Origin of the sequence: Streptomyces mangrovisoli (genome assembly GCF_000974985.2) — a bacterium.
Classification (GTDB): domain Bacteria; phylum Actinomycetota; class Actinomycetes; order Streptomycetales; family Streptomycetaceae; genus Streptomyces; species Streptomyces mangrovisoli.
The window spans coordinates 1-55,677 of record NZ_LAVA02000014.1; the positions used below are offsets into that span (position 1 = coordinate 1).

General features: G+C 74.9%; 50 protein-coding genes (1 of these 50 only partly in view). 25 read left to right on the forward strand and 25 right to left on the reverse strand.

What is annotated here, in order from left to right:
- Both WN71_RS06415 and WN71_RS06420 read right to left on the reverse strand, forming a co-directional pair.
- A partial coding sequence (locus tag WN71_RS06415) for a serine/threonine-protein kinase (RefSeq protein ID WP_143074799.1) occupies nucleotides 1-1,089 on the reverse strand: 1,089 nt, incomplete at its 3' end.
- A 180-nt stretch (nucleotides 1,090-1,269) separates the two neighbouring features.
- Nucleotides 1,270-2,448 (reverse strand): acyl-CoA dehydrogenase family protein, encoded by a 1,179-nt coding sequence (locus tag WN71_RS06420; RefSeq protein WP_046585426.1) that lies wholly within the window; start codon nucleotides 2,446-2,448, stop codon nucleotides 1,270-1,272.
- Between the two features lie 164 nt (nucleotides 2,449-2,612).
- On the opposite strand from WN71_RS06420, the gene WN71_RS06425 reads away from it, so the two are divergent.
- Nucleotides 2,613-3,188 carry a histidine phosphatase family protein gene (locus WN71_RS06425; protein WP_046585428.1) on the forward strand — a complete coding sequence of 192 codons (576 nt, stop codon included), beginning with the start codon at nucleotides 2,613-2,615 and terminating at the stop codon, nucleotides 3,186-3,188.
- 75 nt (nucleotides 3,189-3,263) lie between these two features.
- Here the strand turns inward: WN71_RS06425 and WN71_RS06430 are convergent, their stop codons facing one another.
- On the reverse strand, nucleotides 3,264-3,635 hold the full coding sequence (locus WN71_RS06430; protein ID WP_046585431.1) for a four-helix bundle copper-binding protein: 372 nt from the start codon (nucleotides 3,633-3,635) through the stop codon (nucleotides 3,264-3,266).
- A gap of 148 nt (nucleotides 3,636-3,783) precedes the next feature.
- On the opposite strand from WN71_RS06430, the gene WN71_RS06435 reads away from it, so the two are divergent.
- Entirely contained in the window at nucleotides 3,784-4,137 is a 354-nt protein-coding gene (locus WN71_RS06435) for a DUF6479 family protein (protein ID WP_240529574.1), read from the forward strand.
- A gap of 95 nt (nucleotides 4,138-4,232) precedes the next feature.
- Here WN71_RS06435 and ppdK read toward each other — a convergent pair whose 3' ends face one another.
- Together ppdK and WN71_RS06445 are read right to left on the reverse strand one after the other, a co-directional pair.
- Nucleotides 4,233-7,085 (reverse strand): pyruvate, phosphate dikinase, encoded by a 2,853-nt coding sequence (ppdK, locus tag WN71_RS06440; protein WP_046585435.1) that lies wholly within the window; start codon nucleotides 7,083-7,085, stop codon nucleotides 4,233-4,235.
- A gap of 15 nt (nucleotides 7,086-7,100) precedes the next feature.
- Entirely contained in the window at nucleotides 7,101-8,075 is a 975-nt protein-coding gene (locus WN71_RS06445; RefSeq protein ID WP_046585437.1) for a universal stress protein, read from the reverse strand.
- 214 nt (nucleotides 8,076-8,289) lie between these two features.
- Between WN71_RS06445 and WN71_RS06450 the strand changes: the two genes are divergently transcribed.
- From WN71_RS06450 to WN71_RS06465, 4 genes are all read left to right on the forward strand, one after another.
- Nucleotides 8,290-9,111, forward strand: coding sequence for a universal stress protein (locus WN71_RS06450; RefSeq protein WP_046585439.1), 822 nt, complete (start codon nucleotides 8,290-8,292; stop codon nucleotides 9,109-9,111).
- A gap of 660 nt (nucleotides 9,112-9,771) precedes the next feature.
- Nucleotides 9,772-10,257: a cyclic nucleotide-binding domain-containing protein gene (locus WN71_RS06455; RefSeq protein WP_046585442.1), complete on the forward strand. Its 486-nt coding sequence runs from the start codon at nucleotides 9,772-9,774 to the stop codon at nucleotides 10,255-10,257.
- Nucleotides 10,257-10,880, forward strand: coding sequence for a CBS domain-containing protein (locus WN71_RS06460; protein ID WP_046585444.1), 624 nt, complete (start codon nucleotides 10,257-10,259; stop codon nucleotides 10,878-10,880). Before WN71_RS06455 ends, WN71_RS06460 begins: the two co-directional genes overlap by 1 nt.
- Nucleotides 10,881-10,963: 83 nt before the next feature.
- Entirely contained in the window at nucleotides 10,964-11,368 is a 405-nt protein-coding gene (locus WN71_RS06465) for a hypothetical protein (protein ID WP_046585446.1), read from the forward strand.
- Nucleotides 11,369-11,423: 55 nt separating this feature from the next.
- Here WN71_RS06465 and WN71_RS06470 read toward each other — a convergent pair whose 3' ends face one another.
- A complete protein-coding gene (locus tag WN71_RS06470; RefSeq protein ID WP_046585447.1) occupies nucleotides 11,424-13,814 on the reverse strand; it encodes a phosphoketolase family protein in 2,391 nt (796 codons plus the stop codon).
- A 59-nt stretch (nucleotides 13,815-13,873) separates the two neighbouring features.
- On the opposite strand from WN71_RS06470, the gene ppk2 reads away from it, so the two are divergent.
- Entirely contained in the window at nucleotides 13,874-14,680 is an 807-nt protein-coding gene (ppk2, locus tag WN71_RS06475) for a polyphosphate kinase 2 (protein WP_046585450.1), read from the forward strand.
- A 178-nt stretch (nucleotides 14,681-14,858) separates the two neighbouring features.
- Here the strand turns inward: ppk2 and WN71_RS06480 are convergent, their stop codons facing one another.
- From WN71_RS06480 to WN71_RS06490, 3 genes are all read right to left on the reverse strand, one after another.
- Entirely contained in the window at nucleotides 14,859-15,758 is a 900-nt protein-coding gene (locus tag WN71_RS06480) for a universal stress protein (RefSeq protein ID WP_240529575.1), read from the reverse strand.
- Nucleotides 15,755-16,777, reverse strand: coding sequence for a zinc-dependent alcohol dehydrogenase (locus WN71_RS06485; RefSeq protein ID WP_046585454.1), 1,023 nt, complete (start codon nucleotides 16,775-16,777; stop codon nucleotides 15,755-15,757). The genes WN71_RS06480 and WN71_RS06485 overlap by 4 nt, the downstream gene beginning before the upstream one ends.
- Before the next feature lie 133 nt (nucleotides 16,778-16,910).
- Entirely contained in the window at nucleotides 16,911-17,816 is a 906-nt protein-coding gene (locus WN71_RS06490) for a universal stress protein (protein WP_046585456.1), read from the reverse strand.
- Between the two features lie 408 nt (nucleotides 17,817-18,224).
- On the opposite strand from WN71_RS06490, the gene WN71_RS06495 reads away from it, so the two are divergent.
- Entirely contained in the window at nucleotides 18,225-20,132 is a 1,908-nt protein-coding gene (locus tag WN71_RS06495; RefSeq protein ID WP_079177685.1) for a SulP family inorganic anion transporter, read from the forward strand.
- A 75-nt stretch (nucleotides 20,133-20,207) separates the two neighbouring features.
- On the opposite strand, the gene WN71_RS06500 is transcribed toward WN71_RS06495, so the two are convergent.
- The gene (locus tag WN71_RS06500; protein ID WP_046585458.1) at nucleotides 20,208-21,251 is read right to left on the reverse strand and encodes an amino acid kinase family protein; all 1,044 of its coding nucleotides are present in this window, start codon (nucleotides 21,249-21,251) and stop codon (nucleotides 20,208-20,210) included.
- Nucleotides 21,252-21,458: 207 nt separating this feature from the next.
- On the opposite strand from WN71_RS06500, the gene WN71_RS06505 reads away from it, so the two are divergent.
- The 3 genes from WN71_RS06505 to WN71_RS06515 all read left to right on the forward strand — a co-directional run bounded on the left by WN71_RS06505 (nucleotide 21,459) and on the right by WN71_RS06515 (nucleotide 23,733).
- Complete coding sequence (locus WN71_RS06505) at nucleotides 21,459-21,920, forward strand: cyclic nucleotide-binding domain-containing protein (protein ID WP_046585460.1); 462 nt, start codon at nucleotides 21,459-21,461, stop codon at nucleotides 21,918-21,920.
- Nucleotides 21,917-22,609 carry a CBS domain-containing protein gene (locus WN71_RS06510; protein ID WP_046585461.1) on the forward strand — a complete coding sequence of 231 codons (693 nt, stop codon included), beginning with the start codon at nucleotides 21,917-21,919 and terminating at the stop codon, nucleotides 22,607-22,609. Before WN71_RS06505 ends, WN71_RS06510 begins: the two co-directional genes overlap by 4 nt.
- A gap of 227 nt (nucleotides 22,610-22,836) precedes the next feature.
- A complete protein-coding gene (locus WN71_RS06515; RefSeq protein WP_046585464.1) occupies nucleotides 22,837-23,733 on the forward strand; it encodes a class I SAM-dependent methyltransferase in 897 nt (298 codons plus the stop codon).
- Between the two features lie 89 nt (nucleotides 23,734-23,822).
- Here WN71_RS06515 and WN71_RS06520 read toward each other — a convergent pair whose 3' ends face one another.
- Entirely contained in the window at nucleotides 23,823-24,644 is an 822-nt protein-coding gene (locus WN71_RS06520) for a universal stress protein (RefSeq protein WP_046585466.1), read from the reverse strand.
- 338 nt (nucleotides 24,645-24,982) lie between these two features.
- On the opposite strand from WN71_RS06520, the gene WN71_RS43175 reads away from it, so the two are divergent.
- Nucleotides 24,983-26,656 carry a phosphoribosyltransferase family protein gene (locus WN71_RS43175; protein WP_079177686.1) on the forward strand — a complete coding sequence of 558 codons (1,674 nt, stop codon included), beginning with the start codon at nucleotides 24,983-24,985 and terminating at the stop codon, nucleotides 26,654-26,656.
- A gap of 119 nt (nucleotides 26,657-26,775) precedes the next feature.
- Here WN71_RS43175 and WN71_RS06530 read toward each other — a convergent pair whose 3' ends face one another.
- A complete protein-coding gene (locus WN71_RS06530) occupies nucleotides 26,776-27,240 on the reverse strand; it encodes a cyclic nucleotide-binding domain-containing protein (RefSeq protein WP_046585471.1) in 465 nt (154 codons plus the stop codon).
- Nucleotides 27,241-27,702: 462 nt separating this feature from the next.
- Here WN71_RS06530 and WN71_RS41760 point away from each other — a divergent pair, with 462 nt between their 5' ends.
- Complete coding sequence (locus tag WN71_RS41760; RefSeq protein WP_206300028.1) at nucleotides 27,703-29,652, forward strand: PAS domain S-box protein; 1,950 nt, start codon at nucleotides 27,703-27,705, stop codon at nucleotides 29,650-29,652.
- Nucleotides 29,653-29,838: 186 nt separating this feature from the next.
- Here the strand turns inward: WN71_RS41760 and WN71_RS06540 are convergent, their stop codons facing one another.
- Nucleotides 29,839-31,581 carry a GAF domain-containing sensor histidine kinase gene (locus WN71_RS06540; RefSeq protein ID WP_046585473.1) on the reverse strand — a complete coding sequence of 581 codons (1,743 nt, stop codon included), beginning with the start codon at nucleotides 31,579-31,581 and terminating at the stop codon, nucleotides 29,839-29,841.
- A gap of 228 nt (nucleotides 31,582-31,809) precedes the next feature.
- Entirely contained in the window at nucleotides 31,810-32,502 is a 693-nt protein-coding gene (locus WN71_RS06545) for a response regulator (RefSeq protein WP_046585535.1), read from the reverse strand.
- A 434-nt stretch (nucleotides 32,503-32,936) separates the two neighbouring features.
- Here WN71_RS06545 and WN71_RS06550 point away from each other — a divergent pair, with 434 nt between their 5' ends.
- From WN71_RS06550 to WN71_RS06560, 3 genes are all read left to right on the forward strand, one after another.
- On the forward strand, nucleotides 32,937-33,389 hold the full coding sequence (locus tag WN71_RS06550) for a hypothetical protein (RefSeq protein ID WP_046585475.1): 453 nt from the start codon (nucleotides 32,937-32,939) through the stop codon (nucleotides 33,387-33,389).
- 35 nt (nucleotides 33,390-33,424) lie between these two features.
- A complete protein-coding gene (locus tag WN71_RS06555) occupies nucleotides 33,425-34,063 on the forward strand; it encodes a CBS domain-containing protein (protein ID WP_046585478.1) in 639 nt (212 codons plus the stop codon).
- Nucleotides 34,064-34,382: 319 nt separating this feature from the next.
- On the forward strand, nucleotides 34,383-34,835 hold the full coding sequence (locus WN71_RS06560; protein ID WP_046585481.1) for a pyridoxamine 5'-phosphate oxidase family protein: 453 nt from the start codon (nucleotides 34,383-34,385) through the stop codon (nucleotides 34,833-34,835).
- A 107-nt stretch (nucleotides 34,836-34,942) separates the two neighbouring features.
- Here the strand turns inward: WN71_RS06560 and WN71_RS06565 are convergent, their stop codons facing one another.
- The 5 genes from WN71_RS06565 to WN71_RS06585 form a co-directional block, all read right to left on the reverse strand.
- On the reverse strand, nucleotides 34,943-35,917 hold the full coding sequence (locus WN71_RS06565) for an ATP-grasp domain-containing protein (RefSeq protein ID WP_046585482.1): 975 nt from the start codon (nucleotides 35,915-35,917) through the stop codon (nucleotides 34,943-34,945).
- 457 nt (nucleotides 35,918-36,374) lie between these two features.
- Nucleotides 36,375-36,992: a DoxX family membrane protein gene (locus WN71_RS06570; RefSeq protein WP_046585536.1), complete on the reverse strand. Its 618-nt coding sequence runs from the start codon at nucleotides 36,990-36,992 to the stop codon at nucleotides 36,375-36,377.
- 163 nt (nucleotides 36,993-37,155) lie between these two features.
- Nucleotides 37,156-37,944, reverse strand: coding sequence for a universal stress protein (locus WN71_RS06575; RefSeq protein WP_206300029.1), 789 nt, complete (start codon nucleotides 37,942-37,944; stop codon nucleotides 37,156-37,158).
- A gap of 209 nt (nucleotides 37,945-38,153) precedes the next feature.
- Nucleotides 38,154-38,600, reverse strand: a complete 447-nt coding sequence (locus WN71_RS06580; RefSeq protein ID WP_046585484.1) for a pyridoxamine 5'-phosphate oxidase family protein — start codon at nucleotides 38,598-38,600, stop codon at nucleotides 38,154-38,156.
- A complete protein-coding gene (locus tag WN71_RS06585; RefSeq protein ID WP_046585487.1) occupies nucleotides 38,600-39,325 on the reverse strand; it encodes a helix-turn-helix domain-containing protein in 726 nt (241 codons plus the stop codon). Before WN71_RS06585 ends, WN71_RS06580 begins: the two co-directional genes overlap by 1 nt.
- A 301-nt stretch (nucleotides 39,326-39,626) precedes the next feature.
- On the opposite strand from WN71_RS06585, the gene WN71_RS06590 reads away from it, so the two are divergent.
- On the forward strand, nucleotides 39,627-40,193 hold the full coding sequence (locus tag WN71_RS06590; RefSeq protein WP_338058676.1) for an Rv1733c family protein: 567 nt from the start codon (nucleotides 39,627-39,629) through the stop codon (nucleotides 40,191-40,193).
- Between the two features lie 194 nt (nucleotides 40,194-40,387).
- On the opposite strand, the gene WN71_RS06595 is transcribed toward WN71_RS06590, so the two are convergent.
- A complete protein-coding gene (locus WN71_RS06595; RefSeq protein ID WP_046585490.1) occupies nucleotides 40,388-41,758 on the reverse strand; it encodes an alpha-lytic protease prodomain-containing protein in 1,371 nt (456 codons plus the stop codon).
- 289 nt (nucleotides 41,759-42,047) lie between these two features.
- Between WN71_RS06595 and dhaK the strand changes: the two genes are divergently transcribed.
- Genes dhaK through WN71_RS43180 form a run of 3 tightly spaced genes read left to right on the forward strand, consistent with a single transcriptional unit; the run spans nucleotide 42,048 to nucleotide 44,098 of the window.
- The gene (gene dhaK, locus WN71_RS06600) at nucleotides 42,048-43,040 is read left to right on the forward strand and encodes a dihydroxyacetone kinase subunit DhaK (protein WP_046585493.1); all 993 of its coding nucleotides are present in this window, start codon (nucleotides 42,048-42,050) and stop codon (nucleotides 43,038-43,040) included.
- A gap of 49 nt (nucleotides 43,041-43,089) precedes the next feature.
- Entirely contained in the window at nucleotides 43,090-43,695 is a 606-nt protein-coding gene (gene dhaL / locus WN71_RS06605) for a dihydroxyacetone kinase subunit DhaL (protein ID WP_046585496.1), read from the forward strand.
- Nucleotides 43,688-44,098, forward strand: a complete 411-nt coding sequence (locus WN71_RS43180) for a PTS-dependent dihydroxyacetone kinase phosphotransferase subunit DhaM (protein WP_046585498.1) — start codon at nucleotides 43,688-43,690, stop codon at nucleotides 44,096-44,098. Before dhaL ends, WN71_RS43180 begins: the two co-directional genes overlap by 8 nt.
- A gap of 265 nt (nucleotides 44,099-44,363) precedes the next feature.
- Here the strand turns inward: WN71_RS43180 and WN71_RS06615 are convergent, their stop codons facing one another.
- A complete protein-coding gene (locus tag WN71_RS06615) occupies nucleotides 44,364-45,002 on the reverse strand; it encodes a TetR/AcrR family transcriptional regulator (protein ID WP_046585499.1) in 639 nt (212 codons plus the stop codon).
- Between the two features lie 170 nt (nucleotides 45,003-45,172).
- Between WN71_RS06615 and WN71_RS06620 the strand changes: the two genes are divergently transcribed.
- The gene (locus tag WN71_RS06620; RefSeq protein ID WP_046585502.1) at nucleotides 45,173-45,934 is read left to right on the forward strand and encodes an SDR family NAD(P)-dependent oxidoreductase; all 762 of its coding nucleotides are present in this window, start codon (nucleotides 45,173-45,175) and stop codon (nucleotides 45,932-45,934) included.
- 64 nt (nucleotides 45,935-45,998) lie between these two features.
- Here WN71_RS06620 and WN71_RS06625 read toward each other — a convergent pair whose 3' ends face one another.
- The gene (locus WN71_RS06625; protein WP_046585503.1) at nucleotides 45,999-46,703 is read right to left on the reverse strand and encodes a glycoside hydrolase family 75 protein; all 705 of its coding nucleotides are present in this window, start codon (nucleotides 46,701-46,703) and stop codon (nucleotides 45,999-46,001) included.
- A 489-nt stretch (nucleotides 46,704-47,192) separates the two neighbouring features.
- On the opposite strand from WN71_RS06625, the gene WN71_RS06630 reads away from it, so the two are divergent.
- Both WN71_RS06630 and WN71_RS06635 read left to right on the forward strand, forming a co-directional pair.
- The gene (locus WN71_RS06630) at nucleotides 47,193-48,149 is read left to right on the forward strand and encodes a fibronectin type III domain-containing protein (RefSeq protein ID WP_420856467.1); all 957 of its coding nucleotides are present in this window, start codon (nucleotides 47,193-47,195) and stop codon (nucleotides 48,147-48,149) included.
- 203 nt (nucleotides 48,150-48,352) lie between these two features.
- A complete protein-coding gene (locus tag WN71_RS06635; protein ID WP_046585505.1) occupies nucleotides 48,353-48,892 on the forward strand; it encodes a hypothetical protein in 540 nt (179 codons plus the stop codon).
- A gap of 97 nt (nucleotides 48,893-48,989) precedes the next feature.
- On the opposite strand, the gene WN71_RS06640 is transcribed toward WN71_RS06635, so the two are convergent.
- The 3 genes from WN71_RS06640 to WN71_RS06650 all read right to left on the reverse strand — a co-directional run bounded on the left by WN71_RS06640 (nucleotide 48,990) and on the right by WN71_RS06650 (nucleotide 52,223).
- Nucleotides 48,990-49,526: a PadR family transcriptional regulator gene (locus WN71_RS06640; RefSeq protein ID WP_046585507.1), complete on the reverse strand. Its 537-nt coding sequence runs from the start codon at nucleotides 49,524-49,526 to the stop codon at nucleotides 48,990-48,992.
- Nucleotides 49,527-49,633: 107 nt separating this feature from the next.
- Nucleotides 49,634-51,649 (reverse strand): NADPH-dependent 2,4-dienoyl-CoA reductase, encoded by a 2,016-nt coding sequence (locus tag WN71_RS06645; protein ID WP_046585510.1) that lies wholly within the window; start codon nucleotides 51,647-51,649, stop codon nucleotides 49,634-49,636.
- 184 nt (nucleotides 51,650-51,833) lie between these two features.
- Entirely contained in the window at nucleotides 51,834-52,223 is a 390-nt protein-coding gene (locus tag WN71_RS06650) for a hypothetical protein (RefSeq protein ID WP_046592488.1), read from the reverse strand.
- A gap of 239 nt (nucleotides 52,224-52,462) precedes the next feature.
- Here WN71_RS06650 and WN71_RS42550 point away from each other — a divergent pair, with 239 nt between their 5' ends.
- Both WN71_RS42550 and WN71_RS06665 read left to right on the forward strand, forming a co-directional pair.
- A complete protein-coding gene (locus WN71_RS42550; protein WP_240529577.1) occupies nucleotides 52,463-54,676 on the forward strand; it encodes a SpoIIE family protein phosphatase in 2,214 nt (737 codons plus the stop codon).
- A 109-nt stretch (nucleotides 54,677-54,785) separates the two neighbouring features.
- Nucleotides 54,786-55,677, forward strand: partial view of a hypothetical protein gene (locus WN71_RS06665; protein ID WP_240529578.1) — the 5' portion only. It continues 17 nt past the right edge of the window; only the first 892 of its 909 coding nucleotides appear in the window; the start codon lies at nucleotides 54,786-54,788; its stop codon lies off the right edge, out of view.

Here is a 55,677-nt window from a genome sequence, read left to right on the forward strand (position 1 = left end):
GTCGCATTCCCGTCCGCCACACGACGCCCGGGCGGTCGCGCCGGCCGGGCGCGGGGTCCAGTCGCCGGTGAGCCCGGCACCCGGGTCGGGCGGGACGGCCGCCATGCCCGCGGCGGCGCCGGCCTTGTGCCCGGTGGTCATGCCGCGGGTCCAGGACGGCAGCCGCGCCTCGCCGTCGCCCCGGGCGGGCGGCCGCAGTTCGGGGCGGGGCGTCACCACGGTCGGCACATACAGCGGCGTGGTGCGGGCGGCGCCGATGCGGCGCCCCAACTCGGCCGCGTCATAGGGCCGTTCGTCGGGGTCCTTGGCGAGCAGATCGAGGATCAGCCGCTCCAGGTGGTCGGGGAGGTCGGCGCGGCGGCTGCGCGGCGGGGTGGGCGGGGTGTCGCGGTGGCCGACGAGGATGGCCCAGGCGTCGTCGAGGTCGAACGGCGGGGCGCCGGTGGCGATCTCGTAGAGCACGCAGCCCAGCGAGTACAGGTCGCTGCGCTGGTCGACCTCGGTGCCGCCGATCTGTTCCGGCGACATGTAGTGCGGGGTGCCCATCGCGACGCCGGTGCCGGTCAGCCGGGAGGTGAAGCCGATGTCGTGACCGAGGCGGGCGATGCCGAAGTCGCAGATCTTCACCGTGCCGTCGGCCAGCCGCATGATGTTCGCGGGCTTCAGGTCGCGGTGCACGATGCCCTGTTGATGGGTGTAGGCGAGGGCGGCGGCGACCTGGTCGGCGATGTCGACGATGTCCGCGACGGGCAGCGGGTGGCGCCGGTTGTCGTCGAGGAGCTGGCTGAGGTTGCGTCCGTCGAGCAGTTCCATCACCAGGTAGAGGACGCCGTCGGACTCGCCGAAGTCGTGCACGACGGTCACCCCGCGGTGCTGGAGCGCGGCCGCGACCCGGGCCTCGCGCCGGAACCGCTCGCGCAGCACGCGGGTGAACGACGGGTCGTGGTGCGGGCCGAGCGGCTTGAGGCACTTCACGGCGACATGGCGGCCGAGCGACTCGTCCACCGCGCGCCACACCTCGCCCATGCCGCCCCGCCCGATCAGGTCGAGCAGCCGGTACCGGCCCTGGATCAGCCTGGTCTCCGCCATGTCCCGCCGTCGCCCCCCGCTGCCGTGCGCCCCGCACCCTCCGCTGGCTCGTCCAGTATGGCGGCCGATCGCCCCGGTTTGTACGCCACCGCGACCGAGCCGGGACGGAACCGGGACGGTCGGCGACGGCGCGCTCCCGGGCCGGGCGTCGTGTGGCGGACGGGAATGCGACGACGGGGCCTAGCGCCGTACCCGGGGCATCCCCAGGCCGATCCACGAGATGATCTCGCGCTGGATCTCGTTGTTGCCGCCGCCGAAGGTGAAGATGACGGCGGAGCGGTAGCCGCGTTCGAGTTCGCCGTGCAGGACCGCGCCCGCCGAGCCGTCCTTGAGCGGGGCGGCCGCGCCGACGACCTCCATGAGCCAGGCGTAGGCGTCGCGGCGGGCCTCGGAGCCGTAGACCTTGACGGCGGAGGCGTCCTGCGGGGTGAGGGTGCCGTCCTCGACGGCGTGCACCATCTGCCAGTTGAGGAGTTTGAGGGCGTCCAGCCGGGTGTGCGTGCGGGCCAGGGTGCGGCGCACCCAGGGCAGGTCGACGACCCGGCGGCCGTCGGCGAGCTTGGTCTCCATGGCCCAGCGCTGGACGTCGTGCAGCGCGCGGATCGCCATCGTGCCGTGCGCGGCGAGCGTGACCCGCTCGTGGTTGAGCTGGTTGGTGATCAGCCGCCAGCCCTGGTTCTCGGCGCCGACCCGCCGGGAGACGGGGACGCGGATGTCCTCGTAGTAGCTCGCGGTCGTGTCGTGCGAGGCGAGGGTGGTGATGAGGGTGCAGGAGTAGCCGGGGTCGGTGGTCGGCACCAGCAGCATGGTGATGCCCTTGTGGGGCGGCGCCTCGGGGTCGGTGCGCACGGCGAGCCAGACCCAGTCGGCGGTGTCGCCGTTGGTGGTCCAGATCTTCTGCCCGTTGACGACGTACTCGTCGCCGTCGCGCACGGCCCGCGTCCTGAGGGAGGCGAGGTCGGTGCCCGCGCCCGGTTCGCTGTAGCCGATGGCGAAGTCGAGCTCGCCGGAGAGGATCTTCGGCAGGAAGTACGTCTTCTGCTCCTCGGTGCCGAACCGCATGATCGTCGGGCCGACGGTGTTCAGCGCCATCAGCGGCAGCGGGACCCCCGCCTGGGCGGCCTCGTCGAAGAAGATGAACTGCTCCATCGCGGTCAGGCCGCGTCCGCCGTACTCCTTCGGCCAGCCGACGCCCAGCCAGCCGTCGGCGCCGAGCCGTCGGATCGTCTCGCGGTAGAACCGCTTCTGGGCGGCCGGTTCGGTGTACCGGCCGGCCGCTCCGGGTGGCACCAGCCGGGCGAAGTACGCGCGCAGTTCGGTGCGCAGCCGCTGCTGCTCGGGCGTGTGGTCGAGGTGCACGGCGCCTCCAGGCTCACCAGGGCGGGTCCTGACGGCGCACACCGTAGAACGTGTTTCAGAAATAGGGAATGCCGGTGTACGACGATCCCCCCCCCGGCCCGGGCAGCCCGCGCCGATCACCCGCCGCCTGCGGTGCCGATCGCCCACCGCCTACAGTGACGCCCATGACCAGCCGACTGACCCTCGTCTCGCCCGCGATCAGCGCGGCCCTGCGGGAGGCCCGTTTCGACGACGGCTGCCCGCTGGACGCCTCGGGGCTGCGCGCGGCGCGGGCGGCGGCGGGCGCGGTGCCGGCGGCGGAACGGGTCCTGGCCTCGCCCAGCGCGCGCTGCCGGGAGACCGCGGCGGCGCTCGGACTGGACGCCGCCGAGACGCCGGAACTGGCCGGACTGGACGTGGGCCGCTGGCGCGGGGCCACCCTCGCGGAGGTGGGCGAACGGGAGCCGGAGGCGCTGGCCGCCTGGCTCGCCGACCCGGCGTCGGCACCGCACGGCGGGGAGTCGGTCAGGGCCTTGCGGGACCGGGTGGCGGTGTGGCTGGACACGGCCTCGGGCGACACGGGCCGCACGGTCGCCGTGGTCGAGCCCGAGATCGTCCGGGCGGCACTGCTCAGCGCGCTCGACGCGCCCGACACGGCGTTCTGGCGGACCGACGTACGCCCGCTCACGGCCGTGGAACTCAGCGGACGCTCGGGCCGCTGGAACCTGCGACTGGGCAGCCCCCTGGCCGGACCGGCCTGACGCGGGCGCTGGGGTCCGCCCCGCACCTCAGAATCCCCGCACCTCAGACGCCCCGCACCTCAGACGCCCCGGACCTCAGGCCAAGGACTCGAGGAAGTCCGCGCACGCCCGCGCGCACGCCCGTGAGACCGCTGCCGCGTCCGCGGCGTCCCGGCGGGTGTCGCACGCCCGCGCCGTCTCCAGGCAGACCGTGCGGCACCACTCGACCTGCACCCGCAGCGCCTTCTCGTCGAGCCGGTTCTGCTCGCAGAGCATCCGGCAGGTCGCGTCACAGACCTCCGCGCACATGATGGCGTTGCGCCGCACGATCTCCTCGCGCTCGCCACCGTCGGGGTCCAGGAGGCTCGCACGCAGCGCGCACGCGCGTGCGCATTCCGTGCACGCCTGGGCACAGGTGAAGCGGTCCTCCAGGAAACGGAAGAGTTCCTGCTCGGATGTCGTAGTCACACAGCGCGGGTAGCCGGGTCCGGGCCCCGCAAACACCGGGCCGGGGGCCGGGCGCGGCACCCCCGGCGCGCGCGGACGGCCCCGGGGGCGCGCGCAACCCACCCCGCACAAGCCGGTTCGCGCCCCGCTTTGGGGGTATTCACCCGATATGAGTACCGCATCGATGCAGCTGGCCGCCGCGAGCGGTCTGCTGAGCATGGGTCTTTTCCTGGTCGCGGTGGTGCTGATCGCGCTGCTGGCGGCCGGTGCCTGGATGACCTCGCGCGAACGCGACACCCAGGTCCGGCCGACTCCGGAGGAGCAGCCGAAGCCTCCGCCCGGCGGCCCGGTCCGCGAGCTGCGCGAGAGCAGGGAACCCGACGAGGTGCCGCACGACGGCGGCTCGCTGACCCCGTACCAGTTGACCAACATGCAGACGAAACCCGGCACGTCGACGGACCGTCCCCGCTGGAGCAAGGGATCGAGCGGCTCGTTCGGCGGCGGCGGCCTCGGCGCGCACTGAGTTCTCCGTAGTACTCCACCCCGTTCTCCGTACTCCACCCCACAGGGCGCCTGCGCCGCTGAAGGCCGCGGGCGCCCTTTGACGTCGGTCGCCGGCTACTTGCTGCTGTCGGCCGCCGCGGGTCCCTCCAGGGCCGCGCGGCCCGCCTCCAGCCGGGCCGCCGGGATGCGGAACGGCGAGCAGGAGACGTAGTCGAGTCCCGCGCGGTGGAAGAAGTGGATCGACGCGGGGTCGCCGCCGTGCTCGCCGCAGACGCCGGTCTCCAGGTCCGGCGCGACGGCGTGCGCGGCCTGCACCGCCAGTTCCACCAGACGGCCCACGCCCTCCTCGTCGATCGACTCGAACGGCGACACCGGGAAGATGCCCCGCTCCAGGTAGAGCGGGAAGAAGGACGCCTCGGCGTCGTCGCGGGACAGGCCCCAGGTGGTCTGGGTGAGGTCGTTGGTGCCGAAGGAGAAGAAGTCGGCGGCCTCCGCGATCCGGCCCGCGGTGAGCGCGGCGCGCGGCAGTTCGATCATCGTCCCGATGGGGAGGTCGAGGGCGGTGGCCCCGGCGGCGGAGGACCGCTCTGCGTCCACGCCGGTTTCCGCAGCGGAGGGCCGCTCGCCGTCCGCACCGGTCCCGGCACCGGAGGGCCGACCTCCGTCCCCGCCGGTCCCGGCTGCGGAGGGCCGCTCGCCGTCCACGCCGGTCTCCGCCGCGACCTCCGCGAGGACGCGTTCCGCCTCCGCTCGGGCCTGGCGCAGCTCCTCGACCGTCCCGACCAGCGGGATCATGATCTCGGCCCGCGGGTCTCCGCCCGCCCCGCGCCGCTCGACCACGGCCTCCGCGATCGCGCGGACCTGCATCGCCATCAACCCGGGCACCGCGAGGCCGAGCCGCACCCCGCGCAGGCCCAGCATCGGGTTCTGCTCGTGCATCCGCTCGACGGCCGCGAGGAGTTCACGGTCGCGCGGGTCCGGGTGCTCGGCGCACGCGACGCGCACGGCGAGGTCCATGCGGTCGGGCAGGAACTCGTGCAGCGGCGGGTCGATCAGCCGGATGGTGACGGGCAGCCCGTCCATGGCGCGCAGAATGCCGGTGAAGTCGGCGCGTTGCAGCGGCAGCAGCGCGGCGAGGGCCGCCTCGCGCGCCCCGTCGTCCCGGGCCAGGATCATCGCCTCGACCAGGGCCCGGCGTTCGCCGAGGAACATGTGCTCCGTACGGCACAGGCCGATGCCCTGGGCGCCGAGGGCGCGGGCGCGTACGGCGTCCTCGGGGGTGTCGGCGTTGGCCCGCACCTCCAGCCGGCGCACGGAGTCGGCGTGGGCGAGCGCGCCGAGTACGGCGCCGGTGAGCTCACCGCCGGCGGTCCCGGCGGGAACGTCCTGCCCGGTCCCCGTCTCCAGCGCCGCCGCCACGTCGGAGGCGGTCAGCGGGAGCGCGCCCAGGTGGACGGTGCCCGCGGTGCCGTCGACGGAGAGGATGTCGCCCTCGCGGACCACGACGTCCGCGCCGACGGTGAACCGCCGCTCCTGCGGCTCCACGGTGAGCGCCTCCGCGCCGCACACGCAGACCTTGCCCATGCCCCGCGCGACGACCGCCGCATGGCTGGTCTTGCCGCCGCGACTGGTCAGCACGGCCTGGGCGGCGATCATGCCGGGCAGGTCGTCGGGGGTGGTCTCGCGCCGTACGAGCACGACGGCCTCTCCGTCCGCGGCCCGCCGTACGGCCGTCGCGGAGTCGAAGACGACGGCGCCGACCGCCGCTCCGGGCGAGGCCGGCACGCCGTGGGCGAGCGGCACGTCGTCGGAGGCGGTGTCGAAACGGGGGAACATCAGGCGGGTGAGCTCGGCGCCGCCGACCCGGCGCAGCGCCTCGTCGGCGTCGATCGTGCCCGCGTCGCGCAGATCGTGGGCGATGCGGAAGGCGGCCTCGGCGGTGCGCTTGCCGACCCGGGTCTGGAGGATCCACAGCCTGCCGCGCTCGACGGTGAACTCGACGTCGCACAGGTCCCGGTAGTGGTTCTCCAGGGTGCGCAGGTGGTCGCCGAGTTCGACGTAGGCGCGCGGGTCGAGGGTCTTCAGTTCGCTCAGCGGCAGCGCGTCGCGCACACCGGCGACGACGTCCTCGCCCTGCGCGTCGGGCAGGTAGTCGCCGTAGCGACCGGGTGCGCCGGTGGCCGGGTCACGGGTGAAGGCGACGCCGGTGCCGGAGTCGTCACCGAGGTTGCCGTACACCATGACCTGCACGTTGACGGCCGTGCCGAGGTCCTCGGGGATGTGTTCGCGGTGCCGGTAGACGCGGGCCCGGCCGGTGTTCCAGGAGTCGAAGACCGCGCGGACGGCGCGGGCCAGCTGCTCGGCCGGGTCCTGCGGGAAGTCCGCGCCGGTCTCGCGGCGGATGATCCGCTTGAACTCCTCGGTGAGCGCCATGAGTTCGTCGGCGTCGAAGTCGTGCTCGTCGGCCACGGCGCGGGCGGTCCGGTGCGCGGCGATGGCCTCCTCGAAGAGGTCGCCGTCCACGCCCATCACCGTGTGGCCGAACATCTGGACGAGGCGCCGGTAGGAGTCCCAGGCGAACCGCTCCTGCCCGGACGCCTTCGCGAGCCCTTGCACCGACTGGTCGTTGAGGCCGATGTCGAGGATCGTCTCCATCATGCCGGGCATCGAGAACCGGGCGCCGGAGCGCACCGACACCAGCAGCGGGTCGTCCGGCGCACCGAGGCCGCGCCCCATGGCGCGCTCCAGACCGGCGAGCGCCCGGGCCGCCTCGACGCCGAGTTCGGGGGGTTCCTGCCCGGTCTCCAGATAGGCCCGGCAGGCCTCGGTGGTGACCGTGAAGCCGGGCGGCACGGGCAGACCCAGCCGGGTCATCTCGGCGAGGCCCGCGCCCTTGCCGCCGAGCAGGTCGGCCATCTCCCTGCCGCCCTCGGCGAATTCGTAGACGTACTTGATCGGTGCGCTCATCACGTCCTCGACCTCTCATGCGTGGGGCACGACCGCCACGGGGCAGCCGGCGTGGTGGATGACGGCGTGGGCGACGCGCCCGGTGCGCGGGCCGGCCGGCCGGCCGGTGTCACGGCGGCCGACGACGAGCAGGCTCGCGTCGGAGGCGGCGCGGACGAGGGCCTGGCGGGGGTGGTCCTCGGCGATGGTCTCGACGACCTCGACGCCGGGGTACTTGTCCCGCCACGCGTGGAGGACGGCGGCGAGGAAGCAGCGCCATTCCTCGGCGCGCCACTCGTCGGTCCGCCGCGTCTGGGCCTGCCATGCCTCGGCCTGCCATGCCTCGGCCCGCCGCGTCTCGGTCCGCCGCGTCTCGTCGACCGGTCCGATCCCGCCGGGTCCGAGCAGCGGCGGCGCGACGGGCCGCCGGGCGTGCACGGCGCGCAGCCGTGCCCCGCGGGTCCGGGCCGCCTCGAAGGCGTACCCGATGACCTCGTCGCAGGGGTCCGCGAGGTCGACGCCGAGGACGACGTCACGGTAGGCGGTCCGGGTCGAGGCGGAGCCGTCGGCCGCGAGGCGGTGCTCGTCGGCGCTCTCCTCGCCCGCGCGCACCAGCACCACCGGGCACGGGGCGTGCGCCACGACACCCAGCGCGACGGAGCCGACGAGGAACCCGGTGAACCCGCTCAGTCCGCGCGAGCCGAGGACGAGCGTGTCGCAGCCTCCGGCGGCGCGCAGCAGGGCCGCCGTCGCGGGCCCCTCGACCTGTTCGTCGTGGACGACGACATCCGGGCACCCTTCGAGGATGCGCTCCTCGGCGGTGCGCAGCACGCGGAGGGCGAGGTGGCGCTGCGCGGCGGTGGCCGTCTCGGCCTGCTCGCGCGGGTGCCGGTTCCAGGCGTGCAGCAGGCTGAGCGGGCGCTCGCGGCGGACCGCCTCGCGGGCGGCCCACGCGGCGGCGGCGAGGCTCTCTTCCGATCCGTCGACCGCGGCGATGACGGGCGCAAGCATGACGGGCACCTCCAGAGCTCGGTCTCCGCGCCCGCGGCCGGTACCGGGCGGGTCGGCGTTCGGGCTTCTCCACCCACCAGCGTCGTCGCGGGCCGCGGCGCCGGACAGGGGCCGCCAGGACTTCGGCGAGGTCCGTTCGGCCCCCTGCGCGGGGCCCGACGACTCGGTCAGGGTGGACCTTCGACGAGAGCGTCGGGCCGGGAGGCGGCGGAGCATGGAACGAATGGTCATCGCGAGGGTCGACGGCTCGGCACTCGGCCGTACGGCAGCCCACTGGGCGGCCCGCGAGGCGCTGAGGCGGCGGCTGCCGCTGCGGGTGGCGCAGGTGGCGCCTCGGGGGACGCACGTGGCGCCGCGCGCCGCTGCCACGGAGTGCGGGACCGACGGGGCGCACACGGCCGACTGTCTGGTGGCCGAACTCGCCGCCCGGCACCCCCTGTTGACGGTTCGGAGCATCCGCCTCACCGGCACGGCCGCGCCCGGTCTGTCCGCGCTGACCGCCCTGACCGCGCGGGCGGAGCTGCTGGTGCTGGGCCTGGACGGCGACGCCGGGGCCCGTACCCGAGCCGAGGTCGCGGCGGCGTCCGTGTGCCCGGTGGTGCTGGTGCCCCCGCCGCCGGCCGGGTCGGACCGCTGGACGGGCCGGGTGGTCGTCGCCGTCGACGCCCGCCGCCCGTCGGCCGAGGCGCTCGCCTTCGCGTTCGCCGCGGCGCGCCGGCACCGGGCCCGCCTGCACGCCGTGCACGCGTGGACGCTGCCCGCGCACTGTGCCGAGCGCCCGCTGCCGGTCCTGGAGGCGGACCGCGCCACCTGGGAGGACCAGGAGGTGCAGCTCCTGTCCGACGCGCTGCGCCCGTGGCGCGAGCGGTACCCGGACGTCGAGGTCCTCGCCGATGTACGGCTGCTCGGGCGCGCCGAGGCCCTCGGGCGCTCGGCGGAGGGGGCACGGCTGGTGGTCGTCGGCCGCTCCCAGGTCGCCCCGGCCCCACGCAGCGTCCCGGCGGACGTGCCGTGCCCGCTGGCCGTGGTGCCGTAGGACGGGCGAGTGCGACGGCTTCGGGCGCGGGACGCCTCGGGGTGGGCGGACACGGCGGCTTCGACCGCCCGGCGCCTTGGGGCGCGGTGCGGTGACTCCAGGCGCGGGCGCCTCGGGGCGAACGCGGGCCGAACGCGGCGCGGTGGGTCGGCGCGTGGCGCGGTGACACACGTGCGTGCGCGGTGACCTCGAGCGTGCGCGGTGACCGCGAGCGTGCGACGTGCACGCGGGCATGGCGGGGTGACTTCAGGCACGGGGCACCACGACGCCCGTCACGCCGACGCGTGGCGCCGTGGCTTCGGGCGCCGAGCGCCCTGAGGGCGGGGACGGCACGTGACGTCGGGTGTCACGCCGTGCCGTCGGCGTGATGCGTCGGCGCCTGACGTCATGCGCCGGCGCGGGGCACGCGGCGCCGACGCGGGCGCCTCTTGCGTGCGGGTCCGGTCGGCCGTCGCACCGCGTACGCGGAACCCGTCGGCCCGCCGGTCCGCCGGCCCTGCGCACCGCACATCCGATCCGTTCGGCCGGGGTCGGAGGGCCGGTCGGCCCTGCCCGTACGGCCGTCCGGGGGCGAGGCTGGAAGTGGAGCGGACGCCCCCGTGGGCCGGTCGGAACGACCGCCGCGGTCCACCGGGCCGGCACCGGACGGAGAGCTGAGCGATGCATCCCTCGATCACCCTGCGCATGACGCACGCGCTCGCCCCCGAGCACCGCGAACGGCTGCGGCGCGTGGCCCGCGAGGCCACGTTCCGGCAGGACGCGCGGATCTTCGAGGAGGGCACGCACGCCGACCGCTTCTGGGTGGTCCGGGACGGCACGGTCGCCCTCGACCTGAGCGTCCCGGGCCGGTCCCCGGCCGACGTCGAGGCGCTGGGCACCGGCGATCTGGTCGGGTGGTCCTGGCTGTTCGAGCCGTTCGTCCGGCAGTTGGGCGCGCGGGCTGTGACCGCGGTGCGGGCCGACGAGTACGACGCCGTCGCGGTGCGCCTGATGTGCGAGGACGACCCCGCCTTCGGCCGCGCCGTCGGCCACTGGGTCGGCCGGGTGCTGGCCCACCGGCTGAGCGCGGCCCGGCTGCGCCTGGCCGGCCCACGCGCGGGTGCCGCGACGCTCCGTACACCGCGACCCGACCCGGGAGGCCCGTGATGCCTGAATCCCCGTACACCGTCAGCGATGTGATGACGCACACCGTCGTCGCCGTCGGCAGCGAGGCGCACTTCAAGGAGATCGTCGAGCTGCTCGACCAGTGGAAGGTCAGCGCCCTGCCGGTGCTGGCCGGAGAGGGCCGGGTCGTCGGGGTGGTCTCCGAGGCCGACCTGCTGCCCAAGGAGGAGTTCCGGGACACCGAGGAGGGCGACCTGATGGCGCGGGCGAAGGCGAGCGCGCTCACCGCGGCCGAGCTCATGACCGCGCCCGCGGTGACCGTGCACGCGGACGCCCCGCTCGCCGAGGCCGCCCGGATCATGGCCCACCGGCACGTGAAGCGGCTGCCCGTGGTCGACGGGGTCGGCCTGCTCCAGGGCGTCGTCAGCCGCGGGGACCTGCTGAAGGTCTTCCTGCGCGGGGACGCGGAGATCGCCGACGAGATCCGGCACTCCGTGCTGAGCCGGCTCCCGGTCCCCCTGTCCCGGCTGACCGTGGCCGTGTCCGACGGCGTGGTCACGCTCGGCGGCTCGCTGCCCGACCGCGCCCTGGTGCTGGTGGTGGCCCGCGCCGTACGGGCGGTCGAGGGCGTCGTGGACATCCGCCTCGACCTGACGCACCGCTGAGCCGACGGGCCCCCGGCCGGCGCCGCACCCCGCGTGCGCCGGTCGGGGGCGCAACTGCCCTGCCGGGGCCGTACAGTTGCGCCATGATCAACGACACGCCCCCGGCGATCGGCGACACGCCCCCGGCCGACGCGGCACCGTACGTGATCCTCGTGGAGGAGGTCATCCCCTTCGGCGCGGACGATCATCACTGGCAGTTGATGGACGCGGTCCCCGTCGACGGCGACCGCGCCGCCGCCGAGGACCGGGCCCGCACGCTGGCCCTGGAGCACGTGCCGATGGACGTGCACGTCCGGCACGGGGCCACACCGGCCCGCAACGTCTACCGCACCCCCGACGGATCGTGGCTGCTGGAGGTCACCGTCCCCACCGCCCTCGCCCCGGCCCTGGCCCGCATCACGGTCGCGGAGCACGTCCACGCACAGGAGTACGTCCCTCCGCCCGAGCCGTCCTCGACCCGCAAGGGCCGCCTCTTCCGCCGCGGTTGAGGGGCCGGGTGGGCGCGTCGGCAGACGCGGGGGCGGCCGGCCCCGTCGGGGGCCGCTACGCGCCCGTCCCCCACGCCCATTCCTCGACCTCGGGCAGATCCGTGCCGTACGCGCGGATCCACGCCTGGTGCCGGGTCCGCGCGTCCTCCATCGTCTGCCGTACGGGCGCGGCCTTCACGGCGAGTCCGGGGACGCGGTCGATGACGTCCATGACCAGCCGGTAGCGGTCGAGGTCGTTGCGGACGACCATGTCGAACGGCGTCGTGGTGGTGCCGGACTCCTTGTAGCCGCGCACGTGCAGGTTGCGGTGGCCCGCGCGGCGGTAGGCCAGCCGGTGGATCAGCCACGGGTAGCCGTGGTAGGCGAAGATGACCGGCCTGTCGGGGGTGAACAGCCCGTCGAACTCGAAGTCGGTCATGCCGTGCGGGTGTTCGTCGCGCGGCATCAGCCGGGTCATGTCGACGACGTTGACCACGCGCACCGCGAGCTGCGGCAGATGGCGGCGCAACAGCTGGGCGGCGGCGAGGACTTCCTGGGTGGGCACGTCGCCGGCGCAGGCGAGGACGACGTCGGGCTCGCGGGTGCCGTCCTCGGTGCCGGCCCACTCCCAGATCCCGGCGCCGCGGGCGCAGTGCACGCGGGCCTGGTCCATGGAGAGCCAGTCGAAGCAGGGCTGTTTGCCGGCCACGACCACGTTCACGTAGTCCCTGCTGCGCAGCACGTGATCGGCCACGGAGAGCAGGGTGTTGGCGTCCGGCGGCAGGTAGACCCGGACGACCTCGGGGCTCTTGTTGAGGACGTGGTCGACGAAACCGGGGTCCTGGTGCGAGAAGCCGTTGTGGTCCTGGCGCCACACGTGGGACGTCAGCAGGTAGTTGAGGGAGGCGATGGGGGCCCGCCAGGGCAACTCGCGCGAGGTGCGCAGCCACTTGATGTGCTGGTTGACCATCGAGTCGACGATGTGCACGAACGCCTCGTAGCAGGAGAACAGCCCGTGCCGGCCGGTCAGCAGGTAGCCCTCCAGCCAGCCCTGGCAGCAGTGTTCGGAGAGGATCTCCATCACCCGGCCGTGCCGGTCGAGGTGTTCGTCGACCGGCAGGGTCTTCGCCTGCCATGCCTTGCCGGTGGCGCCGTAGACCGCCTGGAGGCGGTTGGAGGCGGTCTCGTCGGGGCCGACGATCCGGAAGTCGCGGCGGCGCGTGGTGTCCTTCATGACCTGTTCGAGCAGGTCGCCGAGGACGCGGGTGGGCTCGTGCCGGGTGGCGCCGGGCTTGTCGACGGGCACGGCGAAGCGGTCGAGGGAGGGGATCGGCAGGTCGCGCACGAGCAGGCCGCCGTTGGCGTGCGGGGTGGCGCCGAGCCGGCGGGTGCCGGCGGGCACGCAGGCGAGGACGTCGGCGGCCGGACGGCCGTCGTCGCCGAACAGCTCCTCGGGCCGGTAGGAGCGCAGCCACGCCTCCAGCTGGCGCAGGTGGTCGGGGTTGTCGCGGACCCCGGCGAGCGGGACCTGGTGGGCCCGCCAGGTGCCCTCGACGGGGTCGCCGTCGACCTCGGCCGGGCCGGTCCAGCCCTTGGGGGTGCGCAGCACGATCACCGGCCAGTGCACGCGCTCGGCGACCCCGTCCTCGCGGGCGGTGCGCTGCATGACGGCGATGCGGTCCAGGGCCCGGTCCAGGGCGGCGGCCATGGCGCGGTGCACGGCGGCGGGGTCGTCGCCGGTGACGTGGATCGGCTCGTGGCCGTAGCCGCGCAGCAGGGCGTCGAGTTCGGGCTCGGGCAGCCGGGACAGGACGGTGGGGTTGGCGATCTTGTAGCCGTTGAGGTGCAGGATGGGCAGGACGGCGCCGTCGTGCACCGGGTCGAGGAACTTGTTGGAGTGCCAGGACGCGGCCAGCGGCCCGGTCTCGGCCTCGCCGTCGCCGATCACGCAGGCGACGAGCAGAGAGGGGTTGTCGAGGGCGGCGCCGTAGGCGTGGGCGAGGGAGTAGCCGAGTTCGCCGCCCTCGTGGATGGAGCCGGGCGTCTCGGGGGCCACATGGCTGGGGATGCCGCCCGGGAAGGAGAACTGCCGGAACAGCTTCGCCATGCCGGGCTCGTCGCGGGTGACGTCGGGCCAGGTCTCGGTGTAGGTGCCCTCCAGCCAGGAGTTGGCCACGATCGACGGGCCGCCGTGGCCGGGCCCCCAGACGCACAGGGCGTCCAGGCCGCGCTTGCCGATCACCCGGTTGAGGTGGGTGTACACGAGGTTGAGGCCGGGCGAGGTCCCCCAGTGGCCGAGCAGCCTCGGCTTGATGTGCTCGGGGCGCAGCGGCTCGCGCAGCAGCGGGTTGGCGAGCAGGTAGATCTGTCCCGCGGCAAGGTAGTTGGCCGCCCGCCAGTGGGCGTCCAGCGCGCGCAGTTCGTCGTCGGTCAGTACGGTGGCGTCCTGGTGTTCGACCTTGGACATGGGTGACTCCGTAGGTCCGCGTCGGGCGTCGGTGTGGATCATCGGATGTGGGAGGCGGCATGGCCGGCAAGAACGCGGCGACTCTGCCGCGCAAGACGTACGAGCAGGAACTTCTGCGTCTTCAGGCGGAGTTGGTGAAGCTTCAGGAGTGGGTGCGGGTGACCGGCGCCCGGCTCGTGGTCATCTTCGAAGGGCGGGACGCGGCGGGCAAGGGCGGCACCATCAAGCGGGTGGCGGAGCATCTCAACCCGCGGGTGGCGCGGATCGCGGCGCTGCCGAAGCCGACCGAGCGCGAGCGCACGCAGTGGTACTTCCAGCGGTACGTGGAGCATCTCCCGGCCGCCGGCGAGATCGTGCTGTTCGACCGCAGTTGGTACAACCGGGCGGGTGTGGAGCATGTGATGGGCTTCTGCTCCCAGGAGGAGCACCGGCTCTTCCTGCGCCAGTGCCCCGTCTTCGAGCGGATGCTGGTGGAGGACGGGATCCTGCTGCGCAAGTACTGGTTCTCGGTGAGCGACACCGAGCAGCAGGACCGCTTCCGGCGCCGGCTGGACGATCCGCTGCGGCGCTGGAAGCTGTCCCCGATGGATCTGGAGTCCATCACCCACTGGGAGGCGTACTCGCGGGCGAAGGACGACATGATGGTCCACACCGACATCTCGGAGGCGCCCTGGTACGTGGTGGAGAGCGACGACAAGCGGCGGGCGCGGCTGAACATGATCGCCCACCTGCTGGGCTCGGTGCCCTTCCACGAGGTGCCTCCCCCCGTCCTCGAACTGCCGCGCCGGCCGGCGTCCACCGGCTACGAGCGCCCGCCGCGCGATCTCCAGACCTACGTCCCGGACCACGCGGCGACCCTGTCGTAGGCGCGCCGCCCGGGCCGGGTGCCGGTCACCGCGCCGCGGGTGGACGGTGCCGGTCACCCGCCGGTGGGTGGGCGCCGGTGCCGGTCACCGGCGGATGGACGAGCGCCCGGTACCGGTCACCCGCGGATGGGCGGGCGCCCGGTGCCGGTCGCCGCCGTTCGCGGCGCCGGTGACCAGTTCACACCCGTTGCGGTACGACGGCGACCGGGCACGCCGCGTGATGGAGCAGGGCGTGGGCGACCCGGCCGAGCTGGAGCCCGAACGGCGCGTCGCGCCGCCTGGCCCCGACGACCAGCAGATCGGCCTCCCGGGAGAGGGCGACGAGCTCCTGCCGCGGAGGGCCCTCGACCGTGCGCCGGTGCACGACGAGGTCCGCGGGCGCTCCCGCGAGGGCCGCGTCGAGTTCCTCGGCGGCCCGCTTCTCGTGCAGCCGGGCGGGTTCGCCGGCGAGCAGCGGGTGGTCGGTGGTCTCGTGCGCCGGGCACCGCCACACCCGTACGGCCTCCAGGGGGACCCCGCGGCGCCGGGCCTCGTCGTAGGCGAAGCGGACGGCCGGGGTCTCCGCGGAGTCCTCCCCCACGGCGACCACGATCCGGCCGTGCTGCCCGGCGTCCACCGGGTGACGGCCGCCGCGCACCACGATCACCGGGCACCGGGCGTGCGCCGCGACGGTCAGGCTGACGGAACCGAGCAGCAGTTCCGCGACCCCGCCGCGGCCGCGGCTGCCGACGACGACGGCGGCCGCGGTGTTCCCCTCGTGCACGAGGGCGTACTCCGGCTCCTCCGGCAGGACGCCGACGCCGACCTTCAGGCCGGGCCGGCGCAGCCGCGCCCGGCGGGCCGCGGCGTCGACGACGTCCTCGGCGCGAACCGCCTCGGCCCTCGCGTCCTCGTCCTCCGTGTCGCCGTCGGCGTGCTCCGCGGGGAGCGAACCCTCGTAGCGTTCCCACAGGTCGGCGTGGACGACCCGGAGCGGGACCCCCCACCGGGCCGCCGCGTCGGCGGCCCAGTCGGTGGCGCGCAGCGCGGCCTCGGAGCCGTCCACGCCCACCACCAGCGGCAGTTCCACCCGGCTCACCGCCCCGCTGCCATGTCGAAGACGATGCGGGCCGGGACCTCGCCGCGCAGCACGGCGTCGATGGACTCGTTGACGGCGTCCAGCGGACGGGTCTCGTAGATGACTCGAGTGCGGCCCGCCGCGTGCAGCTGGAAGACCTCGGCGAGGTCCTGCCGGGTGCCCACGATGGAACCGATCACCGACGTGCCGTTGAGGACGGTGTCGAAGATCGGCAGCGAGACGGTGCCGTGCGCCGGCAGCGCCACCATGACCAGCTTGCCGCCGCGCCTGAGGCCGGCGTACGCGGCCGCGAAGGAGACGTCGTTGGCGGCCAGCGCGACCGCCGCGTGCGCTCCGCCGTGCGCCTTGAGGACCTCGCCGACGTCCTCCTTGCGGGCGTCGATGACGATGTCCGCGCCGAGTTCACGGGCGAGTTCCAGCTTCTCGTCGGTGACGTCGACGGCGGCGACGGTCGCTCCGGCGATCTTGGCGTACTGGAGGGCGAGGTGCCCGAGCCCGCCGATCCCGGAGACCGCGACGAGTTGCGCGGGCCGCACCTCGGCGACCTTGAGCGCCTTGTACGTGGTGACGCCCGCGCAGGTCAGCGGGGCGGCGTCGAAGGCGCTCACCCCGTCCGGCACCGGCTGGGCGAAGTCGGCCCGGGCCAGCATCTTCTCGGCGTGGCCGCCGTCGCAGCCGTAGCCCGTGTTGACCTGCTGCTCGCAGAGCGTCTCCCAGCCGGAGCGGCAGTGCTCGCAGCGCCCGCAGGCGTAGCCGAGCCAGGGCACGGCGACCCGTTGGCCGATCTCGAGGTGGGTGACGTCGTCACCGAGCGCCTCGACGATGCCGACGCCCTCGTGACCGGGGACGAACGGCGGGCTGGGCTTCACGGGCCAGTCGCCGTGGGCCGCGTGGATGTCGGTGTGGCACAGGCCGGACGCCTCGACGCGGACCCGGACCTGGCCGGGGCCGGGCTCGGGGTCGGGGCGCTCCTCGATCACCAGCGGTTCGCCGAACGCCCGTACGACTGCTGCCTTCATGGTTGCAACTCCTCGGGTGGTACGACTTGCTCGGGCTGCGGATTGCTCGTTCTGCGGGTTGCTCGGGCTGTCGATCGCCTGGGCGGCGGATCGCTCGGGCCGCGGAAGGTGACCCGAGCGGGTCCGGCCGGGCTCAGTGATGCGCGACGACGGCGACGGGCGCGGCCGCGTGGTGCAGCACGGCGTGGGTGACGTGCCCGACATGGGCGCCGAACGCCGCGCGCCGCACCCGTCGGCCGACGACCACCAGGGACGCCTCGCGGGAGGCGTCGATCAGCCGCCGCGCCGCGCCGCCCTGACCGGAGTCCACGGCGACCTCGACGTCCGGGTACTTCTCCCGCCAGCCGCGCAGCGCCGCGCCGAGTGCCGCGTCCCGCTGCCGGGCCAGGGACTGGTCGAAGTCCGGGTCGACGGCGATGCCGTAGGCGTAGTAGGGCGGCAGGTCCCAGCCGTGCACCACGCGCACCGAGGTGTCGCGCCGGGCGGCCTCCTCGAAGGCGAACGCGGCCACCGTGTCGTCCGGGCCGCGCAGGTCGACACCGAGGACGACGGGCCGGAACGGGGTGGCGGCGGACGGGACGCCCGCGGGGTCGCCCTCGTGCTCGTCGGCGGCCTGCTCCCCCGCCCGTACGACCACCACCGGGGTCTCGGCGTGGGCGATCACGGACAGGCCGACGGACCCGACGACGAACCCGGTGACGCCGCTCAGCCCGCGCGAGCCGAGGACGAGCAGTTCGGCCTCCTCCGCCGCCTTGGTCAGGGCGTCCGCGGGCGAGCCGTGGCGCTGCTCCGCGATCACCTCCAGGCCGGGGTGGCGCAGCGCGACCCCCTCGGCGGTCTCGCGGGGGATCCGCTCGCTCCAGTGCTGCAGGGTCTCGGCGCCCAGCATGGGCGCCTGGGCCAGCGGGTCCGGCGCGGGCTCCCAGACGTGCACGATCTTCAGGGCGGTGCCGCGCAGCTTCGCCTCGCGGGCCGCCCACTCCGTCGCGGCCCGGCTCTCGGGCGAGCCGTCGAGCCCTGCGACCACCGTGCGCACCATCGTTCTGCCTCCTGATCGTCCGGGCCGGTGATCCGGCGGCGGCACCGCTCCGGTGCCCCGCCGGAACCGGAGGGGATCTGTTCTCAGTGTCGGTCGGTGAAGCACTTCCAGCCTGGTGAGGCCGGAGTGCGCGCGGCAGGGGCCGCATGTCCCCGGGCGGGGCCGTTCGGCCCTAGGGCGGCCTCGGCGGGGCGGGCTCCGGACGGGCTTTCGGGCGGGCTTTCGGGCGGCCGTGGGCACGCGGCGTGAACTGGGGCTGAACGGCCCCTTCCGTGACCCGTGCGCCCCGTTCCACCCTGACAGTTCGGGGTCCGATGTCCACCCGGTGGAAGTTCCGGCAGGCCGGTGGTCCACCGGCCCGACGGTCCGACGGCCCCCTCTGTTCAGCGGTGCGGCGGAAGGAATCCCATGTCCCAGGGCCAGGGCGCGACCGAACCGGACACGTCCCGAGGGCGGCTCGGATGCGGCCCCGCCCGGCTGCCGCCCCCGGCCGACGCGGCCGGCACACGCACCCCCACCCCCACCCCCACCCGCACCCGCACCCGCACCCGCACCCGGTGGCTGCCCGGCCTCGCCCCGCTCGCGCACTACCGGCGCTCGTGGATCGGCGGCGACCTGCTGGCCGGCTGCACGGTGGCCGCGTATCTGGTGCCGCAGGTCATGGCGTACGCGGGGGTGGCCGGGCTGCCGCCGGTCAGCGGGCTCTGGGCGATCCTGCCCGCGCTCGGCGTGTACGCCCTGCTGGGCTCCTCGCGGCTGCTGTCGGTCGGCCCCGAGTCGACAACGGCGCTGATGACGGCGGCCGTCGTGGCCCCGCTGGCCGGTTCGGACCCGGACCGCTACGCCGCCCTGGCCGCGGCCCTCGCCGTGACGGTCGGTCTGCTGTGCCTGGCGTCGCGCGCGCTGCGGCTCGGCTTCGTGGCCGATCTCTTCTCCCGGCCCGTGCTGACCGGCTATCTGGCGGGCGTGGCCCTGATCATGATCGTGGACCAGCTCCCCAAACTGACGGGCGTACCGGTGACCGGCACCGCCTTCTTCCCCCAACTCCGTTCGTTCCTGAGGCATTCGGGCTCCGTGCACGGGCCGACCCTGGTCTTCTCCGCACTGCTCCTGGGCCTCCTGTTCGCGGTGGCGCGCTGGACGCGCAGGCTGCCCGGACCGTTGCTCGCGGTGGTCCTGAGCACGGCCGCGGTGGTCGTCCTCGGCCTCGACGACCGCTACGGCGTCAAGGTGATCGGCGAGATCCCCGCCGGGCTGCCGTCCTTCGCCCTGCCCGACCTCGCCCAACTGCCACAGCTGGTACCGGCCGCGCTGGGCGTGCTGCTCGTCGGCTACACGGACGTCGTGCTCACGGCCCGCGCCTTCACCCGGGACCGGCCGGACCGGACCGGCACCACGCACCGGACGGCCGGGACGGAGAAACCCGGCCCGTCCGACGGGAGGGACGACCCCGGTCGGCCCGACGAGCCGGCCCTCGACGCCGATCAGGAACTGCTGGCCCTCGGCGCGGCGAACCTGGGCGCCGGTCTGCTGCACGGCTTCCCGGTCAGCAGCAGCGCCAGCCGCACCGCGCTGGCCTCCTCGGCGGGCGCCCGCAGCCAGGTGTACTCGCTGGTGGCGGGCGCGCTCGTGCTGGCCGTGCTGCTGTTCCTCGGTCCGCTGCTCGCCCGCACGCCCTCGGCCGTGCTCGGCGCGCTGGTCGTGTATGCCGCCGTCCGCATGATCGACCTGGCCGGCTTCCGCCGCCTCGCTTCCTTCCGCCGCCGTGAACTGCTGCTCGCCCTCGGCTGCCTGGCCGGGGTGCTGGCCCTGGACATCCTCTACGGCGTCCTCGTCGCCGTCGCCCTGTCGCTGGCCGAGCTGCTCAGCCGGGTGGCCCGCCCGCACGACGCCGTGGAGGGGCTGGTGCCCGGCCTCGCGGGGATGCACGACATCGACGACTACCCGAACGCCCGCACCGTGCCCGGACTGCTGGTCTACCGCTACGACTCCCCGCTGTTCTTCGCCAACGCCGAGGACTTCCACCGCCGTGCGCTGGCCGCCGTCGACGAACAGACCGAACCGGTCCGCTGGTTCGTCCTCAACACGGAGGCCAACGTGGAGGTGGACATCACCGCGCTCGACGCGGTCGACCAGTTGCGCCGCGAACTGGCCCGCAGGGGCGTGGTGTTCGCGCTCGCCCGGGTGAAGAAGGAACTGCTGGAGCAGTTGGAGGCGTACGGCCTCGCCGAGGCGGTCGGCCGGGACCTCGTCTTCCCCACGCTGCCGACGGCGGTGACCGCGTACCGGTCGTGGTGCGGGTGCGGGCAGGGCTGATCGGCCCGCGCGAGGCGACTCGGGGCCGCCCTGACGGGCCGGGGTGTCCTCGCGGCTCCGCGGGCCGAACCGCCGTCACACGACCGGCAGTCCGGGGTGGACGAGCGTGCCGGACCGGCCGTGCACGATCGCGTCGGCCGCGTCGAGCGCGCCGATGGCCGCCAGTGCGCCGGTGCGTTCGACGAACCGGGCGGCCGCCTCCGCCTTCGGGCCCATGGAGCCCTCCGGGAGGTGGGCGCGGCGCAGTTGGGCCGGGGTGGCGTCGAGGACGGGCCGCCGCTCCGGGGTGCCGTAGCCGGCGTAGACGTTGGGTACGTCCGTGAGGATCAGCAGGAAGTCGGCGACGATGTCCTCGGCCAGCCGTGCCGCGGCGAGATCCTTGTCCACGACGGCTTCGACGGGTCGCGTCAGTCCCGTCGGGCCGGCCGCGACGGGCACTCCGCCGCCCCCGCCGCAGAGCACGAGCGTGCCGAGCCCGAGCAGTGCCCGGACGGTCGCGGCCTCCTCGATCCACTGGGGCTCCGGGGCGGCGACCATCCGCCGCCAGCCGCCGCGCAGGGCGGGTCGGTCGGCGCCACCGGGTCCGTCGACGCCCTCGGGTCCGTCGGCGCCCGCGCGGGCCATCCGCCAGCCGTGCCGTGCGGCGAGCGTCAGCGCGGTCCGGCGCGGCAGGACCGGCCCCACGGGCGTGCCGGGCCGCTCGAACGCGGGGTCGTCGGCCCGTACCCGGGTGTGGGTGACCAGCGCGGCCACCTCGCGGTCCGGCAGCGCGTCACGGAAGGCGCCGGCCAGCAGGGAGCCGATCATGCCCTGCGAGCGCGCCGCGAGCAGGTCCAGGGGGAGGCGGCCGAGTGCCGGGTCGCCCACGACCCCGGCACCTCCGTCGGCTGCCGCGCCGCCCTCGCCCGCCTGCCAAGGCACCGCGGCGGCCTCGCCCACCTGCCAAGACACCGCGGCGGCCTCCGGCCCGTCGCCGTACGTGATCACGAGCTGGTGGTCGTGGGCGAGCGGGGCCAAGGAGGTGGCCACGCGGACGGCGTTGGCGCGCAGGGCGGCGGCCTCCGGGCGCTCTCCCCGGCGCAGCAGAGCGTTGCCGCCGAGGGCGATGACGATACGCATGGCTCGGCCCTTCGTGAGCGGATCCCGGCCCCGGGTTTGGACGGCCGTACGGCCATCCAAACGAGGACCGCCGTCGCGGACAGGACCCCGGAAGGCCCCGACGACGTGCCGCAAGACCCCCGCGAGGGGCCGGACGGCCCATGGAACCCCCGGCCCCGGGCGACGAGGCTGAAGGTGTCAGCTCCGTCCGTCACCTGGAGTCACGTCATGAACGCTCCCACCACGACGACGAGGGCCCAGGCGCTCCCCGCCGGGCAGCTCCGGCGGCTCATGGCCCTCGCCCGCGAGGTGTCCTTCCCCGCGGGCACGCGGCTGTTCGAGGAGGGCGGCCACGCCGACCGCTTCTGGATCGTGCGCACCGGCACCGTCGACCTCGACCTGCGGGTCGGCCGCCGCGCCGCCGTGATCGAGTCCCTGCGCCACAACGAACTCGTGGGCTGGTCCTGGCTGTACGCGCCGCACGTGCGGCACCTGGGGGCGGAGGCGGCGAGCCCGGTGCGGGCGTACGAGTTCGACGCGGACGCCGTGCGCCGCATGTGCGCCGAGGACCCGGAGTTCGGCCGGGACGTCTCCCAGTGGGTGGGCGGCGTCGTCGCGCACCGGCTCCAGGCCGCGCGCACCCGGCTGCTGGACCTCTACCACCCGTACGGCAGCGGAGGCCCGCGATGAGCGCGGACCCGGTCACCGACGGGGCGGCGGGAGGAGCCGCGGTGAAGCCGTTCCCGCACATCGTGAGCGACGTGATGACCCCGGCCGTGGCCACGGTCGGCCGCGACGCCCCTTTCAAGGAGATCGTGCGCGCGCTCCAGGAGCACGCGGTCAGCGCGCTGCCCGTGCTGGACGACGCGGGCCGGGTCGCCGGGATCGTGTCCGAGGCCGACCTGTTGCCCAAGGAGGAGTTCCGCGACGCCGACCCCGACCGGCGCACGCAGCTGCGCCGGCTCACCGACCTCGCGAAGGCGGGGTCCGTCACCGCGGGTGAGCTGATGACCTCGCCCGCCCTCACCGTGCCGCCGGACGCCACCCTGGCCCGCGCCGCGCGCGCGATGGCCCGCGCCCGGGTCAAGCGGCTGCCCGTCGTCGACGAGTCGGGCGGGCTCGTGGGCATCGTGAGCCGGGGCGATCTGCTGAAGGTGTTCCTGCGCCCCGACGACGACATCGCCGAGCAGGTGCGCCGCGAGGTGGTGGCGTACCTGTTGCCCGCCCCGGCGTCCGCGGTGCGCGTCGAGGTGCGGGAGGGGGTCGTCCATCTCTCGGGACGGGTCCGGGACACCTCGCTCGTCACCGTGGCGACGCGCCTGGTGCGGGCGGTGGAGGGCGTGGTGGACGTGCGGTTCACCCTCGACGTGCCGCAGTGAGCCGGGCCTCGGGCGCGTGACCCGGCGCGTGACCCGCCGAAAAAGTGGCCGTGGCGTCCGCCGGGAAGGCCCCGTCCCGGGCCCCGCTCCCGGCGCGGAGGCGATGTCGCGGTCCCCGCGCCCGCCGGTCCCGGGGGCCGTCCCCCGGTCCCGCGGCCGCCCGTCGGGCGCCCCGGCCCGAAGGACGCCCGGACCCGCGCCGACCGGCGTGCTGCCAGGGTGATCCGATGGATCGACACATGCGCACGGTGGACGATGTGCTGCGGCTCCTGGACGGCCTGTTCGCGCCCGGCGCCGACCGCTGGACGCGGGACGCGGGCGCCTCCTGGTGGGACGGCTTCTACGCGGACCGCGGTCGGCCCGTACCGTTCTTCGCGGACAAGCCGGACGAAAACCTCGTCGCGTACGGCGAACGCGGCCTGCTGGACCACCGCGCCTCGCACGGCGAACGCGGCCCGCTCGACCACCCCGCCGCGCACGGCGAACGCGGCCCGCCGGACAACCCCCTCGCGCACGGCGCACGCGGCCCGCTCCGACCGGGCCGCGCCCTGGACCTGGGCTGCGGCCCCGGCCGCAACGCGCTGCACCTGGCGTCGCTGGGGTTCACCGTGGACGCCGTCGACATGTCCCCGTCCGCCATCGCGTGGGCGAGGGAACGGGCCCGCGCGACCGGGGCCGAGGTCCGCTTCGTATGCGGCGACGCGTTCGCGCTCGCGGACGGCGGGACCCTCCGGGGGCCGTACGACCTGATCTACGACAGCGGCTGTTTCCACCACCTGCCACCGCACCGACGGATCAGCCATCTCGCTTTCCTCGAACGGCAGTTGGCGCCGGACGGACTGTTCGGACTCGTCTGCTTCGCCGCCGGCGGCGGCATGGGCTCCGAGGCCCCGGACGCGGACTTCTACCGCCGGGGCACCCTCGACGGCGGTCTGGCGTACACGGAGGAGTCGCTGCGCGGGATCTTCGCCGGACTGGAGGTGGTCGAGTCACGCCGGATGCGCGCCGAGCCCGCGCACTCCGCCCGCTTCGGCGAGTCCTACCTCTGGACGTCCCTGTTCCGGCGCGTGCCCTGCCCACCGGTGAGCGGGACGACGCCTCGGCGCGATGTCCTGCGGCCCTGAACGGCCGCCGGACGGAGCGCCCCCGCCTCACGTGGGGGCTCTTGGCCTCACGTGGGGGGCGCTCCGCCCGGTGGGCCGTTCCGTTCCCGTCACGCGATGCCGGGCACGACGGCGACCGGGCAGTACGCGTGCCGCAGCACCGGATGCCCGGCCGGGCCCCGCCCCGCGCCCACCACCACGAGTCCCGCTCCCGCGCTCGCGTCGGTGAGGGCGCGCCGGGGGCGGTGCCGGATCCAGCGCGAGCGCACGGTGACGTCCGGGTGCCGCTTGCGCAGCGCCGCCAGTTCGGCGGTCGTGGCCCGGTGTCCGCGGCCGGGGCGACGGCCGCCGGGCAGGTGCAGGATCTCCAGGTCAGCGCCGCGCGCCGCCGCCTCGGCGAAGGCGAACCCTGCCGCTTCCCGAGCCGCCGGTGAACCGTCCTCGGACAGCACGACGGGCCCGGTCGCACCCGGCCTGCCGCACACCACCAGCACCGGGGCGCCGCCGCGCGCGGTCAGGCGCCCGGTGGTCCGTCCGGGCCCGCGCGCGGTCAGGACGGGGCCCGGCCGTCGGCCGATCACGGTGAGGCACGCGTCGCGCGACTCGGCCGCGAGCACTGCGCCGGGCTCCCCGAGCAGGACCTCACGGACGATCGTCAGCCGTGGCGCGACCCGGCGTGCCCGGTCCTCGGCACGGGTGAGCACCTCGGCGACCGTCTCCCGCAGGCCGTCGCCGTCCGGGTCCCAGGGCGGGACCCCCACCGGCACCCGGTCCGACCAGGTCAGGACGTACGTCAGCCGCAGTGCGGCCCCGCGCCTGCGGGCCTCGTCGGCCGCGGCCTCCACCGCGGTCAGGCTCGCCGCCGAGCCGTCCACCCCGACCACCACCGGGCCCGGGCCCGCGTCCTCGTCCTCGTCCGCACGACCGCCCATGTCGGCTCTCCCCTCCTGCGCCGGTCCGGTCGGGTCCGTCCGGCTCCCGAGGAGTCCAGCGTCCGTGCGTGACGCGGGCCGCGCAGGGGGCCGTACGGTCCCGGACCCCGCCGATCGGCCCCTGCCCTCGGGGCCGGCGCGGTCGTCGTCCGTACGGAAGGCCGGAAGGCCCCTTTCCGCTCACGGAGAGCACACGGGTGCCGACTCACGGCCGAACGGCCCCCCACAGGGGACCGTCCGCCCCTGCCGGAAACCGCCCCGAGGGGGTCCAATGGAGGAAGGCGGTAGGAAAGGAAGAGGCGGTTCCGCCGCTCGGCGTGCGCATGAGGAGGTGTCCCATGCCTTTCCGGAACCGCAGGGAAGCGGGCCGGCTGCTGGCCGGCCGCCTGGAACGGCTGTGCGGCCAGGACGTGGTCGTACTCGGGCTGCCACGGGGCGGCGTACCCGTCGCCCACGAGGTGGCGAAGCGGCTCGGCGCGCCCCTGGACGTGTTGATGGTGCGCAAACTGGGCGTGCCCTGGCAGCCGGAGCTGGCGTTCGGCGCGATCGGTGAACAGGGCGTGCGCGTCCTCAACGACGACGTGATCCGCCGCAGCCGGCTGGGCTCCGCCGCGCGCGCGACCGTGGAACAGTCCGAGCGCGCCGAGCTGGAGCGCCGGGTGCGGCACTACCGCGACCGGGACGCTCCGGTCCCGGTCGCCGGACGCACGGTCGTCGTCGTGGACGACGGCCTGGCCACCGGCGCGTCCGCCGAGGCCGGATGCCGGGTGGCCCGCGGCCGGGGTGCGGCCAGGATCGTCCTCGCCGTCCCGGTCGGACCGGACGACTCCACGGCCCGGCTGCGCCGGGTGGCCGACGAGGTGCTCCGCCTCGAACCACTGCGGGCCCGGCAGTCGGTCGGATCCGTCTACGACGACTTCACGCAGGTCACCGATGCCGAGGTGGCGTCCCTGCTCACGCGCTCCGCACCCGCGGCGGCGCCGTCCCCGGACCGAGGTCACGACCGGGACCGGCAGCACGACGGCGACCGGGACCGCGACCCGGACCGGTCCCGGGACCGGTCCCGGGATGACAGCCGGGACCAGGACCGGGGCCGGAACCGCAGCCGGGACCTGAGCCCGGACGAGAACCAGGACGCGGTCCGGAGCCGAGACGAGAAGGCGGCCCCGGACCGGAGGCGAGACCAGGACCAGGACCGGGACCAGAACCGGGACCCGGACCGGAGCCGGGGCCCGGACCGGAACCGGGGCCCGGTCGCGGCGGTCTCCGTCCGATCGGACACCGCGCCGCCGGCCCGCGCGCGCTCGGCCGACCCGCCCTCGGCGGCCGACGCGCCCTCGGGTGCCGCGCCGCCGGACCGGGATGTGCTGGTGCCCGTGGGCTGCGTGCGCCTGGCCGCCCGGCTGGCGGTCCCGGACGGGTCCAAGGCCATGGTGGTCTTCGCGCAGGGCAACAGCCGGCACAGCCCGCGCAACCGGCATGTCGCGAGGACGCTCAACCGGGCGGGGCTCGGCACGCTGGTCCTCGACCTGCTCACCGACGACGAGGTCGGCAACAGCCACAACGTCTTCGACATCATGCTGCTCGCGCGGCGGCTGAACGCCGCCACGCTGTGGCTGGCGCGCGAGACGGGCCTGCCGGTGGCGTACTTCGGCGCCGGGACCGGCGTGGCCGCGGCGCTGGAGGCCGCCGCGGTACCCGGCTCGGACATCCTGTCGATCGTCTGCCGGGGCGGGCGCCCCGACCTGGCACCGCCGGCCGCGCTGGCCCACGTACGGGCGCCGACCCTGTTCGTGGTGGGCTCCGGCGATCCGCGGATGCTCCGCCTGAACCGGCTCGCCGCCGACTGGCTGGGCTGCGAGCACCGGCTCAGCGTCGTCCCCGGGGCCACCCATCTGTTCCCCGAACCCGACGCGATGGCCACCGTCGCGCAGCTGGCCCGCTCCTGGTTCACCAGCCACCTCGGCCGCCCGCCGGCCACGGCCGCCTCCCCGACCCTCCGGCCGGTGTGAGGCCGGCGGCACGGCGACACGGAAATGCGCGGCCGGTCGAACCGGCCGCGCTCGGTGTGCGGCGCATGGCGCATGACGTACGGCTGGCGCATCACGACGTACGGCGCCCGGGAAACGGATCAGCCGCGCGCCCCGCTCCCGTACGGCGCGTACAGGTCGAGCAGGCTGGTGCGGGCGGCGAGCAGCCGGCCGGCGACGACCTCGCCGACCCACAGCGCCACCGCCTGGCCGAGTTCGCGGTCGTCCGCGCACATCCGGCGGACCATGTCCGCGTCGAACATGTCGGCGCGCACCGCACTCGCCGTGGTCGCGCCGAGCTGCCACACGTGCGGCGCCAGCAGCCACGACCAGCCGACGAGATCGCCGGGGCCGAGTTTCCCGATGACGGCGGGGCGGCGTCCCGGTACCCGCAGGTCGAGCTGGACGGCGCCGGACCGGATGATCCAGAAGCGGTCGGCACGGCCGCCCTCGTTGAACAGCCGGACACCCTGCGGGAGATCCACGGGTTGGGCCGCGACGAGCAGCCGCTCACGGAACTCGGCGGGCAGGGTCCGGTGCAGACGGGGTGTGGTCGCGGTGGTCATCGTGCGCCTCCTCGTGCTCCGTCCGGCAGGCCGGTCCGGCATGCGCCGTCCGCTCAACAGCCGTACTTCTTAAGGCTGTTGACCGTCCGGTTGATCACCTCGTGGTCGTTTGCCTTCGGGCTCTTGCTTCCGGACTATGCCTTCTGGCAATTGCCTGACGATCTACGGCCCCGCGGACTTCGGCGTTCCGCCGTACGGCCTCTGCTCCCACGGTCGGACATGACATCGCGCCGCACATGGGCCGAAAGGTCCCTGCTTCACCGCCGGTGGTCACTTCCGGGCGGGCCGGACGCCCCACCCCGGTCAGGTGACGGCATGTCCACGGCCATGTGACGACGCTGTTGCGACTTCGTGACGGACAGGATCTGGCAGTGTACGGACAGTAAGCGACAACCCGGGGCGAGGCGGCGCCGGAGGCGCTGGGATGTGCTCGACCGTCGTGCGCAGTGAGGGGTGGCGGGCATGGCCGACTTCGTCGAGACGGAACAGACCTCCGCGGTAGGGGTGGCGGACCGGTGCCAGTGCGGCGCGGTCCTGCGGGAGGCGGGGCCGGGCGCCGCCGAGGAAAGGTTCCGCGGGCTGCTGGAGGCCGCCCCGGACGCCATGGTGATCGTCGACGACGGCGGGATAATCAAGCTGGTCAACGCCCAGACCGAGGCCCTGTTCGGCTACGGGCGGGCCGAACTGCTGGGCCGTCCGGTCGAGTTGCTGATGCCGCACCGGTTCCGGCCGCAGCACACCGGCCACCGCAGCGGGTACGCGGCCAATCGGCAGGTCCGCCCCATGGGCGCCGGGCTCGATCTGCTCGGACTGCGCAAGGACGGCACCGAGTTCCCGGTGGAGATCAGTCTCAGCCCGCTGGAGACCACCGACGGCCTGCTGGTGTCGGCCGCCGTACGCGACGTGAGCGACCGCAAGGCCGCCGAGGCCCGCATCAACGAACTCGCCGCCCTGGTCGAGTCGTCGCAGGACGCGATCCTCGCCAAGACCCTCGACGGCTACGTCACCTACTGGAACGCCGCCGCGCAGGATCTCTACGGCTACACGGCCGAGGAGGCCATCGGGCGGCACGTGTCCTTCCTCGCCCCGCCCGACCTCGAGGACGAGATCAGCGCACTGCTGGAGCGGCTCCGCGACGGCGAGAAGGTCGAGCACTTCGAGACGCTGCGGGTGACCAACACCGGCCGGATGCTGGACGTCGACGTCACGCTGTGGCCGACCCGGGACACCGCCGGCACGGTCGTGGGCGCCTGCGCCATCGTGCGCGACATCAGCGACCGCAAGCGCGCCGAGGCGGAGCTGACCGTGCTGTACGAGCAGCAGCGGCACATCGCGCTCACCCTTCAGCGCAGCCTGATGGGCACCCCGTCGGCCCTGCCGGGACTGGCCACGGCGAGCCGCTACCGGCCCGCCACCCAGGGCGCGGGCGTGGGCGGCGACTGGTTCGACCTCATCCCGCTGGGCGCCGACCGGGTCGGCGTGCTCATCGGGGACGTGATGGGCCGGGGGCTCGAAGCCGCCGCCGTGATGGGCCAGTTGCGCTCGGCGGCCCACGCCCTGGCGAAGACCGGTATGCAGCCACGGCAGTTGATGCAGGCGCTGGACACGTGCGTCGCCGACCTCGACGTGCCCGACCAGTTGGTCACCTGCTGCTATCTGGTGATCGCGCCGGACGCGGGGACGGTGACCGTCTGCTCCGCCGGCCATCTGCCCATCCTGGTCTCGGGCGCCGGCGACGGGGTGCGGGCGCTCGCCTCTCCCGTCAACGCGCCCCTCGGCGTGGGCGACGTGCTGTACGAGCAGTCCTGCACGGAGATAGCGCCCGGCGCCACGCTGGTGCTGTACACCGACGGCCTGATCGAGACGCCGGGCAGCGACATCGAGGTCCGGATCGGCGAACTGACCGTCATCCTGGAGGAGTTCCTCACGGGCACCCCGTGTCTGGAGGCGGCGGCCGACCATGTGCTGGCGAGCCTGCTGCCCGACGCCGAGAGCCACAACGACGACGTGACGCTGCTGTTCGCGCAGCTGCCGGCCGCGCCGCTCGCCGCGCTCACCACCGACCTGCCGGCCGAGCCGGCGTCCGTGCCGGAGGGCCGGGCCTTCCTGCACAAGGCGCTCACGTCGTGGAACTGCGCCGAAAGCGCGGACGACGCCCTGCTGCTGCTGTCGGAGATGCTCACCAACGCCGTCCAGCACGCCGAGGGGCCGCTCGGCCTGCATCTGCACCGCACCGCCACCGACCTGACCGTGGAGGTCAGCGACCGCAGCCTGCAACTGCCCCGGCCGCGGATCGCAGGCGAGGACGACGAGTCCGGACGCGGACTGATCCTGGTCCGCGCCCTCGCCACCAGCTGGGGCGTACGCCCGACGGACGAGGGCAAGACGACATGGTTCACCCTGCGGCTGTGAGGGTCCCTGCGGCTGCGAGGAGTCCCGGCGGCCGTGCGGGGTCCCGCCAGTCGGGATGATCCCGGCGATCGCGAGGTTCCGGCGGTCTCGAGGATCCCGGCGGCCGCGAGGGTCCGATCGGGATCGTCCCGGCGATCGGGATCGTCCGGGCGGTCGCGAGAGTTCACCGCGGCCGCCGGGCCGCCCTCACAAGGCTCCGCGCCCCTCCCCCAGCGGCACCCGCCACACCAGCGTCGTACCGCCGCCCTCGGGGGAGTCCACGGTCATCGAGCCGCCGAGCTGCTCCGCGCGCTCCGCCATGTTGCTCAGCCCGCTGCGGCGGCCCCCGGCCGGGATCCCCACGCCGTCGTCGGTCACGGTCAGGCGCACCTCGCTCCCGTCCGTGACCAGGGAGACATCGGCGCGCCGGGCGTGGGCGTGCCGGGCGATGTTGGTCAGGCTCTCGGACAGGACCGCGACCACGTGGTCGGCGATCTCACGGGGCACGTCGGTGTCGATCAGGCCCTCCATCCGCACACCGGGGGCGAACCCGAGCACGGACCCGGCCTCGCCGGCCACCCGGACGGCCTGGGCGCGCAGCCCGCTGCCGGTGCCGCCGCCCTCGCGGGCCCGCAGCCCGAAGATCGTCGAGCGGATGATCTTGATGGTCTCGTCGAGGTCGTCCACCGCGCGGGACACCCGCTGGGCGGCCTCCTCGTGCTCGATGAACCGGCCCGCGCTCTGCAGGGTCATCCCGGTGGCGAACAGCCGCTGTATGGCGAGGTCGTGCAGGTCACGGGCGATGCGGTCGCGGTCCTTCAGCACCGCGACCTCCTCGGCGTCCCGGCGCCGCTCGGCGAGCTCCATCGCGACGGCGGCCTGCGCGGCGAACGCCTGGAGGGTCTCCGTCTCGGTCGCCGAGAACACCGGCCGGCCGCACTCGCGGGCCAGCAGCAGCACGCCCCGCGGGCCGGCCTCGCCGGTGCCGATGGGCACGGCCACGGCGGGGCCGAGGCCCTCGAAGCGGCGCGGCTCCCGGGAGATCCGGTCGTCGTGGGCGGCGTCGTCGGTGGTGACGGGGGCGGCGCCGGCGAAGGCGAGCCCCATCAGGCTGGTCTCCATCGGCAGCACGAGTCCGCGGTGCGCCTCGGCGTCCAGGCCCGCCGCGACCTCCACGCCGAGGCGGCCGGTGCCCTCCAATGGCAGCCCGACCGCGGCGAGCGCGGAACCGGTGATCTCCCCGGCCCGTTCGGCGATCATGCCGAGGACCTCGCCGCTGCCCACGCCGGACATCAGGTTGTGGGTGATCTCCGCGGTCGCCCGCAGCCAGCGCTCGCGCAGCCGGGACTCCTCGTAGAGACGGGCGTTGTCGATGGCGACACCGGCCGCGACGGCCAGCGTCGACAGGACGGCCTCGTCCTCCTCGTCGAACTGCGCGCCGCCGCGCTTCTCGGTGAGGTACAGATTGCCGAAGACCTGCTCGCGGACCCGGATCGGGACGCCCAGGAAGGTGTTCATCGGCGGGTGGTGCGCGGGGAAGCCGTAGGAGGCCGGGTGCTGGGAGAGCTTCGCCAGCAGCAGCGGCTCGGGGTGACGGATCAGCTCGCCGAGGATGCCGTGCCCCTCGGGGAACGGGCCGATGGCGGCGATCTCCTCGTCGGTGACGCCGACGGTGTGGAAGGCGGACAGGCGCGTGCCGTCGGGGCCGATCACGCCGAGCGCGGCGTACTCGGCGTCCACCAGCACGGCGGCCGCCTCGACGATGCTGTGCAGCGCCTGCTCCAGGTCGAGCTCGCGGCCCACCGAGAGCACCGCCTCCAGCAGGCTGTGCACCCGGTCGCGCGTACCGCGGGCCGCGTCCAGCCGCGCCTGGAGCTCCTCCAGCAGCTCGTCGAGCCTGAGCTGCGGCAGCCGTACGCGGGCGTCCTGGGCCTCCTCGGCACGTCCCACCCGTGATCCTCCTGTCCCACCGCGGACCCCGTGTCCGTCCGATCGGTCACGGCCACGGTAACGGTCCAGGCCGGGAGGGCGATACGGGGTCCCACCGGGAGGGGGATGCCGGGACCCGCCACACGGCGGATCCGGAACCGGAGGACCGGCAGGTCGGCGGCCCGGAAGGCCGGCGAGCCGGAAGGCCGCGGGGTCGGGCGGGGCGGCCGTGCGCCCCGGGCGGGGCCGTCAGTGGCCGGAGGCGCGCAGCCGGTCCTGGGCCTGGGTCGCGATGACGGCGGCCTGGATGCGGCGCTCCACGCCGAGCTTGGCCAGCAGCCGCGAGATGTGGTTCTTGACCGTCTTCTCGGCGAGGAACAGCCGCTGACCGATCTGCCGGTTGGTCAGCCCCTCCCCGATCAGGGCGAGGATCTCCCGTTCCCGGTCGGTGAGGCCGGGCAGCGCGTCCGGCTCCTCCTCCCGCTGCTGGTCGTGGCGGAGCCGGGCCATGAGCCGGGTGGTGGCGCTCGGGTCGAGGAGCGACTGGCCCGCGGCGACGGTCCGCACCGCCGAGACCAGGTCGGAGCCCTGGATCTGCTTCAGCACGTACCCGGACGCGCCCGCCATGATCGAGTCGAGGAGCGCCTCCTCGTCGTCGAAGGAGGTCAGCATCAGGCAGGCCAGCTCCGGCATCCGGGAGCGCAGTTCGCGGCACACGCTCACGCCGTCGCCGTCCGGCAGGCGCACGTCGAGGACCGCGACGTCGGGACGGAGGGCCGGGACGCGTACCAGGGCCTGCTCGACGGTGGCCGCCTCGCCGACGACGCTGATGTCCGGCTCGTCGTTCAGCAGGTCGTGCACCCCGCGGCGCACCACCTCGTGGTCGTCCAGCAGAAACACCCTGATCGGTCCGTCCTGGCCGGCCCTCGGGCTGTCCGCCATCGGATGCTCCATCTCTTGCGTTGTTCCCGTACGTCGTCCCGTACGGCGTCTTCTGCGTCGTCCGCCGGGTCCGCCGCCGTCCGGTCGGACGCGCCCCTGGCGTGATCGTCCGGCCGGGCCCACCACGGCCCCCGAGGGAGATCCTTCCCGCCCCAGGGCCGAATGGCCAGGGCCGGTCGGCCCTATTGGCACGGCGGGTCGTCCCCGTGGGGCACGTGCCCCGGCAGGTCGTCCCCGCCGGGCACGCGCCGCGGCAGGTCGTCCCCGCCGGGCACGCGCCCGGCAGGTCTCCGGCCGGCACGCGCAGGGCCGGTATGCCCCCGGGGCCGCCGCAAGGACCCCCGGCCCCGCCCGCCGGGCCGGGCGGCCCCTGTGGCCCGCGGGACGGGCGCGACAGGCTGGAACCGCTCAGGACGACCAGAGGAGTCGATCACATGACCACCAGGGACACCGCGCTCGGCACGGACACCGCGGACATCGGGCCCACCGTACCCACCGCGCGCACCGCCACCCACGCCCCGGTCCGCGACGAGGTGCTCGTACGCGCGGAGGGCGAGGTCGGCGAGGAGGCGCTCACGCGGGTGCGGGACAGGGTGAGCGCGGCTCTCGACCGCCCCGGGCTGCCCGCCGCCCGCGGCGAGGTACGGATCGTCCGGGCGAGCGCGCACCACGCCGAGCACCCCTGGTACGCGTCGGCGGAGATCCGGCTGGGCGGCGACCTGCTGGTCGTGCACGCGCGGGAGGCCGGACCGCACGCGCTCGCGGAACGGCTCCACGACCGGCTGCGCGCCCGGGTGGAGCGGGCCGCGCACCGCGCGGACACCGCCCGGCGGTCGGCGGCCCCGCCCCCGTGGCGGGGCGGCCCGGCACGGGACCGGCAGGAGTAGCCGCCGTCGCGGCGGACACGGAGGAGGCAGGCGCCATGAAGACGCACACCGTCGGCGAGGTGATGACCAGCGACGTGGTCCTGGCGCACCGCGGAACGCCGTTCAAGGAACTGGTCCGGCTGCTGGACCGGCACCGGATCGGCGGCCTGCCGGTCGTCGACCACGACGACAAGGTGCTGGGCGTCGTGTCGGGGACGGATCTGGTGCGCGCGCAGGCGCACCGTCCGCCCCTCGGCCCGTCCGGTCCGGCCACCGCCGAGCAGCTGATGTCGACACCGGCCGTCACCGTCCACCCGGAGCAGCCGGTCGCCGGCGCCGCCCGGGTGATGGAGCGGCACGGCATCGAGCGGCTGCCGGTGGTGGACGAGGAGGACCGCCTCATCGGCATCGCGACCCGCCGCGACCTGCTGCGGGTCTTCCTGCGCAGCGACGCCGCGATCCGCGCGGAGGTGACCGACGAGATCGTGGTGGGGCTGCTCGGCCTGGCGCCGGACGCCGTCACCGTGTCGGTCCACTCGGGCATGGTGCTGCTGGCGGGGCGGGTCGGGAACGGGGACGACATCGTCCCGGCGGTCCACGCGGCCTGGCAGGTGGACGGGGTGGTGGGCGTGGTCAACGGGCTCACGGCGCCGGACGCCGCCGCGCCTCCGCGCGCGGGCCGAGGCGGGACCTAGGGCTGCACGAGGACGGGACCAACGGTCCTTGGACGCGGCCGCCGGTCGTGCCACAGTGGAGACCGGGAGCGGCACCGATCCCCCGCGGTGTCGCTCCCTCTCGTGTGCCCAGGGCCTTCCCCGTGCGCACACGCTTCCACGGTGCACGGCACCGGGCCGCCCGGCCCGTCCGTCGCACCCCCACGGGGTCGTCCGGGACCCCGATGAGGGCCGATCGGCCCTGGTACGCGAGGTGTCCGCCGCGATCGAATGGACGGATCACCCATCCGCAGCCGCGCCACGCGCACGGCGTGAACGACGAGAGTGTACGGAAGCCATCATGGCCCTCGACCACGTCAAGCCCCTCCCCGCGGGCCCCCGTCGCAGCGTCGCGCTCACCAGCGACGAGGCCCTGCACCTGCTGGCCGGCGTCTCCTTCGGCCGGGTCGTCTTCACCCAGCACGCGCTCCCCACGGTGCGCCCGGTCAACCATGTCCTGGACGGCGGCGACATCATCATCCGCACCCACGAGGGCGCCGCGCTCAGCTCGCGCGCCGGGCAGGCCGGCGAACCGGGTGTGGTGGTGGCGTACGAAGCCGACGACATCGACCCGCTGAGCCATGTCGGCTGGAGCGTGGTGGTGACCGGCTACGCCCACCTGGTCACCGACCCCGCCGAACTCACCCGGGTCCGGGCCCTGTTGCACCCGTGGGTGGACCGCACGATGGACTACGCGGTGCGTATCCGTCCCGGCCTGGTCACGGGCATCCGGCTGGCGCCGGCCGACGACTGACGGCGCACGGCCGGCGCGGGATCGGCCGCGCGGCCGTTGCACGAGCCGTCCGGGCCGACCGGCACCGGCCGGCCGGGACGGCGACGGCCGTCCGCCGCGTCCGGCGGCTACGCGGACGGCGCGTGGTGCAGCGCGCGCCGTCCGGGAGCGGCGCGGTCCAGGGCGTCGAGGTGCGCCTGGATGTACGGCACCGCCACCGCCTCCAACTCGCCCGGTACGAAAGCCGGGTGGACGTTGACCTCGAATACCACGCCCCCGTTCTCGACGGCCAGGTCGACGCCCGCGAAGGGCAGCCCAACCGACTCCGCGGCCCGGACGGCGATGTCGGCGAGGCACGGCGGCAGGGTCTGCGCGGTCAGATGGACCGGCGTGGCGCCCTGGCAGGTGTTGCACGGGGTGTCGGGGTTCGGCTGGACGTGTTCGCGGGCGTGGACGACGCGGTCGCCCATGACGAAGACCCGGAACTGGTGGCGGTCGCCGTCCGCGGTGATGTTGCCCGCGTCCCGGGAGAGCAGCCAGTCGGTGCCGCGGTCGGCGTAGAAGGCGGCCGCCCGCCGCAGATGGGCCTCGGTGGTGACGTGGAAGGTGTCGTTGCCGCCCGTGCCGACGACCGGCCGGGCCCAGGTGTCCCGGCCCAGTTTCCCGAAGGCGGCGGCCGTCTCCTCGGCGCTCGGCCGTGACAGCACGACGGTCTCCATCTGCGGGATGCCGTCGCGCGCGAAGCGCTCCACGGTGAGGTCCTTGCGGGTCGCCGTGCGCCAGGCGGCCGGCCCCGCGTCGAGGGTGACCGCGCCGTGCCGGGCCAGGCGCCGCTGGAAGGAGCTCAGTTCGGCGCGGCGCTCCGGCGGGATCTCGTACAGGACGACGATGTCGGGTACGAGGTCGAGCCGTTCGGGGCGGACGTGCAGGCGTAACCGGTCGCCGTCACGCACCGCGCGGCCGCCGCCGCCCGGTGCGAAGTGGCGGGCGTCGATCCGCACCGGCGGTGCTCCCGTGAGCAGGTGCACGGCGTCCGCGAGATAGTCGCGGCAGCCTTCCGGCGAGGTGGGGTCGGCGATCAGCGCGATGGACGGTCGGGGCACGGCAGCCTCCAGCGGAAGGGAGCGCAGCGGTACCGCGCACACTCGGATGCGCGGCCCGAGCGGTTCACGGATGTGGTGTGTGGCAGGTGCGTGGCACGGGGGTGACGCGTGTGCGGCAGGTGGTGCGGCGGGTGCTCGGCGCCGCGAAGGCGCGGGTGCGGCGCGGCCGGACGGGGCCGGACGCGCGGCGGTCGCCGGGCGGGGCCGCCCGGCGATCCGGCCCGGGGCACCGGGCCGTGGCGCCACACTGTAGGCGTGTGCGGGAACCGGTGGCAGGGCGCACGGACCGGGGGCGCCTGCCCCGCGCCCTGCGCCATCTGCACCCGCCCGTGCGCCCTGCGGGAGTCGGCCGCGTCGACCCCACGAGGGCCCCACCGCACGCGGAAAGGGGCGCCGCCCCACGGGAATCGCTCCCGTGGGGCGGCGCCCCCTCCTCCTCGGGCCGGCCGGCCCCGGGTCACAGCAGCCAGCGGTGACGGCTGACGATGGGCAGTCGCGCCCACACCTTCCCGAGTCCCCAGGTCGCGCCGGCGCCGGCCGCGGCGAGCGCGATCAGGACGAGGGCGTAGACGACGTGGTAGTCGGCGAACGGGTTCGACGACATGCTGAGCGAGCCGTCGGACAGGTGCCGCGCGGGCGGCCATTCGGCCATCCACATCAGCGCCATCATCGCCGTCCCCGCCACCGCGGCCAGCCGAAGCGCGACCCCGGAGACGAGCGCCACGCCGACGCCGAGCAGACCGAGCATGAAGAGCCAGTCCGCCCAGCCGGCCCCGGCCCAGTCGTGGAACGTGGACCGCATCGGTCCGGCCGCCACCGAGCTCAGGAAGCCCTTGGTCGGCGAACCGCCGTCGATCCAGCCCTTGCCGGACGGGGTGGCGTAGCCGAAGCCGAACGTCTTGTCGAGGAAGGCCCACAGGAAGACGAAACCGGTCAGCAGGCGCAGCCCGGCGAGGACGTACGCGCGGGTCGCCGTCGTCGCGGCCGTGTCGGTGGCCTCGGCCGCCGTCCCGGTGCCTCGCAGGAACGAGAAGCGGAAACCCATGTGACGCTGTGGGTGGTTGCTCACTGCCATGATGTCCATCCCCTCCGATGGGACTGTCTCGCCGGGTTGTTGCCTCTCTCGGTACGACATCAATGTCCCGCCCCGGCGGCGCCCGGCGCAGGGGCTGCACGGCCCGCGCGGGGGCCCGAACGTCCCTACCTTCAGGCCCACTTGGGCACGCGGAGGGAGCGGCTCACGGGCGCTCGGGGACCAGCGCCACCGGGCAGTGCGAGCGGTGCAGGAGCAGGTGGGCGCAGGAACCGGGATGCGGCCCCGGCCGGCCCGCGAGCCGCCGGAGGCCGACCACGACGAAGGCCGCCTCGCGGGTGGCCTCGATCAGCGTGCGGGCCGAGACGCCCTGCCCGGTGCGCGTGCCGTGTCCGGTCGAGCCGGCCGCCTCGTAGGCGGCCTGGACGGGGACGAGCCGCGGCACACCCACGGCACCCGGGCGCGGCGCCCGCAGCGGCACCCCGCGCCGCCGCGCCTCCGCGGCGGCGAACGCGGCCGCCGCGGCGCCGGTGTCACCGCCGGGCACCAGCAGTACCGGCAGGCGGGCGTCGTGCGGCCGGTCCCCGCAGGGGCGGTCACCGCGCGCGACCAGCAGCGGCCCGTCGAGCCGGGTGGCCAGCCGCAGCCCCACCGAACCGAACAGCAGCCCGCCGACCCGACCCGGTCCGCGCACCCCGACGACGGTCAACTCCGCGCCGTCGCTCTCCCGCGCCAGCGCGTCCACGGCTCCGCCGGGGACGGCCCTGGTCTCCACCGGCAGCCCGGGGTGCCGGTCGTGCACGCGGGAGACGGCCGCCGCGAGGATCGGCGGCGCCTCGTCAAGATCCGGCACGGCGTACACCACGCGCACCGCGGCGCCGCGCCGGGCGGCCTCGTCGGCGGCGAGATCGAGCGCGCGTACTGCGGACATCGATCCGTCCGCCCCGACCGTCACGTGACGGAGTGTGCCGGTCAGCACATGAGGGAGTGTCATGTCCCGAGTCCCTTCTGAACCGTGCCGCTGCGCCGCGGCGAGCCACGCCGCTGGGACCGGACCCCGTCACGGCCCCTGGTCCCGGCGGCTGCCGGACGATGTTGATCCGCGACGGACGGCGAGGGCCAGGGGCCGGACGGCCCTCGCGTGACGCCGCCGGTCCCGGGGTGCCGGGGACGCCTGAGGTGCGGGAACGGCGCCGGTCCCGGTCATCCGGACGCGCCGAGGTCGACGCCGTACATGCTGCGGCCCGCCACCAGTTCGCGCCCCGTCACGAGTGCGGGCTCGATGCGGACGAAGACCTCGCACGGGGACGGCACCCAGCAGACGGGGCCGGTGCGGGTCAGCCGTCGGCACTCGGCCGGGTCGGTCACCACCGCGGCCCGGCCGGTGACGACGACGCTCCAGCCGGCCTGCGCGACGACGTCGACGTCGTCCGCCTCGAAGGCGACGACCACCCCGTCGATCGCCCGGACCAGTTCGGAGGCGGCCGAGGTGCGCAGCACCACCGCGCCGTCCGGGTCGAGGCGGAAGTTGACCGGCAGCACCGCGGGCAGCGCCTGCCGGGTGTGCACGATGCGCCCGACCGGCACCCGGGCGAGCAGACCCAGACACTCCCGCCGCCCCAGTTCACGGAATCCGTCGTTGGGGTACATCAGCGGCCGTCCCCGGGCGGGCCGGCGACCGGTTCCGTGGTGATCCGGCGCCCGGTCACGCTCGACGGCTCGATCCGGATCCACAGCCTGCGCCGGCCGCCCGCCCAGGGTTCGGGGTACGGCCGCCCGGTCGGCCGCCGTACGACCTCCGCGGCCGCCACCGCCCGCGCCGTGCCGCGCACGAGGACGCTCCAGCTCGCGCCGAGGGTGTCGTCGACGCGGTCGACCTCGAAGGCCACCCGGTGCCCGGCGGCCCGCGCCGGTACGGTGCCGGGGGCCGTGCGGTAGACGACCGCCCCGTCGACGACGCCGTAGTTGACCGGCACGACGAGGGGGCCCTCGGGGGTGGTGACGGCGACGCGGCCGACGCCGTGGGTGCCCAGCAGGGCCCGGCACCGCTCCTCGGTCAGCTCCCCGAACTCGGGCTCGCGCGCCGCTCGTTGCCGCCCCGGTGGCCGCTCCGCGACGCCCCCGGCGAGTTCCGCGCAGGAGGTGCCGAGGGCGCCGGCCAGCCTGAGGAGGGTGCCGCGCCCGGGAGCGGCGCCGGGGCTCTCCTCCAGGTACCGGAGGTAGCCGGGGGCCATGGCCGCGCGGGCGGCCGTCTCCTGCCGGGTCAGGCCGAGCCGGGCGCGGCGTCCGGCGATGCGCCGGCCGAGGTCGCCCGCGAGGGTGCCCGTCCGGGCGTCCGGGGCGGCGGGGGCGGCGGGGACGGATCGTGCGGTCATGATCGGCTCACTCCTTCCCGGGGCGTTCCCGGGGGCGTCGCCGGTCCGGTCGTACGGACGGGCCCGGCCTGCGCGTTGCACCCCGGTCCTCCGAGCTTGTCCGCGGGGGCCGGGGAGCGCATGGGCCGGTCGGCCCTCATCCGCCGCCGACCCGGTGGAGGGGGCCGAAAGGCCCGGCGGGGGCGGGCCCGACGACCCCGTTCGGCCCCCGACGGCACCTGACCGGCCCCTCCCCCGCGCCCGCGCCAGGTGCCACGGTCGGAGCGGGACCACGAAGGGGAGGTGCGGTCCGATGCGCGCCATGCGTACGACGCGACTGTGGTGGAGATGGCGGCACAACCCGCTGCGCAGGCACGACGACACCGTCGAGGCGTGGCTGGTCCTCGCCGTCTGGCTGGCCGTCGTGGTGGGCGGCGGCCTCGCGGGACTGGCCGCCTACCGGGCCACCGACGTCACGCTGGCGCACCAGCGCGCCGAACGGCACACCGCGACGGCCGTTCTGGTCTCCGGCACGCTCAGTTCCGAACGCGCGGACGGGTCCGGTCTGCGGGTGTCGGCGACGGTGCGCTGGACGGCGTACGACGGCACCGTCCGCACCGGCAGCACGCTGGTCGGGACCGGGCGGAAGGCCGGGTCCGCGGTCACCGTGTGGCTCGACGCGCAGGGCAGGCTGACCACGGAGCCGCCGAACTCGCGGGAGGCGGCCCTGGAGGCCGGGCTGCTGGGCTTCGGCGCCGCGACGGGCGCCGCCGGTGCCGCCCTCGGCGCGGGTGCGCTCGCGAGGTGGCGGCTGGACCGGCGCCGCTACGCCGCCTGGGACGCCGAATGGAACCTGGTCGGACCGCTCTGGGGACACCGGACGAGCTGAACGCCCTTCGGTGGCAGGCCGGTTCACGAGAGCGGGGCAGCGCCAAGCAGTCGGGGCAGGAGGGGGCCGAAGCGCGGGTGGGCCGTCCCGGTGGCCGGGACGGCCCACACTCCGCGGTCCGCGTCAGGCGCGGCGGCGGCTCACCTCCGCGCGGCCACCGCCCCGCGGGCGCCGGCCGCGCGTCGCGGACGGGGTCACAGGCGCTGCCAGAGGGCGGGCGTGGACTCCGGGGCCCAGCCGCTCTGCGCCTGGTGGGCCTGGAGGGCCCGGTAGCGGACCGAGCCGCGGGTCACCACCGCGCCGACCTGGTAGACCCGTCCCGCGCTCCACACGCCGGACGCGCCGCTCTGCCCGGGGACCGACGCGGTCTGGCCCGCGGTCGTGAGGGTCAGGCCGAAGTCGCTGAGGATCGGGTTGACCGGCTGGAAGAACGTCGTACCGCCGCGCGTGCAGTCGCCGGAGCCGCCGGAGGTGGTGCCCTGCGCCTGCGAGCCCGCCAGGAAGGGGCCGCCGGAGTCACCGGGCTCCGCACACACGTTCGTCTTGGTCAGGCCGGACACCGTGCCCTGGGGGTAGCTGACGGTGGTGCCGAGCTGCTGGACGGTGCCGCAGTGCCAGCCGGTGGTCGATCCCGATCGGCACACGGCCGCTCCGACGACCGCCTCGGCGGAGCCGGTGACCTGCACCTTCTGGCCGTCGGCGGCCTCGACGTCGGGGGTGGCGGTCCAGTTGGCGTTCACGCCGACCCAGGACATGTCCTTGCCCGGGAAGGTGGATGCCTCGAAGGTGCCCTGGGCGGACATGTCGTAGCCGGTGGTCGTGTCGCCGGGCGTACCGCAGTGGCCGGCCGAGGCGAAGCCCTGCTGCGTGCCCTTGGTGACGGAGAAGCCGATGGAACAGCGGGCCGCCGCGTTGATGTAGTAGGCGTCGCCGCCCACGAGGTCCTTGAAGAGCCGGGGCCGCTGCGCGGACTGGCGGAAGGCGGTCCGGTCGGTCCCGGCGCCGGCGGCCCGCACGAACGCGGTGGCGGCGCGGCGGCTGGTCGCCTCGACGACGACGCGGTTCGTGGCGACGTCGACGTACCAGGTGGGCGTGGCGGCGGTGCGCACGCGCCCGGCCGCCGTGTCCAGCTTGCGCTGTGCCGCCTGGAGGTCGCCGAGGTTCCAGCGGACGACGACCGGCTTGGCGCCCTGCGCCCGGATCAGGGCGGCGTCGGCGCGGTCGGTGGTGGCGACGGTCAGCGCGTCGGAGGTGGCGCCCCCGACCCAGGCCCCGGCGAAGCGGGTGCCGAGGGCGTTGTGCAGCAGACCCGCGCGGGTCCCGGCCTCCGCCTCGTTGACCAGGCGGGTCTGCGCCTGGGCGTGGGTCAGTCGCAGGTCGTGCTCCAGCGCGCGCAGCATCCCGGGCGCGGGCCTGTCGGCGCCGAGCGTGTGGGCGGCGCTGGGCGCGGGACCGCGGTCGGGCCGGGGCGCGGCCTGCGCACCCGGTTGGATCGCGGTCAGGACGAGCGTGCCGAGCGCGGCCAGGGCGGCGCTGCGGCCGACCACGCGATGTCTGCCTGCCATGCGGCATACCTCCAGAAGGGGCGGAAGGAAACGGATCCATCGGTAGGTGGAGCCCCACAGCCCTTGCCGCCCCGCCCCGCCCGATGTCGGCCCCCGGCCGCTTTTGCGTACTTCGGGGGACGGCGGGGAGGGCATGTGCAGTAGCGGCGCCCGCGCCCGCGGCGCCGCCGGGCGGGTGCCGTGGGGCAGGAGAGAACGTCGTACACGTGACCTTCGCCCCGTGAACGCGGATACTTCGGAGGGTGGGCCGCCGGGACCGCGGTCCGCGTGTCACTCCCCGGAGGTAGACATGAAGATGCTCATCAACGTCGCTGAGACCGTCGTCGCGGACGCGCTGCGGGGCATGGCAGAGGCCCATCCCGAGCTGGCCGTCGACGTCGAGAACCGGGTGATCGTGCGACGCGACGCCCCGGTGGCCGGGAAGGTCGCGCTCGTCTCCGGCGGCGGCTCCGGGCACGAGCCGTTGCACGGCGGATTCGTCGGCCCCGGCATGTTGTCGGCGGCCTGTCCGGGCGAGGTGTTCACCTCCCCCGTCCCGGATCAGATGCTGCGGGCCGCCGCGGCCGTGAACAGCGGCGCCGGGGTGCTGTTCATCGTGAAGAACTACACCGGCGACGTGCTGAACTTCGACATGGCGGCCGAGCTGGCCGAGGACGAGGGCATCCAGGTCGCGAAGGTTCTCGTCAACGACGACGTCGCGGTCACCGACAGTCTCTACACCGCGGGGCGGCGCGGCACCGGCGCCACTTTGTTCGTGGAGAAGATCGCGGGCGCCGCCGCCGACGAGGGGCAGCCGCTGGAGCGGGTGGAGGCGATCGGCCGGCAGGTCAACGAGAACGCGCGCAGTTTCGGCGTCGCCCTCACCGCCTGCACCACCCCGGCCAAGGGCAGCCCGACCTTCGATCTGCCCGCCGGGGAGCTGGAGTTGGGCATCGGCATCCACGGCGAGCCGGGCCGGGAGCGGCGGGCCATGATGACCTCCGGCGAGATCGCCGACTTCGCGGTGCACGCGATCCTCGACGACATGACCCCGCGCAACCCCGTGCTCGTCCTCGTCAACGGCATGGGCGCGACACCGCTGTTGGAGCTGTACGGCTTCAACGCGGAGGTGCAGCGGGTGCTGCGCGAGCGCGGCGTCGCCGTGGCCCGCACGCTGGTCGGCAACTACGTCACCTCCCTCGACATGGCCGGCGCCTCCGTGACGCTGTGCCAGATCGACGAGGAGCTGCTGCGGCTGTGGGACGCGCCGGTGAACACCGCGGCGCTGCGCTGGGGCGTCTGAGCAGGCGGACGCGCGAGCGGTCGACATCCCTACCACGCAAGGAGATCCCGTGCTCGACGCCGACTTCTTCCGCCGCTGGATGACGGCGACCGCCGCCGCCGTGGACCGCGAGGCGGACCATCTCACCGCCCTCGACTCGCCGATCGGGGACGCGGACCACGGCAGCAACCTCCAGCGCGGGTTCCGCGCCGTGGCGACCACGCTGGAGAAGGAGTCGCCCGACACGCCCGGTGCCGTACTCACCCTCGCCGGACGTCAGTTGATCTCCACCGTCGGCGGGGCCTCCGGTCCGCTGTACGGCACGCTGCTGCGCCGTACCGGCAAGGCGCTCGGCGAGGCGGCGGAGGTCGGCGAGGACCAACTGGCCGACGCCCTGCGGGCGGGGGTGGACGCGGTCATGGCGCTGGGCGGGGCCGCGCCCGGCGACAAGACCATGATCGACGCGCTGGTGCCGGCGGTGGACGCGCTCGGCGACGGCTTCGCGGCGGCCGCGTCCGCCGCGACGGAGGGCGCGCTCGCGACCACGCCCCTGCAGGCCCGCAAGGGCAGGGCGAGCTATCTCGGCGAGCGCAGCATCGGGCACCAGGACCCCGGCGCCACCTCGTCGGCGCTGCTGATCGCCGGGCTCGTCGAGGCGGGGGCGAACGGTGGGTGACGGCAAGGCGGTCGGGGTCGTGCTGGTGTCGCACAGCGCCGAAGTGGCGTCGTCGGTCGCGGCGTTGGCGAAGGGGCTCGCGGGCGGCGGCACGGCGGTGCCGGTCGCCGCGGCCGGGGGCACCGAGGGCGGCGGGTTCGGCACCAGCGCCGAACTGATCGCCGCCGCCGCGCATTCCGTGGACCGGGGGGCGGGTGTGGCCGTGCTCACCGACCTCGGCAGCGCGGTGCTCACGGTGAAGGCGCTGCTCGCCGAGGGCGACGAACTCCCGGCGGACACCCGCCTGGTGGACGCGCCCTTCGTGGAGGGCGCGGTCGCGGCGGTGGTCACGGCGGCCACGGGCGCGGACCTCGCGACGGTGGAGGCGGCGGCGCGGGAGGCGTACGACTACCGGAAGGTGTGAACGGGTCAGGCCCGACCGACCCCTCCGGGAACCCTGGCCCAGCAATCCCCAAGGGGCGCGAGGAACTGCGCGAGCAACCACGACGGACCCGCACGGGAGCACAACGCACCACAACCCCGACTGCCGGCCGGTGGGGGCCGAGCGCGCAGTTCCCCGCGCCCCTGACGGGGCACCGGCCCAACCCCCAAGGGGCGCGAGGAACTGCGCGAGCAACCGCCACGGACCCGCACCGCACACCCCAAGAGCCGCCCGCAGGGCCACCCGCTCAGCCCACCCCTTGCGCCGCCACCGCCAGCGCCGTGCGGAACGTCGCCGCCAGTTCCGCCTCCGCCGTCTCCGCGTCGGTGACCTCGCGCGCCGTGTGCCAGGCGTAGTGCTCGACGGCGGCGCGCAGGGCCGCGTTGAACATCGCGGCCCGGATCGCGGGCCGCAGGTCGTCGGCCGGCAGCCCCTCGCGTTCGGCCAGGGCGCGGGCGAACGCGGGCTCGGCCTCGTCGTAGGACTGGAGCCAGACCGCGCGCAGGCCCGGCTCGGTGCGGGTCAGCCGGACCAGCGCGCCGACGGTGTCGCGGGTCGGCCCGGCCACGAAGCGGTCGTCCGTGGGCACGCCCCGCTCGAACACCTCCTGCAGCGGCTGCCCCGGCCGCGACTGCCGCAGCGCGGCGGCGATCGCGTCGATACCGGCCGAGAACAGCGGGGACACGCAGCTCTCCTTGCTCGGGAAGTAGCGCCACAGCGTCCGCGCGGAGATGCCGACGGCCTGCCCGATCTGCTCTCCGGTGGTCGCGGCGACCCCCTGCTCGGCGAACAGCCCGACGGCGGCGCGGGCGATCTCCAGCCGGATCTCCGCCTTGCGCTCCTCGCTCAGCGGCGGTCGTCCGGTACGTCCGCGGGTCGTCGTCATGGATCTCGCTCCGGCTCCGGTGGCTGCTTCCACGGGAATTCTCCACGACGGATCTCGACAGGGGCGAAAATCGGCCGCGCAATTTAATGTCACTCGGCGACATTAAGTCGTAGGGTGGTGCCGCACCGGGGCGCAGCGCCCCGTATCGACCGCACAGACAGGAGCACCACATGGCCAGCGGACTCGACGGACGGAGCGTCGTCGTCACCGGCGCGGGGTCGGGCATCGGGCGCGCCGCGGCCCTGGCCTTCGCCGCGGAGGGCGCGAAGGTCGTGCTCGCGGACCTCAACGCGGACGGCGCCGAGGCCGTCGTCAAGGAGATCGAGGAGCAGGGCGGCACGGCCGTGGCCGTGGGCGGCGACCTGAGCGACCAGGCCGTGGTGGACCAGGTGGTCGCGACCGCGGTGGAGCGGTTCGGCGGCGTGGACGTCCTGGTGAACAACGCCGGGATCATGGACCGGATGTCCGCGGTGGCGGACGTCAGCGACGCGGAGTGGGAGCGGGTCATCCGCGTCAACCTGACCGCCCCCTTCCTGCTCACCCGCGCGGTGCTGCCGCACATGCTGGAGGCCGGCCGGGGCTCGATCGTGAACACCGCCTCCGAGGCCGGGTTCCGGGGCAGCGCGGCGGGCGCCGCGTACACGGCCTCCAAGCACGGTGTCGTGGGCCTGACGAAGTCCCTGGCCGTCATGTACCGCAACCAGGGCATACGCGCCAACGCCATCGCGCCGGGCGGCACCGCGACCGGCATCGCGGTCGACCTGGAGAACGGCGCCCACGGCCCGGCGGCGCTCGGCCCCTACTTCGGCAACGTGGGGCGCGTCTCGCAGCCGGAGGAGCAGGCCGCCGCGATCCTCTTCCTCGCCTCGGACGCGTCGAGCAACATCAACGGCGCGATCCTGCCGGTGGACAACGGATGGTCCGCGGTCTGACCCGGCCACCCGTCGGCGGCGGGCCGGGCGGCCGGGCACACACCCGGCCGCCCGGCCCGGCGCCTCAGCCGGTCCCGGCCACGAAGGCCCGCGCCAGTTCCTCGCCCCGCGACACCGCCTCCGCGTGATCCTCGATCGGCTGGACGCGGGAGTCGCGGAAGACGATGTAGGTGACGCCGGAGGGGGTGCCGCCGCCCTTGGGGTCGGCGCGGATGCCGAGTCCCGTGGCGGTGGCGTACGACGCCTCGCCGATGATGTCCTGCGGGCCGGTGTCGCCGACGACGGCGTACTGCACCCGCCCCTGGTAGACGACCGCGGCCACCGTGCCGCCGCGCACGCCGTAGGCGCGGTAGTCGAAGATGCCGCTCGGCGCGGGGACGACGATGTACGGCAGTCGTTCGGGGTCCAGATAGCGGCCGTCGGACTGGGTGAAGGCGGTCATCGGCGAGTACAGCGGGTCGGTGCGCGGATTGCACTGCGCGCCCTGCCTGCCGTCGCAGTCGATGTCGAGGTCGGCCTTCCAGAAGACGGCGTCGGTGGTGCCGCAGACCGGGACGGTGGCGGGGACGCCGTCGTCGGTGCGGTAGTTGCCGTGGGAGACGGGGACGCAGTCCCGCACCCTGTCCAGCAGGTCGGCGGCGCTCACGCCGCCCTCCTGCCGGGCGGCCGGCCGCGCGCCGGGACGGGCGGCGGCCGAGGCGGCGGGCACCGCGGTGGGGGCGAGCAGGGCGGCGCTGGCCGCGACCAGCGTCAGCGACTGGACACGCACGATGGGGGAGCCTCTCGTGGGGGACATGGAGACACGCGGCCCAATCTGGTGCCGGCGGGCCCGTACGGCCACCACTGGAGGCCGGACGGCGCACCATCGGCCCCCTTTGGCGGAGCCCGGCTCCCCGTGAACGGCCCGGCAGGGGCCGGGGTCCCGGGCCTGAACCGGCCCGGGTCCCCCCGGCCGCCCGCGCCGGCGCGGGGACAGCGACGACAGCGGCCCGCGCCACACGATCCGAACTCCCCTTCCCCTACAGGGGACTTCGGCCGAGAGAGCTCACAGCATACGTAATGGTTCCCGACGACCACCAACGGCCCTCTTGATGGGGCCATGACGCTCGCGCCATAGTGGTTCCGAATTGGTTCAGACCAAGTCCGCGGGAGCGTCCGGGGAGGCCGTACCGTGCGCCAGCAGCTCGCCGTCCTCGCAGCTCCCGGTCCCCGACGCCGCCGCGCCGAGTCGCTCGTGGTGAGCGGCACGCTGATCGTGGTGGCCCTGCTCAGCGTGGCGCTCGTCTTCGGGTTCCGGGAGTTCGGCGCGCTCGGCGGTGCGGCGGACGGCCCGCTGCCGGCGGCGCCCACGCAGGTCACCGCGGTGGCGGGCAGCGCCACCAGCGTGCACGTGATGTGGAACGCGCCGACGCAGGGCCACGGCATCACGTACGTCGTCTACCGCGACGCCCGCGCGGTGCGCGAGGTCGCGGCGCCCGAGCACATGGTGGACGTCGTCCGGCTCACGCCGGGCACCCGCTACACCTTCACCGTCCGGGCCCGGGACGCCGACGGCCGGCTCGGGCCGCCCGGCGCGGCCACGTGGGCGCGCACCCCCGCCGCGGCCGCCGAGGACCACACGGCGCCGACCCGCCCCGGACGGCTGCGCGGCACCGGGCTGGGCAGCCGCGCGGTACGGCTCACCTGGACCGCGGCGAGCGACGACCGGGCGGTGGTGTCGTACGACGTCGAACAGGGCGGCATCAAGATCCACAGCGTCTCGGCCTCGGCCACCGAGGCGGTGCTGACCGGGCTGCGGCCGGGCACGGCGTACACCTTCGCGGTCCGGGCCCGCGACGCCGCAGGCAACGTCTCGCCGCCCAGCACCGCGCTGCGCCTGACCACCCCGGGCGGCGCCGACGGCGGCGCCACCGCCCCGACCGCCTTCCGCGCCGCGTCCCACCGCTCCGGCAGCGCGTACTACCTCGACCTGTCCTGGGTCCCGCCGGACGTGGGCGGGACGATCACGTCGTACGAGATCCGGCTCGACGGGCGTACGGCGACCTCGCTGGAGTGGGGCGGCACCCCGCCGTCCGGCCGGGCCCGCTACAGCTTCTACATCGGGCGGGAGGCCGGGCGGACCCACCGCGTCAGGCTGCGGGCACGGCTGCCGGACGGCACCTGGGGCGGGTTCTCGCCGGAGCTGCGGGTGACGACGGGGGCCGGGAGCGGGTGACGGCGGGGGCGGGAGACGGGGGACGGCACCGACGCCGGGCCGACGCCGCCACCGTACGAACGAATCCGTCACCTGACCGGGGGCCGTCCGCATGCGGGCCCACCCCGGGGCACGTTGGCTTTCCCTGAGGCAGCGCGGGCGTTTCCCGACCCTCGGCGGCGCTAGGGATGTTCCGCCAACCGTGCCGCCGGAAGGCAGTCCACATGCGCACACGCCAGCTTCTCGTCAAGTCCGGCCTGACCGTGGCAGCCGCCGCCGCTCTGCCACTCGGCACCTTCGCCGCCGGTACCGCCGCCGCTGTCTCCGGGATCTCGGTGGCCACCACCGGGTCCACCGTGTCCGTGGTGACCAGCGCCTGCTCGCAGATCAACGGCAGTTGGGGCACCGCCTCGCTGCTCGGCAGCAACCAGACGAGCTTCTCCCAGGGCCGGCAGGTGGCGCTGTCCGGCACCAGCGTCAGCCAGTCGGCGGCCTGGTCGAACGTGTCGCCGGGGACGTACACCGTCATCGTGATGTGCTCCAGCGGCAGCAGCGCGGGCAGCCAGTCCGTCATCGTCTCCGCCGCCACGACCCCGACCGTCTCCGCCACGTCCTCGCCGTCGAACGGCGTGATGGGCGGTCTCGGCGGCGCCACCAGGGACTACGGCCCGGTCACCCTGGGCGTGGGAGCGGCGCTGGTAGGCACCGGGGTGATCGCGGGCGCCTGGTTCCTGCGCAGACGACGGAGGCCGTACCGGTTGTGAGGCGAGACGGACGACGGCGGCCGTACCGGTTTGAGTCGAGACGGACGACGGCGGCCGCGCGGGCCCGGCGCGAGCCGCCCCGCGGGGCGGCTCGTTCTCAGGGCAGCCGGTCGAACTCCGCCAGGGCGTGCGTGAGCCACTGCGTCCAGAAGGTCTCCAGGTCGATCCCGGCGCGCAGCACGAGATGCCGCAGCCGGTCCTCGGCGCTGTCCCGCTCCGGCGGGAAGTCGCGCTTCTCGATCTCCCGGTACTCCCCCAACTGCCGCTCGTGCAGGTCCAGATAGCGGGCGAGTTCGCCCTTGAGACCGTCCGTGCCGACGACCGCCGCGGCGCGCAGCCGCAGCAGCAGCGCGTCGCGGTGCGGCTTGGGCTCCTGCGGGGCGGCGGTCCAGCGGGCCAGTTCCGCGCGCCCCGCGGGCAGCACCTCGTAACTCTTCTTCTGCCCGCGGGCCGGCACCTCGGCCGGCAGCGCGCGGATGTGGCCGTCGGCCTCCAGCCGTCCCAGCTCGCGGTAGATCTGCTGGTGCGTCGCGGACCAGAAATAGCCGATCGACCGGTCGAAGCGGCGCGTCAGATCCAGGCCCGACGACGGCCGTTCGAGCAGGGCGGTCAGGATCGCGTGCGGGAGTGACATGCGCTCATCCTAGAAACACCGCCCGTGCTCTCGTCCCCTGCCCGCGACCCGTGCTGTTGTCGTCGCGTGCGCTCGTCGCGTCGTCCCGTCCCGTCCTGGTCCGCCCGTCACAGCGCGGCCGCGAGTTCCGTGCCCTGCTTGATGGCGCGCTTGGCGTCGAGTTCGGCCGCCACGTCGGCGCCGCCGATGAGGTGCGGGGTGCGCCCGGCGGCGAGCAGCTCCTCGTACAGGTCGCGGCGCGGGTCCTGGCCGGTGCACAGCACGATGGTGTCGACCTCCAGGACCGTGCTGGTCTCGCCGACGGTGACATGCAGGCCGGCGTCGTCGATCCGGTCGTAGGTCACGCCCGGGACCATGGTGACGCCGCGGTGCTTGAGTTCGGTGCGGTGGATCCAGCCGGTGGTCTTGCCGAGGCCGGCGCCGACCTTGGAGGTCTTGCGCTGGAGCAGGTGCACCGAGCGCGGCGGGGCGGGCCGTTCGGGCGCGGCGAGACCGCCGGGGCCCGCGTAGTCCATGTCGACGCCCCAGGCGCGGAAGTACGCCCGCGGGTCCTCGCTCGCCTTGTCGCCGCTGTCGGTGAGGAACTCGGCGACGTCGAAGCCGATGCCGCCCGCGCCGAGGATCGCGACCCGGTCGCCGACCGGGGCGCCGTCGCGCAGCACGTCGAGGTAGCCGACGACGCTCGGGTGGTCGACGCCCGGGATCTCGGGGGTGCGCGGGGTGACGCCGGTGGCGACGACGACCTCGTCGTAGTCGGCCAGGTCCGCCGCCGCGACCCGGGTGTCGAGCCGTATGTCGACGGCCTCCTCGGCGAGGCGGTGGCCGAAGTAGCGCAGCGTCTCGTCGAACTCCTGCTTTCCGGGGACCTTCCGGGCCACGTTGAGCTGGCCGCCGATCGCGGAGGCGGCGTCGAACAGCGTGACGTCGTGGCCGCGTTCGGCGGCGGAGACGGCGCACGCGAGCCCGGCCGGACCGGCGCCGACCACGGCGACGCGCTTGCGGCGCCGCGTCGGCGCGAGCACCAGCTCGGTCTCGTGGCAGGCGCGCGGGTTGACCAGGCAGGAGGTGATCTGGCCGCTGAAGGTGTGGTCGAGACAGGCCTGGTTGCAGCCGATGCAGGTGTTGATGGCCTGCGGACGCCCGGCCGCCGCCTTCGCGACGAAGTCGGGGTCGGCGAGCATCGGGCGGGCCATCGAGACCATGTCCGCGCTGCCGTCCGCGAGCAACTCCTCGGCGACCTCCGGGGTGTTGATGCGGTTGGTGGTGACGAGCGGGACGGACACCTCGCCCATCAGCCGCTTGGTGACCCAGGTGTAGGCGCCGCGCGGCACGGAGGTGGCGATGGTGGGGATGCGCGCCTCGTGCCAGCCGATGCCGGTGTTGATGATCGTGGCTCCGGCCTCCTCGACGGCCTTGGCGAGGGTGATCACCTCGTCGAGGGTGGAGCCGCCGGGCACCAGGTCCAGCATCGACAGCCGGTAGATGATGATGAAGTCCGTGCCGACCGCCTCGCGCACGCGGCGGACGATCTCCACGGGGAAGCGCATCCGGTTCTCGTACGAGCCGCCCCAGCGGTCCTCGCGGTGGTTGGTCTGCGCGGCGATGAACTCGTTGATGAGGTAGCCCTCGGAGCCCATGATCTCCACGCCGTCGTAGCCGGCCTGGCGGGCCAGGCGGGCGGCGCGGGCGTAGTCGTCGATCGTGCGCTCGACCTCGGCGTCGGTCAGCGCGCGGGGCGGGAAGGGGCTGATGGGGGCCTGGAGCGCGCTGGGCGCGACCAGGTCCTGGTGGTAGGCGTAGCGCCCGAAGTGCAGGATCTGCATCGCGATACGGCCGCCCTCGCGGTGCACGGCGTCCGTGATCCGCCGGTGCTCCTCGGCCTCCGCGTCGGTGGTGAGCTTGGCGCCGCCGGGGTAGGGGCGGCCCTCGTCGTTCGGCGCGATGCCGCCGGTGACGATCAGGCCGACACCGCCGCGGGCGCGGGCGGCGTAGAACTCCGCCATGCGCTCGAAACCGCGCTCGGCCTCCTCCAGTCCGACGTGCATGGAGCCCATGAGGACGCGGTTGGGCAGCGTGGTGAAGCCCAGGTCGAGCGGGCTCAGCAGGTGGGGGTAGCGGCTCATGGGGGCCCTCCGTGCGCGGATGCAGTGCCTCATTTGTAGAGGACCGCGACCCCGTTATGCAACTAGTTGCATAACGGGGTCGTCGCGCGAGGCCGCCTCGTCCGCCGCCACAGGGGCCGCCGGGACCCGGAGAGCTCCGGGCCCGGGGGCGCCGGGAAGCTCGGGGAGTTCCGGGGCCCGGCCGTCAGCCGCTCACGGCCACCGGCCGGCTCTCCAGGCGCAGGTTCATCTCGCGCTCCTGGTCGCCCGAGGCCGTGCTCAGGTCGTGGACCGTGAACAGGGAGTCCAGGGTCGTACGGAACCGTTCGATCGCCCAGTAGCCGCCCTGCACGTCGGCCGTGACCGGGCCGGTGAGCCGCGCCCGGTGGCTGCCCCGGCGCACGTCCGCGACGTCGAACGTACCGAGCCACACCATGGGGCGCACCTCGTGGATCTGCTGTGGCACGTCCTCCGCGCACCGGTCGGACTCGAAGCACTCGCACAGCGTGTCGAAGACGACCCGGGCGTCCTCCTTCGAGCACCCGCTGATCTCCACCGAGACGGACTCCTCGTGAGCGTGCCGTTGCCCAGTCATGATCGCTCCTTCCGTACCGCACCGCGGTGGACACGGGGTACCCGCGAAACAGCACCCCACCCACCCCCTTCAGCAAAGCACCACCGGCGGGTCGGCGCCCCGCCGGACGCACCCCGGGTGGAGAGGGAAGGTGGAGAAACAGGGCGCCGCCTCGGAGATCTCGGGGTGGGCACGGTAGAACTGGGGCAGTCGGCATGGGGGACGGCGTGCCGTACGAACGCTCGAAGGCGGTGCGTGCCATGACGTCAGCCGAGACTCCGGCGACCGGGAACGGCGAGCCGGCGCGGGGGCCGGTGGGACCCAGCGGGCTGCTGGACGAGCTGGGCATGGCCTCGGTGGTGGTCGACACCGCGGGCCGGATCGTGCTCTGGAGCCCGCAGGCGGAGGAGCTGTTCGGCTACCCGGCCCATGAGGCGCTGGGCGCGTACGCGGCCCGGCTGATGATCCACGAGATCCACCACGACCTGGTCGTGAAGCTGTTCGCGGACGTCATGGAGACCGGCCAGAGCTGGGCCGGGGCCTTCCCGATCCGGCACCGGGACGGTTCGACGCGGCTGGTCGAGTTCCGCAACATGCGCCTCCTCGACGACCAGGGCGAGACGTACGCCCTCGGGCTCTGCGCCGACCAGGAGACGGTCCGCCGGCTGGAGCGCGACGTGGCCCTGTCGGCCCGGATCGTGTCGCAGTCCCCGATCGGTCTCGCCGTGCTGGACACCGGCCTGCGGTACGTGTCGGTCAATCCGGCGCTGGAACGGATCAACGGCATCCCGGCCCGGGACCACCTGGGGCGGAAGGTGCGCGAGGTCCTGCCGGGGCTCGACACCCGCGGGCTGAGAGCGGCGGCCCGCGAGGTGCTGCGCACGGGCTTCCCGGCCGTCGACCTCTCCGCGGTGGGCCGCACCCCGGCCGACCCCGAGGTGGACCACGCCTGGTCGGTGTCGCTGTACCGGCTGGAGGACGCCACGGGGACGGTCCTGGGCGTGGCCGTCTCGGTCGTGGACGTCACCGAGCAGCACCGGGCGAACGCCGAGGCCGAGGCGGCGCGCCGCCGGCTGGCGCTCATAGCCGACGCCTCCGCCCGCATCGGCACCACCCTGGAACTGAACCGCACCGCCCGCGAACTGGCGGAGGTGGCCGTGCCCGAACTCGCCGACATCGCATCCGTCGACCTGCTGGAGGCGGTGGTGAACGGCCGCCGCAGCGTACTGGGCCCGGGCGAACCGGCGGCGGTACGGACGCTGGCGGTCCGGGGGTGGGGAACGGACACGGAGGACTCGGCGGACGGGGCAGCCGAGACCGGCGCCCGCGGCGCGGCGGGCAGCAAGGAGGACACCACCGACGCGAGGGGCGCCGGGGGCGGGGCGGGGCACACGGACGGCACCGACGCCTCGGGCACCGCGGGCGGGCCCGGACGCACCGGCGCCCCCGGCCCGGTGGCCCGGTACGCCCCCGAGCACGCGGTCACCGAGTGCGTACGCACCGGCAGTCCGGTGGTGGTCCGGCGGGTGCGGAAGCGGGACCTGTCCCGTATCGCCCGCTCCCCCGGGGCCGACGGGCCGCCCGCCGACCCCCGGGTGCACTCCTATCTGGCCGTACCGCTCATCGCGCGCGGCGAGGTGCTGGGCGCGCTGGACCTGCGGCGGACCCGCGACCCCCGGCCGTTCAGCGACGACGACCTGCTGCTCGCCCGGGAGCTGGCGGCCCGCGCGGCGGTGCAGATCGACAACGCCCGCTGGTACCAGAGCGCCCGCACCACCGCCCTCACCCTCCAGCGCAGCCTGCTGCCCGGCCGCCCTCCGGAGACCAAGGGCCTGGAGGTCGCCTTCCGCTACCAGCCCGCCGGGGCCACCACCGAGGTGGGCGGCGACTGGTTCGACGTGATCCCGCTGGAGGCCGACAAGACCGCGCTGGTGGTGGGCGATGTGATGGGCAGCGGCATCGACGCGGCCGCCGCCATGGGGCGGCTGCGCACCGCGACGACCACGCTGGCCGCGCTCGACCTGGAGCCGGACGCGGTCCTGGCGCACCTGGACCGGATCACCTCCGGCCTCGACCAGTCCATCGCCACGTGCGTGTACGCCGTCCACGATCCGCATCTGGGCCGGTGCAGGATCGCCAACGCCGGGCATCTGCCGCCGGTCCGCATCCGCCCGGGGCGGCCGCCGGAGCTGCTCGACCTGCCCACGGGGGCGCCGCTCGGCGTGGGCGGGGTCGCCTTCTCCACCACCACCGTGGACGTCGTCCCCGGCGACCGGCTGGTCTTCTACACCGACGGGCTGGTGGAGACGCGCCGGGACCCGCTGGACGAGCGCCTGGACCGGCTGCTGTCGCTGCTCGAAGGGCCCGCCCGAGGGCTCGAGGAGATCTGCGACCTGCTGCTGCGCACGCTGCACGAACCGGACAACCACGACGATGTCGCCCTGCTGATCGCGCAGGTTCAGCAACTGCCCTGATCACGCCGATTCACAGGTCTTCGTTACCTGGCCCTTATCGCCGCCGTCCGACAATCGCAGCAAGGCGTGCCTCGGGGATCCCGCACGTCGCCGGCGAGGGGAGCGACCCGTGACGCACGACCCGGACCAGCACCGACCGGACCGCGACAGCGATCCGGAACCCCGGCATCAGGAACCCCGGCATCCGGACGCCGGACGCCCGCCGGAGCAGGGCTCCGCGGGCGCGGCGGACCGCGAACCGTCGCCCTGGATGCCGGACGGCGCACCCCCGCCTCCCCCTGTGCCCCCGCATCCGCCGCAGGCCGAGTGGGAGGTGCTCGCCGCGCCGGGCGCGGACCGGGAGCCCCTCGGTGCCGCGCTGCGCAGCCGCTGGGAGCGGCAGTCCGGCCGGGCGCGGGCCCTGACGGTGGCGGCCGCCGTGGTCGCGCTGGCCGCGGGCGGCACCGTGGCCTACGCCGCCACCTCCGCGAAGTCGGGCGCCGACGGCGTGCCCGCCGCGGCCGCCTCGCCCTCCGGGTCCCCGTCACAGGGCGGACCGGGCCGCGACGGCCACGGGCCCGGTTCCTGGTTCGGGTTCGGAGCCGTCGGGGACGGTGTGCACGGCGAGGCCACCGTCAAGGACCAGAGCACCGGCAAGTACGTCGTACGGATCTGGCAGCGCGGCACCGTGCAGCAGATCAGCGGCGACCAGGTCACGGTGAAGAGCGACGACGGCGCCCAGTGGACGTGGACGGTCGGCTCCGGCGTCTCCGTGCGCAAGAACGACTCGTCCTCGTCCGGGGCGAGCGCGCTCGCGAAGGGCGACACCGTCCTGCTCGTCGGCACCCGCAGCGGCGACACGCGGACGGCGACGACCGCGGTGGAGGGCGACTTCACCGGCAACCGGCCGGGCGGCGGCAGCAGCAGCGGGCCCGGCGACGGACAGCGCCCGTTCGGCGGCGGCCACGGACCGTGGGACCGCGGGGACCGGTCGCAGCAGCCCTCGCCGAGCCCGTCGGAGA

Excerpts from the sequence above, each read along its gene's own strand:
- WN71_RS06425 (WP_046585428.1), top strand. The coding sequence starts at position 2,613 with ATGACCAGCCGACTGACCCTCGTCTCGCCCGCGATCAGCGCGGCCCTG.
- WN71_RS06435 (WP_240529574.1), top strand. The coding sequence starts at position 3,784 with ATGAGTACCGCATCGATGCAGCTGGCCGCCGCGAGCGGTCTGCTGAGC.
- ppdK (WP_046585435.1), bottom strand. The coding sequence starts at position 7,085 with ATGAGCGCACCGATCAAGTACGTCTACGAATTCGCCGAGGGCGGCAGG.
- WN71_RS06445 (WP_046585437.1), bottom strand. The coding sequence starts at position 8,075 with ATGCTTGCGCCCGTCATCGCCGCGGTCGACGGATCGGAAGAGAGCCTC.
- WN71_RS06450 (WP_046585439.1), top strand. The coding sequence starts at position 8,290 with ATGGAACGAATGGTCATCGCGAGGGTCGACGGCTCGGCACTCGGCCGT.
- WN71_RS06455 (WP_046585442.1), top strand. The coding sequence starts at position 9,772 with ATGCATCCCTCGATCACCCTGCGCATGACGCACGCGCTCGCCCCCGAG.
- WN71_RS06460 (WP_046585444.1), top strand. The coding sequence starts at position 10,257 with ATGCCTGAATCCCCGTACACCGTCAGCGATGTGATGACGCACACCGTC.
- WN71_RS06465 (WP_046585446.1), top strand. The coding sequence starts at position 10,964 with ATGATCAACGACACGCCCCCGGCGATCGGCGACACGCCCCCGGCCGAC.
- WN71_RS06470 (WP_046585447.1), bottom strand. The coding sequence starts at position 13,814 with ATGTCCAAGGTCGAACACCAGGACGCCACCGTACTGACCGACGACGAA.
- ppk2 (WP_046585450.1), top strand. The coding sequence starts at position 13,874 with ATGGCCGGCAAGAACGCGGCGACTCTGCCGCGCAAGACGTACGAGCAG.
- WN71_RS06485 (WP_046585454.1), bottom strand. The coding sequence starts at position 16,777 with ATGAAGGCAGCAGTCGTACGGGCGTTCGGCGAACCGCTGGTGATCGAG.
- WN71_RS06490 (WP_046585456.1), bottom strand. The coding sequence starts at position 17,816 with ATGGTGCGCACGGTGGTCGCAGGGCTCGACGGCTCGCCCGAGAGCCGG.
- WN71_RS06495 (WP_079177685.1), top strand. The coding sequence starts at position 18,225 with ATGTCCCAGGGCCAGGGCGCGACCGAACCGGACACGTCCCGAGGGCGG.
- WN71_RS06500 (WP_046585458.1), bottom strand. The coding sequence starts at position 21,251 with ATGCGTATCGTCATCGCCCTCGGCGGCAACGCTCTGCTGCGCCGGGGA.
- WN71_RS06505 (WP_046585460.1), top strand. The coding sequence starts at position 21,459 with ATGAACGCTCCCACCACGACGACGAGGGCCCAGGCGCTCCCCGCCGGG.
- WN71_RS06510 (WP_046585461.1), top strand. The coding sequence starts at position 21,917 with ATGAGCGCGGACCCGGTCACCGACGGGGCGGCGGGAGGAGCCGCGGTG.
- WN71_RS06515 (WP_046585464.1), top strand. The coding sequence starts at position 22,837 with ATGGATCGACACATGCGCACGGTGGACGATGTGCTGCGGCTCCTGGAC.
- WN71_RS06520 (WP_046585466.1), bottom strand. The coding sequence starts at position 24,644 with ATGGGCGGTCGTGCGGACGAGGACGAGGACGCGGGCCCGGGCCCGGTG.
- WN71_RS43175 (WP_079177686.1), top strand. The coding sequence starts at position 24,983 with ATGCCTTTCCGGAACCGCAGGGAAGCGGGCCGGCTGCTGGCCGGCCGC.
- WN71_RS06530 (WP_046585471.1), bottom strand. The coding sequence starts at position 27,240 with ATGACCACCGCGACCACACCCCGTCTGCACCGGACCCTGCCCGCCGAG.
- WN71_RS41760 (WP_206300028.1), top strand. The coding sequence starts at position 27,703 with ATGGCCGACTTCGTCGAGACGGAACAGACCTCCGCGGTAGGGGTGGCG.
- WN71_RS06545 (WP_046585535.1), bottom strand. The coding sequence starts at position 32,502 with ATGGCGGACAGCCCGAGGGCCGGCCAGGACGGACCGATCAGGGTGTTT.
- WN71_RS06550 (WP_046585475.1), top strand. The coding sequence starts at position 32,937 with ATGACCACCAGGGACACCGCGCTCGGCACGGACACCGCGGACATCGGG.
- WN71_RS06555 (WP_046585478.1), top strand. The coding sequence starts at position 33,425 with ATGAAGACGCACACCGTCGGCGAGGTGATGACCAGCGACGTGGTCCTG.
- WN71_RS06560 (WP_046585481.1), top strand. The coding sequence starts at position 34,383 with ATGGCCCTCGACCACGTCAAGCCCCTCCCCGCGGGCCCCCGTCGCAGC.
- WN71_RS06570 (WP_046585536.1), bottom strand. The coding sequence starts at position 36,992 with ATGGCAGTGAGCAACCACCCACAGCGTCACATGGGTTTCCGCTTCTCG.
- WN71_RS06575 (WP_206300029.1), bottom strand. The coding sequence starts at position 37,944 with ATGACACTCCCTCATGTGCTGACCGGCACACTCCGTCACGTGACGGTC.
- WN71_RS06580 (WP_046585484.1), bottom strand. The coding sequence starts at position 38,600 with ATGTACCCCAACGACGGATTCCGTGAACTGGGGCGGCGGGAGTGTCTG.
- WN71_RS06585 (WP_046585487.1), bottom strand. The coding sequence starts at position 39,325 with ATGACCGCACGATCCGTCCCCGCCGCCCCCGCCGCCCCGGACGCCCGG.
- WN71_RS06590 (WP_338058676.1), top strand. The coding sequence starts at position 39,627 with ATGCGTACGACGCGACTGTGGTGGAGATGGCGGCACAACCCGCTGCGC.
- WN71_RS06595 (WP_046585490.1), bottom strand. The coding sequence starts at position 41,758 with ATGGCAGGCAGACATCGCGTGGTCGGCCGCAGCGCCGCCCTGGCCGCG.
- dhaK (WP_046585493.1), top strand. The coding sequence starts at position 42,048 with ATGAAGATGCTCATCAACGTCGCTGAGACCGTCGTCGCGGACGCGCTG.
- WN71_RS06615 (WP_046585499.1), bottom strand. The coding sequence starts at position 45,002 with ATGACGACGACCCGCGGACGTACCGGACGACCGCCGCTGAGCGAGGAG.
- WN71_RS06620 (WP_046585502.1), top strand. The coding sequence starts at position 45,173 with ATGGCCAGCGGACTCGACGGACGGAGCGTCGTCGTCACCGGCGCGGGG.
- WN71_RS06635 (WP_046585505.1), top strand. The coding sequence starts at position 48,353 with ATGCGCACACGCCAGCTTCTCGTCAAGTCCGGCCTGACCGTGGCAGCC.
- WN71_RS06640 (WP_046585507.1), bottom strand. The coding sequence starts at position 49,526 with ATGTCACTCCCGCACGCGATCCTGACCGCCCTGCTCGAACGGCCGTCG.
- WN71_RS06645 (WP_046585510.1), bottom strand. The coding sequence starts at position 51,649 with ATGAGCCGCTACCCCCACCTGCTGAGCCCGCTCGACCTGGGCTTCACC.
- WN71_RS06650 (WP_046592488.1), bottom strand. The coding sequence starts at position 52,223 with ATGACTGGGCAACGGCACGCTCACGAGGAGTCCGTCTCGGTGGAGATC.
- WN71_RS42550 (WP_240529577.1), top strand. The coding sequence starts at position 52,463 with ATGACGTCAGCCGAGACTCCGGCGACCGGGAACGGCGAGCCGGCGCGG.